Source organism: Cohnella fermenti, assembly GCF_004801405.1.
Classification (GTDB): Bacteria; Bacillota; Bacilli; order Paenibacillales; family Paenibacillaceae; genus Cohnella; species Cohnella fermenti.
In genome coordinates this window covers 1-41,086 of sequence record NZ_SSOB01000067.1, presented here as the reverse complement: position 1 = coordinate 41,086, position 41,086 = coordinate 1, and the positions used below count along the sequence as shown (strand labels likewise).

21 protein-coding genes and 4 pseudogenes are annotated in these 41,086 nt (G+C 59.3%); 4 read left to right on the top strand and 21 right to left on the bottom strand.

Annotation, left to right across the window (positions count from 1 at the left end):
- From E6C55_RS31455 to E6C55_RS31425, 8 genes and pseudogenes are all read right to left on the bottom strand, one after another.
- Positions 1–1,216: pseudogene (locus E6C55_RS31455) on the bottom strand (OmpL47-type beta-barrel domain-containing protein); the annotation flags it as partial.
- A gap of 45 nt (positions 1,217–1,261) precedes the next feature.
- Positions 1,262–1,687 (bottom strand): annotated as a pseudogene (locus tag E6C55_RS35515) (Ig-like domain repeat protein); the annotation flags it as partial.
- 691 nt (positions 1,688–2,378) lie between these two features.
- The gene (locus E6C55_RS31450) at positions 2,379–3,506 is read right to left on the bottom strand and encodes a response regulator (RefSeq protein ID WP_136373806.1); all 1,128 of its coding nucleotides are present in this window, start codon (positions 3,504–3,506) and stop codon (positions 2,379–2,381) included.
- A complete protein-coding gene (locus E6C55_RS31445; RefSeq protein ID WP_168735980.1) occupies positions 3,484–6,510 on the bottom strand; it encodes a hybrid sensor histidine kinase/response regulator in 3,027 nt (1,008 codons plus the stop codon). Before E6C55_RS31445 ends, E6C55_RS31450 begins: the two co-directional genes overlap by 23 nt.
- Positions 6,511–6,759: 249 nt before the next feature.
- Positions 6,760–7,803, bottom strand: a complete 1,044-nt coding sequence (locus E6C55_RS31440) for an aldose 1-epimerase family protein (protein ID WP_136373804.1) — start codon at positions 7,801–7,803, stop codon at positions 6,760–6,762.
- A gap of 443 nt (positions 7,804–8,246) precedes the next feature.
- Positions 8,247–8,799: pseudogene (locus E6C55_RS31435) on the bottom strand (Rpn family recombination-promoting nuclease/putative transposase); the annotation flags it as partial.
- A gap of 83 nt (positions 8,800–8,882) precedes the next feature.
- Positions 8,883–9,854, bottom strand: coding sequence for an ROK family protein (locus tag E6C55_RS31430; RefSeq protein ID WP_136373803.1), 972 nt, complete (start codon positions 9,852–9,854; stop codon positions 8,883–8,885).
- Positions 9,847–11,640: a class I mannose-6-phosphate isomerase gene (locus E6C55_RS31425; protein ID WP_136373802.1), complete on the bottom strand. Its 1,794-nt coding sequence runs from the start codon at positions 11,638–11,640 to the stop codon at positions 9,847–9,849. The genes E6C55_RS31430 and E6C55_RS31425 overlap by 8 nt, the downstream gene beginning before the upstream one ends.
- A gap of 78 nt (positions 11,641–11,718) precedes the next feature.
- Here E6C55_RS31425 and E6C55_RS31420 point away from each other — a divergent pair, with 78 nt between their 5' ends.
- Positions 11,719–12,606 (top strand): helix-turn-helix domain-containing protein, encoded by an 888-nt coding sequence (locus E6C55_RS31420; RefSeq protein WP_136373801.1) that lies wholly within the window; start codon positions 11,719–11,721, stop codon positions 12,604–12,606.
- Between the two features lie 624 nt (positions 12,607–13,230).
- Here the strand turns inward: E6C55_RS31420 and E6C55_RS31415 are convergent.
- The 6 genes from E6C55_RS31415 to E6C55_RS31390 form a co-directional block, all read right to left on the bottom strand.
- The gene (locus tag E6C55_RS31415; RefSeq protein ID WP_136373800.1) at positions 13,231–15,282 is read right to left on the bottom strand and encodes a M81 family metallopeptidase; all 2,052 of its coding nucleotides are present in this window, start codon (positions 15,280–15,282) and stop codon (positions 13,231–13,233) included.
- A 17-nt stretch (positions 15,283–15,299) separates the two neighbouring features.
- The gene (locus E6C55_RS31410; protein WP_136373799.1) at positions 15,300–17,501 is read right to left on the bottom strand and encodes a helix-turn-helix domain-containing protein; all 2,202 of its coding nucleotides are present in this window, start codon (positions 17,499–17,501) and stop codon (positions 15,300–15,302) included.
- 69 nt (positions 17,502–17,570) lie between these two features.
- The gene (locus E6C55_RS31405; RefSeq protein WP_136373798.1) at positions 17,571–19,235 is read right to left on the bottom strand and encodes a type 2 periplasmic-binding domain-containing protein; all 1,665 of its coding nucleotides are present in this window, start codon (positions 19,233–19,235) and stop codon (positions 17,571–17,573) included.
- Between the two features lie 70 nt (positions 19,236–19,305).
- Positions 19,306–20,184, bottom strand: a complete 879-nt coding sequence (locus E6C55_RS31400) for a carbohydrate ABC transporter permease (protein WP_136373797.1) — start codon at positions 20,182–20,184, stop codon at positions 19,306–19,308.
- 18 nt (positions 20,185–20,202) lie between these two features.
- Positions 20,203–21,114 (bottom strand): ABC transporter permease, encoded by a 912-nt coding sequence (locus E6C55_RS31395; RefSeq protein WP_230986944.1) that lies wholly within the window; start codon positions 21,112–21,114, stop codon positions 20,203–20,205.
- A 121-nt stretch (positions 21,115–21,235) separates the two neighbouring features.
- Entirely contained in the window at positions 21,236–23,119 is a 1,884-nt protein-coding gene (locus E6C55_RS31390) for a heparinase II/III family protein (protein ID WP_136373795.1), read from the bottom strand.
- A 153-nt stretch (positions 23,120–23,272) separates the two neighbouring features.
- Between E6C55_RS31390 and E6C55_RS31385 the strand changes: the two genes are divergently transcribed.
- Genes E6C55_RS31385 through E6C55_RS34010 form a run of 3 tightly spaced genes read left to right on the top strand, consistent with a single transcriptional unit; the run spans position 23,273 to position 26,389 of the window.
- Positions 23,273–24,427: a DMT family transporter gene (locus tag E6C55_RS31385; protein WP_136373794.1), complete on the top strand. Its 1,155-nt coding sequence runs from the start codon at positions 23,273–23,275 to the stop codon at positions 24,425–24,427.
- The gene (locus E6C55_RS31380; protein WP_136373793.1) at positions 24,408–25,583 is read left to right on the top strand and encodes a Gfo/Idh/MocA family protein; all 1,176 of its coding nucleotides are present in this window, start codon (positions 24,408–24,410) and stop codon (positions 25,581–25,583) included. The genes E6C55_RS31385 and E6C55_RS31380 overlap by 20 nt, the downstream gene beginning before the upstream one ends.
- Complete coding sequence (locus E6C55_RS34010) at positions 25,580–26,389, top strand: sugar phosphate isomerase/epimerase family protein (protein WP_168735979.1); 810 nt, start codon at positions 25,580–25,582, stop codon at positions 26,387–26,389. Before E6C55_RS31380 ends, E6C55_RS34010 begins: the two co-directional genes overlap by 4 nt.
- Before the next feature lie 203 nt (positions 26,390–26,592).
- Here E6C55_RS34010 and E6C55_RS35615 read toward each other — a convergent pair.
- The 7 genes and pseudogenes from E6C55_RS35615 to E6C55_RS31340 form a co-directional block, all read right to left on the bottom strand.
- Positions 26,593–27,187: pseudogene (locus tag E6C55_RS35615) on the bottom strand (Rpn family recombination-promoting nuclease/putative transposase); the annotation flags it as partial.
- Between the two features lie 115 nt (positions 27,188–27,302).
- Positions 27,303–31,814 (bottom strand): cadherin-like beta sandwich domain-containing protein, encoded by a 4,512-nt coding sequence (locus E6C55_RS31365; protein WP_136373792.1) that lies wholly within the window; start codon positions 31,812–31,814, stop codon positions 27,303–27,305.
- Positions 31,815–31,852: 38 nt separating this feature from the next.
- The gene (locus tag E6C55_RS31360) at positions 31,853–34,060 is read right to left on the bottom strand and encodes a glycoside hydrolase family 88/105 protein (RefSeq protein WP_136373791.1); all 2,208 of its coding nucleotides are present in this window, start codon (positions 34,058–34,060) and stop codon (positions 31,853–31,855) included.
- Between the two features lie 76 nt (positions 34,061–34,136).
- Positions 34,137–36,710 (bottom strand): hypothetical protein, encoded by a 2,574-nt coding sequence (locus E6C55_RS31355; RefSeq protein WP_136373790.1) that lies wholly within the window; start codon positions 36,708–36,710, stop codon positions 34,137–34,139.
- 1 nt (position 36,711) lies between these two features.
- On the bottom strand, positions 36,712–38,463 hold the full coding sequence (locus tag E6C55_RS31350) for an extracellular solute-binding protein (RefSeq protein ID WP_230986943.1): 1,752 nt from the start codon (positions 38,461–38,463) through the stop codon (positions 36,712–36,714).
- 49 nt (positions 38,464–38,512) lie between these two features.
- A complete protein-coding gene (locus tag E6C55_RS31345; RefSeq protein ID WP_136373789.1) occupies positions 38,513–39,394 on the bottom strand; it encodes a carbohydrate ABC transporter permease in 882 nt (293 codons plus the stop codon).
- A gap of 12 nt (positions 39,395–39,406) precedes the next feature.
- Complete coding sequence (locus tag E6C55_RS31340; protein WP_136373788.1) at positions 39,407–40,384, bottom strand: ABC transporter permease; 978 nt, start codon at positions 40,382–40,384, stop codon at positions 39,407–39,409.
- Between the last annotated feature and the right edge of the window lie 702 nt (positions 40,385–41,086).

The following is a 41,086-nucleotide window of genomic DNA, read 5'->3' as shown; positions in this document are numbered from 1 at the left end:
ACTCGTTCCCCGCCGCATCTGTCGAACGGGCATGTACTGTCCCGTTATCCGTTACCTCCACCGGCTCCGTATACAATTGCCATGCGCCGGCGCCAACCTTGTACTCCCGCACGGACGCATCCTCCGGATAGACAATCGTCACCGTTACGTTCCCGCTCGTCGGCGCGGTCGGGTCGGCCGTCAGCGTCGCGGCAGTCGGCGCCTCACGGTCAATGTTGCTCACGACGTAGCTGCTCTCCTCCGACTCGTTCCCTGCCGCATCTGTCGAACGGGCATGTACTGTCCCGTTATCCGTTACCTCCACCGGCTCCGTATACAATTGCCATGCGCCGGCGCCAACCTTGTACTCCCGCACGGCCGCATCCTCCGGGTAGACAATCGTCACCGTTACGTTCCCGTTCGTCGGCGCGGTCGGGTCGGCCGTCAGCGTCGCGGCTGCCGGCGCCTCACGGTCGATGTTGCTCACGACGTAGCTGCTCTGCTCCGACTCGTTCCCCGCCGCATCTGTCGAGCTCGCGTAAATAATCGTCCCGTTATCCGTTACTTCCACCGGCCCCGTGTACGATTGCCATGCGCCGGCGCCAACCTTGTACTCCCGCACGGCCGCATCCTCCGGATAGACAATCGTCACCGTTACGTTCCCGCTCGTCGGCGCGGTCGGGTCGGCCGTCAGCGTCGCGGCAGTCGGCGCCTCACGGTCGATGTTGCTCACGACGTAGCTGCTCTGCTCCGACTCGTTCCCTGCCGCATCTGTCGAGCTCGCGTAAATAATCGTCCCGTTATCCGTTACTTCCACCGGCCCCGTGTACGATTGCCATGCGCCGGCGCCAACCTTGTACTCCCGCACGGCCGCATCCTCCGGGTAAGTGATCGTCACCGTCACGTTCCCGTTCGTCGGCGCGGTCGGGTCAGCCGTCAGCGTCGCGGCTGCCGGCGCCTCACGGTCGATGTTGCTCACGGCGTAGCTGCTCTCCTCCGACTCGTTCCCCGCCGCATCTGCCGAGCTCGCGTAAATAATCGTCCCGTTATCCGTTACTTCCACCGGCCCCGTGTACGATTGCCATGCGCCGGCGCCAACCTTGTACTCCCGCACGGCCGCATCCTCCGGGTAAGTGATCGTCACCGTCACGTTCCCGTTCGTCGGCGCGGTCGGGTCAGCCGTCAGCGTCGCGGCTGCCGGAGGCGTCACATCAATCCAATCGGCATACCATGTCATATCCGATACCACAGTTAAAGGAAAGACAATGGCATGATCTAGTTCGGCATCGCTGAACCATCCGTTAAATTGGTATCCGACACGTGTCGTTGTGTAAGCGTCGTTTATCACAGAACCGTCGCTAACTTCAATTGAAGCGATCGGATCTCCTCCGTTAGTGTCAAAGCTTATCGTCCGTTTGGAGTCATTCACGGTGAGCACAGCGCTGCCTGAACTGGTTCCGTATATGGAACCACCCCCGGAATATTCGGCGATAAACGAATACGAGCCGACAGAGGTATCTGTCAGAACCCAAGAGGCTTGCCCCTCTGCATCCAATGGCATGGATCCCACGTCCGCAGAGCCCATCTTGAACGTTACCACCCCCGTACTGACGGGAGTTCCGTCCAAGCTGGAAACCCTGGCTGTCAACAATGCCGCGTCTCCATGTACTACAGGATTCGGTGATATAGTCAACACTGTCTCAGTCATCGGCACTTGCAAGGCCGTCAGATCCGACCATGGAACTGTAATCGTATTGTCGCCTTGCCCCCACAGGATGATGGTTTGCGCCTCAGCATCCACCGTGGTCAGATAATGATATCTCGCCCCTTCTCCGGGATCTGAAGCAGAATCCTTTCCATAAGTCCGATAGGCGATCAGATTTTTGTTATCGTCAAAGGCGGCAACCGTCAAATATAAGCTGTTATTGGTTTCTCCGTAAACCCAATACGTGAATCCACCCCACTCTACGACCGGGCAGTCCGTTTTGAGCGAATAGCAATGCAACCTTTTGGTCGGTGTTAAATTCTTTTCGCCAAGGCTATACGATAGATTTGTCACAACAGGACCACTATCCGCTGCCCATGCCGCAGAGCCGGTTCCCGGCAACTGCAAATGAGCCGGCACCAGCGAATACAGCATCGTTCCAATAATCACCGCACAAACAGCAACCAGCATCTTTTTCCAATAGGCAAATGAAATCATCAGCTTCACCATTAACCCTTCCCTTCACAAAAAAATGATTACCGTTTCAATCGAAGCGGTAATATCTTCTGTATTGTCCGCTCTTCCAGACCTGCAGAAATTGTAGCATGTCGACTCTTGTCAAATTCTCGACAAGCGCTCCGTGCGTACCCGTCTGTCTGTCTCAGCGGTGCTACAGGAAAGGAGCCAAATGATGTTATTGCAACCACCTTCGATAAATTTCCTCTGCGGACGGGCTTGGCGCAACGCCCAGCTCCTCCCGAAACAAGTTCCTCATCCGGTCATAATGACTTCTTAGCGCATCCAGGTCTCCGGTTAATCCATAAGCCGTCAACAACATCTCATGGAGTTTTTCCAGCAGGGGACTGCAATTCTCCGCCTCTTTGAGCAGTTCAACTGCTTTATCGGGCATACCTTCCCCTATGTATTTCTCGTATAAAATTTCCAATATTCCCAAGAAGGAAAGACGAAGCTTATGTTGCTCATGCACTGCCCATACATAATCGTGCGCATTCAAATAATCGCCCCGGTACAAGGCGACGGCGCGCTCCCATAGCCGGAGATTTTCTTTGGTCACGGTCTTGTCCCGATCAGCGGCTACCCGAAATTCATCCACATCGAGATCAACGCCGCTCAGCGCAAACCGATAACAATCGTTCGTGTAGTGCAGTTGCATGTATGGGTCCAGCGCGTGAAAACGGATCATTTTCCGAATAAAATAAACGCTTGTATGAAGGGCCGCAACCGCGCGACGTTCATCCAACTCGGCGAATACGTCCCGGATAATATGCGTTTTGGGAAGCTCTTCTCCCTTGAAATGAACAAAATAGGCGAATAATTCCTTCGTTTTGTTCGTGCGCCATTTTACAATTTGCGCTGCCGGCTTGGCAATATGAAGCTGGAACGTCCCGAAGCACGTCAATCTGCACGGGCACTCGCGCTCCCCTGCCGCCCGACGACCCGACGACAGTCTTCCACGGATCGTCTTGGCCAATCGTTCGGTCATTACCGGCTTGAGCAAATAATCGACTGCGTTCACCTCGAACGCCTCTATCGCATATTGGTCGTATGCGGTAATAAACACGATGTCAATCGAAGCGTCGAGCTCCATGATGCGCTCCGCCGCCTCCAACCCGTTCATGCCGGGCATCTCGATATCCAGAAATACGACATTCACACGCGTCTGCGCTTCCTCGATCCACTGCAACGCTTGATTTATATTTGTAAACGTTCCGACAACCTCAATTTCGTCAAATTCGTTCATCTCATCCAACAGCGCATCAAGAGCGCTGCCCTCGTCGTCAATCAACAGAGCCTTCAGCATGGTCCGATGTCACCTCGCTATCCAGTGGAATGCGCAACGATACTTTCGTTCCTCGCCCTGCTGCGCTGTCAATGCGCAAGCCGACGCCGTACATTTTTTTTAATCGCTGATGAATGTTATACAAGCCCACACCGCTTTGTTCCCGATACTCTGCCAGCAATTCCGGCAACCGCTCCTGCGTTATGCCGACTCCGTCGTCCTCCACGATAATTTCGACTGCATCCTGTCTTCGTCTTACCGTTACAGTTACTGTTCCTCCATCCATCCGCTTGGTGACACCATGCCGGATCGCGTTCTCTACCAGCGGCTGCACAGTCATTGGAGGAATCAATGTATGAATCGCACCGTCTACTGCATAGATAATACGCAATCTCTCTTTGAAACGCGCCTTCTCAATAGAGCAATATGCTTCTACCAACTCAAGCTCTTTCCGAATGGACACGAATTTTTCGTAATTTCGGAAGTCAAAACTGCCACGCAAATAAAAACTGAGCTGCTTCAGCAAGCGGCTGGCTTCTTTCGGATCGCGCGGGCATATTCCGATGATCGTACTCAATGCGTTATATAAAAAATGAGGCTTGATTTGCGCTCGCAAAAAATCCAGCTCCGATTGAACGGCTATCTCTGCCGCGTTCTTCATCTCCAGCAGCGTCCTTACCCTTGCTCTCAGTTCATAGGCATGAAATGGCTTATTCAAAAAATCGTTCGCTCCTGCTGAAAATCCGCCCAGCAAATCCTCCGGATTATTTTTGACGGTAACGAGCAAAATCGGAAGCTCCGTCAGACTCAGGCGCTCCCTGACTTCCCGCGCCGTCTCGTAACCGGTCATTCCCGGCATCATCACATCGAGTATCAGCAAGTCGAACGAATCCGGCCCGTCCAACAGCCTCAGCGCTTCTTCGCCGCTGCGGGCCGTCACGATACGGTACGGCTCGCCCGCCAAAATGTTAAGCATCACCTGCTGGTTGGTCGGATCGTCATCGACTGCCAGTATTGTATTTGTGCAATCAGCCTCCTTGGCTCCCGTTGGCAGCGGTACGCTGTGCAACGCCAACTGCTCTCTTTCCAGCGGCAAAGCGTCTGCGGCATACTCCCCTGTTGTCCCTTTGCTTATCGGCACCGTGAACGTAAACGTCGAGCCCTTGCCCGCCTCCGAAGCGACGGTCAATTGGCCGCCGTTCAATTCAACCAACCTCCTTGCAATTGACAGTCCCAGTCCCGCTCCTCCGTATTCTTGAGACACCGGGGCCCCGACCTGCTCGAACGATTGAAAAATGAGTTGCTGCTTATCCGCCGGAATGCCGATGCCGGTATCGGTCACCCGCACCTCCAACATGTTCCCGACAGATGCAGCGGCAACGACAATCGAGCCGGCTTCCGTAAACTTGATCGCATTGCCAAGCAAATTGTACAAGATTTGCTGCAGTCGGTTCTCGTCGGCATAGACCATTGGCAATTCGTCTGGCAACCGCAATTCAATACGGAGCGGCTTGTCCCCGATCAGATGCTGGAACACCTCCAGATTGATTCGCATCATCGCTTGCAGCGACACTTCGCGCTTATGGAGCACTATTTCATTGTTTTTTAATTTGGAGAAATCCAGAATATCGTGAATCAAATTGGTCAATCGACGGGATACCGATACAATGACGGACAAATCATGCCGTTGCTCGGCGTTCAGGTGCCCTCTCGCTCCTTCAAGCATCGACTGGGACATATTCATCACACCATGCAGCGGCGTGATCAATTCGTGCGACGTATTGGTCAGAAACTCGTCCTTCATTTTATTTTGCGCAATCAGCTTCTCGGACATATTCTCGATTGTGCGGAAAGCGGAGGAATATCGCTGCGACAGAACGATAGTCTGGACGAACACGAGCACGAACAAACCGAGCAAGACAAGTTGCCGATTTAAAATGTACGAAACCAACGTATACTGAACATTCGTCGAAATATAGAATGTGGTTACCCCGATATCCAGCACGAACATCGCAATAAAAAAAGCAATGCCGAACACCTGCCATCGCGCACCGTCCCGCCCCCGTTGAACAGCCAGCCAGGCAGACCGCAACAACAACAGACAGACCAGAAGCATAAACAAGTGGAAATAGATAATAATGTCCGAATAAAAATGCAAAGGCGTGAACAACTCCAACAGCACAAACAGTCCCGACACAATGGTTACCGCCTGTGCGACCCGCTGCGAGAACTCGTTCGGATACAACCTGCGCAAGTACAATACGAATATGAGAACGCCGCCGCAGTATGTTATGTACCCCGCTGCGGCAATAACGGGAATGCCCGTGTTCGGAAACAGCTTGAGAATAAACAATTCTCCGACGAACAAAAGGCGGGTCGCTCCGATCAAGCATCCAATGCCGAACAGAAGGGCCGTCTTTCCTTTTCTTCTTTGAATATATATAAAGATATGGTGCAGTCCCATGAATAAAAACGTGCCAAACATAATCATGTCGAAGCCGAGACCGATATCGTGCAATGCCTCTACCTGACGCTCCGTTCCCAAATCGAGCGCGTACCACATTCCGCCGCTATTATATAAATAATTGGATATCTGCACGATAATTTCAAGCTGCTCGTGATCTGCATGAAAGCGGACAATCTGCGGATTATATTGGGCGATGGCGTCCTCCGGCTGTTCGGAGACCTGACCGCAGCGAGCAACCAGGATACCGTTCACCATGACGGCGCAAGAGGTGGACAGCATTGGTATTTTGAGAGCAAGCTCCTGTTCGGCGTCGTTCAGCTTGATGTTCAATCGATACGTGGCGTAGCCAAATCCGGGGAGCTTCTGTCCCTCGATGGCATAATCGGACCATATATTCGGAACGTTCCCCACGGTGCGGCGGGATATTACCGCCGGATCGGCAAAATCATCAGCGGCCAACAGTTCATTCCAGTAGAACTCCCATTCACCTCCGAGCCTCACCTCGCCGTCCCGTTCGAAATCCCAGCCTGTCAAATCAAGTACGCCGTCGACCGCCACAGGGGCCTGCCTCCATGTCGGAAGCGAAGACGGCTTCGAACGTGCGAGCCATATCGTCGCAGAAAGGAGCAAAAGTCCGAGAGCAAAAAGCGCAACAGTTTTCGGTGTCATGACCCATCGCAACGTGTGGTCCTCCCTTGGATAACGGCACACGGTTCCCGCCTCTATCTTCATGGTAGAAAAATCCTGGCATTCGGTCAACATGCATCCTTCCGAAGCTTGTGCTCCCCTCTTCCTCGCGTATGACCTTCAGGTGACGATCAGTTCCAGCTTATAGATGACGGACGAGCCCGGCGGGAGCAAGAGCGGTCCGCCCCGGTCCGCCTCCGCCGCGCGCCCCTCCACTTTACAATTGGAGGGCTCCAGGCCAAGCACATGCTCTCCTGCTCCGGGCATTCGCCACTGGACGAGCATAGGCAGCGTATCCGCCGACCAACGCAGCCTGACCGTCACCGGCCGAGCCGCATCGCCCATTGGAAAAGAAGGCTGGTGCAGGCTCGCCTCCGCCATTCCGTCCGTGTCCGCGGCTTCTTCGCGGAGATGGTGATAGTAGACGGCTTCGGAGGCTTCGGCCGCCGGGGATTCCCATGTCGAGTGGCGGTCCAGCGGAGCTTGAGCGTCGCGCGCTTCGCACCTGGCGGAAGGGAATCGGATTGCCGTCTGCTCGTCCAGCAGCGGGAACCCGAAGTTGAAGTGATAGAGCATCATATGTGGGGCGGGGCGGAAGCCGACATTCTCCACCCTGTCTCGGATCGCGATCCGGTTGTCGCCCAGTCGCCCGGAGTACTCGCGCGTCAGCTTAAGCCGGCTTCCGAACAGCGACGACTCCTCCACCGTCCCGGATACGCTCCACTCCAGCTCGTCGCCGACCCATTCCTCGCGCAGACAAATATGCCTGGCCGGCGTATGATGAGCCCTTCCGTGCAAGCCGTAGCTGCCCGAAGCATCATCGGAAGCAGCGCCGACATGAGCAAGGCCGCAGGTCATCAGCAGCCCGCCGGACGCGGTGCGAAGCCACCCTGCTCCTTCCGGCTCGTAATGCATCGGATGAACGTCTCCGTTCGGGGATTGCCAGGAGATCGGCGAGCCCCATGCTTCCGCAAGAGAGACATCCATCCCCTTGGAAGGAACGATGTCGAAGGCGAGCCCGGCTCCCGTGCGCACCCGGACAAGCTCCGTTCCCGCTTCCTTCCCTTCCGTCAGCGTCATCCGCCGAATGCCGCCGATCTGCCCAATCTGCCCGATGCGCGCCTCCAGCTCCCGGCGTGTCCAATTCCTTCCGTACAATCGCATAACCGATAGTCCCCCTTCTTCCCGCCGGCTTTTCCCAGAGAGTAATATTACTTTCGTTTATAACACATAAAGTTATATTCGGACAATATCTTGACTGTTTTAATGCGCTCGTTCGGTCGAAGTCCCCTTCTAGGCGCCTACCTCCGCTTGATCCGGTACCGATTGAGCCGATTTTATGCGATTTTTCACATTCTCCGGGTCGGATACCGCGCCAATCGAGGGGTTTTATGTGATTTTTCACATATATAGGGGCCGTTCGGGTCGGAACAGCCCCTATGAATGTGATTTTTCGCATATAATCGTCCAAATCGCCCGTTAGCAGGGAGCGCCAATGTGATTTTTCGCATAAATTCTCGTCCTCGCTTGTTATGCAGAAAAAGCGGCCTGCTCCAAGAAGGGAGCGGCCGCTGCCAATCTTCCAATCAAAGGATTCTATCTCTCGCCTACTGCAACGGCCTTAGCGCCCGAATCTCTTCCGCCGTCATACCGGTGATCTTCTCAATCATCTCCAACTCAATGCCCATCTCGAGCATTTTTACAGCAGTTTCAGCTTTACCCTCAGCTTTACCCGCCTGCCTCGCGCTCTCGATCCGGGACTTCTCATCGCTGAGCGCCTTCATCCGAGCATCGTACGCCATTCGCGCACGCAATCCCCGTATGATCCTCCCGCAGGTGAAACACGCTGTGGTAGCGTTCATTCGGCAGGCACGAATAATTCAGGATGTTAATCGTCACGCACTTCTGCAGCGTATTGTAGTTGCCGCCTCGCGGTATCTGATGATAGTACATCTCCGACCAGTAGAATAAGGTGCGCTTCTCCATGTGATACGGATTGAACAATTGCATCTCCACGTTCAGGATCTCGCCCTTGGCCGTACGGGCTTTAATGTCCATAATCGATTGTTTGTCGTCCGGGCTGTCCGGCTCCGTATAGGGGTTCAGAAGGATAATCTCCTTCAGCGACGGCTCGCCTGCCTCGCGGAACGTGCTATTCAAGATCTACTCAGTATACCATTATCGATTCGTTCCATAAACGAGGCTATTGCGGCCGATCAGTCCGTATGCCGCCTTCACCGGGCTCATTCCAGCCGCAGCAGTTCCGCCGCGCCCGCGAACGTACTGAGCGAGGTGTCGTCGGTCGTCTCGATGGCCATGGCCTTGTCGTGCAGAACGTCCAGTATGCCGCCCAGGAAGAGGTCGCTGCTCTTGGAGATCTGGCCGCCCAGGATGATCGCTTCCGGCCGGAAAGCGGACAGATGGCGGTTGATCACCTCGCCGATGTTCCTGCCGAATTGGTCGAACGCCCTCCTGGCAGCTTCGTTCCCTTCCCGAGCCATCGCCGCGAACTCCTTGACGCCGAACTCCCTGACGCCGAGCCCCTTGATGCCGAATCCCTCCGCGGCACCCGCCGGCCCCGCCAAGTCCGCAGCCAGCTTCAGGAATCCCCGCTCCGACACATATTGGTCGACGATCCCGTCGCCGAACGGCAAGAAGCATATCCAGCCCCGGGGAGGCACCTCCGCCCCCGAGCTCACCAGCCGACCGCCGTCCAGGAAGGCCGAGCCTGCGCCTGTTCCAATCGTCAGGCAGACCGAACGGCGATAGGGGCGCGCCTTGCCGAGCTTCCATTCGCCGAGCGCGAACAGGCTCGCATCGTTCTCGAAGGCGATCCGGAAGCGCGGGGACAGCCGCTTGCCCAGCCCCGCCGCATCCGCCAGCACCCGCGCCGTCACCTCTTGCTTCAGGTTCACTCCGTACAAGCTCTCGAACTTGCCCAGTCCGGCAATGTAGCTGATCCCGTTCGGGTAATCGAACTCTCCCGGGAACGCATAGCCGATTCCGTGCAGCCTCGCCAACGGATCGCCGGTCAGAATGGTGCCCATCTGCCTCCATATAAGCTCCGTGAGATGGCCCAGCAGCTCCTCCCGGCCCAGCGACGCCTTCGCCGGGTAGGACGCGACCGATTCGGGGACGAGCTCGCCCGAAGCGAGCAGCGCGGCCGACTTGATGAAGGTTCCGCCCACGTCGAAGGCGAGGATGTAATCACTCATAAGCGACAGCTCGCTCCCATTGCGGAGACACGCCGGCTTTGATCAGCTTGGCCGGAGCGGAGCCGAGGTTGATCAGCCGGTAAGCGCCGACAGCCGCCGGGACGATGTAGGACTCCGCATAATCGAGCTCGACGGCTTTGTCCGGGGCCGCAATCGGCTCGAGCCGCACGCGCTGCCCTTCGACCAGGTTAAGCAGCAGCACCTCGCCGCGGGTATCGTCCGTCCACTGCTCCGCCAGGTGAATGCGGTTGACGTAGAAGAGCAGGTCCTCCCTCCGCCCCAGCGCATATTCCTCGTTCGCGCCTTGCCGCGACAGAAGGGCGGGCCTGGCGATCAGCTCGCGTCCGACCCAATCGGTCTGCTTGTGCCAATCGATGTTCGGAGCCGCATGGCCGATGTCGATCGGGCGCGGCTTGCCGTCGAGGCCCGGCCGGACGTAATCGTACAGCTTGAAGGTGAACCACCAGGTCGTCGCCGAGATCTCCAGGACGAAGTTGTCGCTCCCCGAGCAATGAACCGTACCGGTCGGAATGAGGAACAGATCCCCCTTCTCGCACTCCCATTCCTGCACATACTCGGTGAAGTCGAACGGCGTGCCCGTCATCTGCGCATCGGCAACCGCCGCCAGGAAGCGCTCCTCCGTGCAGGACTCGGTCAGCCCCAGGTAAACCTTCGAGCCCGGTTTTTGCTCCATCATATAGTAGGACTCTTGCTGCTCGAGAATATAGTTGAAGCGCTCCCGGATGTACTCCTGCTTCGGATGCACCTGGACGGACAAGTTCGAGCCGCCCATCGTGTCCAGGTAATTCATACGAATTGGGAAAAAATCGCCGAACAGTCCGCTCACCCGGTCGCCCAGCACCGTCCGGTACGCCGAGTTCATGACGAGGGTAAACGGGATTTCGATCGTCTTCTCTCCGCTTCCGAGCAGAATGGAATTCTCCGGCGCGATCGGCTCGAAGCACCATGCGCAATTGTCCCATTGCTCCGGCAGCCCGGCAAGGCGCTTCAGGTATTGGCCTCCCCAGACGCCCGGGGCGAAGAACGGCTTCACCCGCATCGGGGCGGACGCCGCTTCCGCGATCAGCCGCAGCAGCTCTCCCGTCCCTGTCGCGACAGGCGATTCGGGATCGTTCATATCCACATAGAAGTCGAACCGCTCCAGGTGCTCCTTGCGGTAGCGTTCCACAATCGGCCATTCCACGAAGAAGGCGATTTTGTACTTCTCCAGCGCATCCTCGTTCTCGTCCAGGCCGAAGTTAAGCAGCTCGCCCTCGTACAGCCGCTGCTGGCGCTCCCGGGATACGTCCAGGAACACGCCCGGCCTCCTGCCTCCCTCTAGCCAGCGGGCTCCCGGCCCCAGAAGGATGATCCGCAAGGGCCCGCCTGCGCCGGAGGCCAGACGCCCCTGCTTCAACTTCTCCTCCCGCCACTCGTCCGGAGCCGTCGGTCGGAAGTAGTCCGCGATTGTCCCGGAAGCGGTGACCCGGCCGAAGGCTCTGTTGTCGGTAATATTTTCGGCAAACTGTTGTCTGAGCTCCTCGCCGCTTCTCAGGTAGTCGCGGGTTCGAATGATCGCCGTGCGGATCGAGCGCTCCTCAAGGCTCGCCGCCAGCTTCGCGGCGAAGCCTTCGAAGTCGGCCCCGTGCGTCCCGTCGATGAGGAGAGTGTTCACCGGCTCGTCGGAGTCCGCCAGCTTCGCAACAAGCGGAAGCACCTCCTTGTATTCGCTTGCCAGCTCTATTCGCAACGTATCGACTCGGTTAATCGGTCTCTTGTTAAACATGCGGATCCCCCTTGTCTTCCTTCTTGTCATCCTGTGGTATGATACGGGTAACCTATCGTCTGCAAAGGAGTCGTCCCCGTGCCGCAACGAACCTTCGCCTTGATCGAACGGCTGGACCTGACCGATCACTTCTTCCTGAATTATCGAATTCGGGAGGCCGAATATCACTTCTTCCATGCCCATCAAGGCATCGAATGGCTATTCGTGCACGGCGGCTCCGGCCAGGCGATCGCGGGCGACCAGCTCGTTCAAGTGGAGAGCGGCTCGCTGCTGATGTTCCAGCCCTACCAACTGCACCGGATTCATATGAGCCCGGACACCGAATACGTCCGCAGCGTGTTCGTCTTCGATCCGGTTGTGCTCGACGCCCGGCTGGACGGCTTCCCGGCCCTGCGCCGCTTCCTGCGCTTCCTGTGGCAGAGCGAGCTGCCCCTCCAGCATCTGGAGCTGGGGCCGCTTGCCGCGGAAGCTGCGCCCTTGCTGCGGAGCGGAGCCGAAGCCGTGCGAACGGCCGACTCCCTGGAGCGCAGACAGGAGGAATGGGCGTTGCTGTCCATCGGCCTGCTGCAGCTCATTCGGAGGGCGTACTCGGCGGACGGAGAACGGCTCTCCGAGCTCGACGCTCGCCCGCGCCCCTTGCGTTATGCGGAGAAAGCGATGCAATGGATCGAGCGGCACTACCAGGAGGAATTCCAGTTGAATCGCATGGCCGAGGAGCTGTTCGTGTCCCCTTCCCACCTCTCCCGGTTGTTCCATCAGGAGACGGGAACGACGCTCAGCGAATACTTGACCGCCAGAAGATTGCGGGAAGCCAGCCTGCTGCTCGCGGCAACCAATCTGCCGGTCCGCGATATCGGCAGGCGAATCGGCCTGACGAACTTTCCGTACTTCGGCAAGCTGTTCAAGAAGCACTTCGGCGTCACGCCGGCCAAGTACCGCAAGGACAAGCGCAGCTATACACATTGAACCAAAGATTATAACGAGCACACTCGTTTTCGATACTGCGCGCATGGTATAAGGTTCTATTGCGGTGAAGTTGGAAGCTGGCCGTTCTTGCCGCAGACCGGCTTATTCCCTCGTTCCGGCTGCGGACTGCGAAATATAGTCGAAATTTCAAGCTTATTCCCTCGTTCCGGCTGCGGACTGCGAAATATAGTCGAAATTTCAAGCTTATTCCCTCGTTCCGACCGCGAACTGCGAAATATAGTCGAAATTTCAAGCTTATTCGCTCGTTCCGGCTGCGGACTGCGAAATATAGTCGAAATTTCAGGCTTATTCGCTCAATCCGGCTGTGGACCACGAATTATAGTCGAAATTTCAAGCTTATTCGCTCGTTCCGGCCGCGGACCACGAATTATAGTCGAAATTTCAGGCTTATTCGCTCGTTCCGGCTGCGGGTCAGGAGTTTCCGGCTCGCAGTTCTGCGCGATTGTAACTTGCTAAGTTAAATTCATTCGTTCAACTTCTATCGCTCCGACGCTGCCGCCACTTTCCCCCGCATTCGTTGTCACACCCGCCGCCGCAGCCACTTTCCCCGCATTCGATGTCACCGCCGCAGCCACGTCCGCTCCCGTCGCCCCCGCCTCCCCGTCAGCGGAAGTTCAGCCGCTCCGCCGTCTCGTAGTCGTGAACGATATTCGCCCCGCTCACCGCGAAGAAGACGAGGGGCTTGTTCCCCGTATTGACGACGCGGTGCGCCCAGCCTCCGCCGGCATAGCTGATCCAGCCCTGGCGAACCGGCACCTTGCGCAGCTCGCCGTCCCGGCGCTGCAGCAGCATCTCCCCTTCTCCCTCCAGGCCGATCACCGCTTCCGCCGTGTCGGGCTCGGCGTGGAAGTGTCCCTTCGTCATGTACGGCTCGCCGCCCGCCTGCCCCGGGAACAGGACGGTCAGGTTGATCAGCAGGTCCGTCGGCGCATACGGGTGGGGCATCTCGTACACCTCGTAGACAACCGGATCTTCGTTCCCCAGCAGCAGGTCGACGGCCGCCTTATCGCTGTACAAGTGGCGCAACTGCGACAGCCTCCGCTTGATGACCTTGGCCCCGTTCCTCGCGTAGCCGGCCGGATCGAAGGGAATCGCGAACACCGGCTCATGCCGATTGTCGGCATTCTCCAGCGCCGGGAGCCGCAACGCTTCCCGTCTCGCCCGTTCGCGCTCTTCCTCGGCATCCCAGGTGGCCGCAGAATCTTGGGGATAGAGGTCCCCTCCCGACTTCGCATATTCAATATTCTTCAAGTCGATCGACGTATGGCCCGGCGTCAGGGCGAACAGCGCGCGGCTGGACAACTGCCTGTACTCCGGACTCAGGTAGCCGCTCTTGACGACGATAAGCCGATAGCTGCGGGCATCGAGACCGAGCCGCTCCAGATACCCGGGATCGTACACCGCCATGCGCCGCTCGGCGACAATGACGTCGATGCCGCCGATGCGCACGACCGCCGCGTTGCTGCGCTGCTTGTCCCTGCCGTCCGGATCGATGCCCGGATGAAGCGAGAGCACTTCCGCGCTGACGGGCAAGTGATCGGCGGCATCGGGCCTGCGGCTTCCGAGCGCGAGCTCGACCTTCGCGCCGGCGCCGGCTTCCAGGCACGCCCGGTACGACGCCGCATCCGCAATGACGGCCACAAGCGTTCTGTCGGCGCCCCGCTCCAGAAGCCTCTCGAGAACGAGCGTCACATGGCAGGCGGCACCGGCCGTCGGGTTGTCGCCCGTGTCCGATACGACAATCGGACCCGCACTAACCGAGCCCGCGCTCTCTCCGAGCGCGACATCAAGAGCTTCCTCCAGCGGGTAAGCTTCTTCCGAGAACAGGAACTGTTCGCGCCGCTCCCACATCGACCGCGCAAGCAGCGTCGCATGATCGAGCAGCGATTCCAGGTGAGCCGCTTCCCCGGTCACCAGAACCCTTATGCCGTGATGCGGCGTGTCCGCCCAAGGGAACCCCAGCACGTAATCGGCATTCATGACGTGCTTGTGCCGGGACGCCTCGTACACTTCGGCGATGAGATCCTTCATCGGGGACACGTCCGTCATCGAGTTCTCCCCGCACAAGAGCAGCGGCAGCCTGACCGATACGGTCACCGCCTGCAGCTTGCGCCGGATGATGCGAAGCAGCAGCTCCGCCGCGCGAACCCCCGTGTCGTAGCGGTCGGTATGCGGCGCCGTGCGGAACACGGCGAACCCGTTCACGCTGCGCACCAATTCGTCCGTCACGGTGGCGTGCATATCCAGAGTGACCACGATCGGCAAGCGCGGCCCGACGAGCTCCCGGATGGCGCTCATCAAGTCCCCTTCCGGGTCCTCGACCGAGCGGACGTACATGGAGCCGTGCAGGCAGAAGCAGATGCCGTCCAGCGGCCCGGCTTCGCGGATCGCCTGCAGCACCGAACGCCGGATGGCCGCATAGGCTTCATCCTCGACGGTGCCCGACACCATCGCGACCGCGTGGACGGAAGGAACGACCTCCGCCCCTTCCGCCTGCAGCGTCTCGATGATGCCGCCGGTCGATTCGGCATTGCCTCTCCAGAAGTCGTGCGCGAACAGCTCGTATCCGCTTAGCGGATGGAAGTCTTCGAGCGTCGTCGGACGGTCGTTAAACGTATTGGTCTCGTGCATCAAGGTTCCGGTCAGAATACGCATCTATACTCCTCCTAGGGTCATGGCGATTCCGGCTCATCCGAAATCATCTTCTGATATTGCTTGGGCGTCATTCCGTGCGCTTCCTTAAACAGTCGAATAAAATGATGGGTGGACTGGTACCCGATATGATAGGAGATCTCCTGCACCGACAGCTTCTTCTCGCGCAGCAGCTCGACCGCCCGCTCCAGGCGGAGCGCGGTGACGTATTCATTGAAGTTGCTCCCCGTAATCGCTTTGAAAATCTTGCTCAAGTACGTCGGGCTGACCCCGACATGCTCGGCCACGTAAGCGAGCGAGAGCTGATGGGAGATGTTCTGGTTCACGAATGTGACGATCCTGTCGGCGAACTCCTGGTCGAAGTGCTGCTTCCTCTCGCTGACGCCAGTGACGGCCGCCTCGGCGACGCTGCGAATCCAGGCTTCGAAGGCGTTCGCATTCTTCAGCCCATGGTACTTCTCCCGCAGGTCTTCGCCGAACACCTCCGCGGCTTGGAAGCCCATCTGCTGCATCGTTCTCTCGAAGGTGAGCGCCAGGTCCAGCATCACGTTGCGGCAGTAGCGGATCGTGTAGCTGCCGCAGCGGATCGTCTCCAGCAGCTCGTCAAGGAGCTGCTGAACCCGCTTGCGGTCCCCCGCGCGGATGGCCGCAGGCAATTCGTCCAGCGCCTTCGGCATGCCGGCCGGCTCCTTCGCCTCGCCGATCCGCATGTCGCCGTGGATCAGGATGGAAGTGTCCGGGTAGAAGAAGGCATATTCCAGCGCCTCGTCCGCCTCTGCGAATGACCGGGCGATCGCCGAGTCCGCCGCTGGATAACAGCCGCCGATACAGATCAGACAGCGTTCTCCTCCAAGCCCGATTCGCCGCTGCAGCAGCTCCCCGATCGCAGACGGCGCAAGCTCCTCCGTCATGCTGACGAATCCGAGAATCTGCGATTGCTCGTTGCGAATGGCGCGAATATCCGCTTCGCCGTCCTCCGCCTCCAGGCTCTCGATCAGATGGAAGTCGCTTGCCATCGCTTCCTGCGGCTCGAGATCCGGGCGCGGCCCGGTGCGCATCACGAAGCTGGCCGTCCATCGTCCCTCATGGGGAATTCCGAGAATCGATTCCGGGTCCATCCCCTGGCCGGACGCTTGCGGCAGTCCGAACAGCAGCCCGCGGATGAAGTTATGCCGGACGATCGGCATATGCCGGGCCAGACTCGTCTGCAGCGTCTGCATGCGGCTCGAGATCGGCTTGTGAGCCCGAGAGGTGAGCAGCACCGAGATCAAGCCGTTGACGGCGAGGAAGGCGCCTCCGACCGCCAGCATCCAGCTCCGGAGCTGATTGGTCTTGCGGTAGACACTCTCCACGGACGCAATCGAGACGTAGCGCCAATCGTTGTATTCGGAGGCAACGAAGGAGACGACGCTCTCGTGCCCCTCGATCTTCGTATTGAATCTGCCGGTCCCTTCTTCGTTCGTCAAGTCGGACGGCTCGGACAGGAAGGCGGGAAGCGGCTGATCGCCGTAGTTGTGAGCGACCACTCTTCCCTCCTTGTCCACGATCAGCAGTCCGCCTTCGAGCGTCGGCTTCAAGCCCAGCAGTTGCTTGTTCAGTTCGGTCACGTCCACATTCACCGCGACGATCCCCTGCCTCGATTCCTTATCGCCGAAGAAGGGGATGCTTCTTACGTACGTCACAATCGGGGAAGGGTCGTAGCTCCCCGCCGGCCTCGCGGGAATCCACTCGATAATTCGGTCGGATTGCCGATAGGACGGGAACCAGTCGGCGCTTCCGCCAAGGTCGCAGGAGGATTCGTTCAGCATGCATACGCGATCGCCGATGAAGAGCAGATTGCCCGCTCTGTAGTACACATCGATCGAGTGGATATAAGAAGTGTTGTCCTGGATGTCGGCGATGCGCCTCGCGACCTTCAGAATGGCCGAGGAATCGCGGCTGATGTCATGGTTTAACGGATAGACGAGCGCTTCGTTGCTCTCTATCTCGGACAGATAAATATTGGGGAACGTAACGATGGCCTTGACGATGGGCTCGTCGATCGCATCCTGGAACTGACGGACGACTTGCCGGTTCAGGCTCTCGACTTCCTCGTTGTATATGTTGGTGAAGTATTGGTAGAACACAACCTGGGGGAAGATGGAGATAATAAGCACGGCAATCAAGTTAAAGACCAGCAGCCGCTGGAAAATCCGGTTTTTCTTGCGAACGGCCCCACTCATTCCGTACCCCCCTCTTGCGATGAAGAGGGCGGGTCGGCAGCTAACGCCGCCGACCCGCCCGGCGATTATTTATTGGCCAACCATCTCTTTGTATGCCTTATCCGCTGCCTTCTCCAGCTCGTCGCCGCCGTTGGCCCGGAAGTTCGCGACATACTCGTCGAAGTAGGCGCTCGGGTCGACATCGCTCGTAATGATCTTGAAGTAAGCGTCTACCGTCAGCTTATTTAACGTATTCGAATACTTGCTGAACTCTTCGAGCGTCGGAACGAATACCGCGCTGTAGCCGCTGATCTTGCCGTACTTGTCTGCGAATTCGTAATCGAACTTATCCCGCTGCTTGATGAACGGATCGTAAGAGACCTTGGCGTTCAGGACATTCTTGCCCTTCACATTGGCTTCGGCAAGCGTGTCGGTGGCCGTCAGGTTCACGAATTTGTCCCCGTCGAGCGTCCAGTCGACGCCCTTCTCGCCGTTGGTGAGGGTCAAGTAATATTCGTAATCGGTACATGCCGCTTCGATCATCTTCAGCAGCAGCTCCAGCTTCTCCGGATTCTCCATCGCCTTGGACGTAATCGCGATCGGATGGCTGGCCGTATCCCACATCGGAGTGCCCGATGCCCCGTTCGGCCCGACGGCCGGAACGCCGAAGACCGCTTCGCCGTCCGGAACGGACTCCTTGAACGCCTTGTACTGGCCGCCTCCGGCATCGTCGGGAATGTCCGGATTCAGCTCGTTGCGCCAGTGATAGAACATCGACATGCCCGTAATGCCGATCTTGCTGTTGTAGAACGCCTGGGAATCCGCCCAATACCCCGTCGTGTTCTCCGAGGTCAGGAACTCCGGATCGATCAGCCCGGCCTTATACCACTTCTGCAGAAGCGTAAGCGCTTCCTTCATCTCGGGCTGAATGGACGTCAGAACGACGTTGCCGTCCTTCATCGTGAATTGGACCGACTTGCTCGCGTCTCCCTTGCTTGCTCCCTTGAAGTCGCTGATTCCCGGATACCCGTATGCGCCCAGAATGTTCGGCAGGGCGAAGTCCGACAAGCCGTACGTATCCTTCTTGCCGTCCTTATCCGGGTCCTCGTTCCGGAACTTCGTGAACGCTTCTTCATACTCGGCAATCGTCTCCGGAATCTTCGAGATCCCGACGTTGTCCAGCCAATCCTTCCGCCAGATGACGACCGTCGGGTACGTTCCGTTGAGGTTCGTCATCGGGATGGCATAGATTTGGCCTTCGTACATCACGCCGTCCCACAGCTCGGGATAATTCTCGTTGAGGAACTTGACATAGGTCGGAGCGAACTTCTCCAGCGTCTCCATCGGAATCGGAGAGATGATTCCTTGCGAGATATACTTGGGGATGTTCTGCCGGTTCGTGATCTTCAGCACGTCCGGCATCTCGCCCGACGCCAGCCGTACATTGAGATTGTCTTCCCACTTCTGCGAATCGACATACCAGAAGTCGAACTTGGCGTTGAACTTCTCTTCGACCATCTTGATGACGCTCGAATTCGGGTTCGGCTGCCCGTACGAATCGTAACCGAGCCATTCCAGCGAGATCGGCTTCGCCTGCTCCGTCTGCTGCGCCTGTTGCGACGCTGTGCCCGAGCTGGTCGGAGTCTGCTGCCCTCCCGCTTCGTTGTTCCCGCCATTTCCGCCGCAGCCCGCCACGAGTCCCATAGAGAGCGCAACCGCCAGCGATACCCCCGTTAGTTTCCCGGCTTTTGTCATGCACAAGACCTCCATTTGTTTGAATGTATGTTAACCTGACCCGAAGGTCAAGCGTTAACCCTGGCCTGGATCAGCCCTTGATCGAACCCATCAGGGTTCCCTTGACGAAGTACTTCTGCAGGAACGGATACACGCACAGAATCGGCAGGACGGATACGACGAGCGCCGCCATCTTGACCGTCTCCGTGTTGACGGCCTGCGCATGCACCCCGGAACCGGATTCGGCCGATACGTCCTGGCCCTCCAGCAGAATCCGGCGCAGGATCATCTGCAGCACCTGCTTGTGCTCATCCTGGATGTAGATCATGCTGTCGAACCAAGCGTTCCAATGCGAGACGCCGGAATACAGCCCGACCGTGGCGATAATCGGCAGCGACAGCGGGAGCACGATACGGAACAGCACAACGATGTCGTTGGCCCCGTCGATCTTCGCCGATTCCTCAAGGCTCTCGGGAAGGGCCGCGATGAAGTTGCGGACGATCAGCAGCATGAAGGCGCTTACCGCCCCCGGAAGCACGAGCGCCCAGATCGAGTTCATAATGCCGATGTTGCGAATCAACAGGTACGACGGAATCATCCCGCCGGAGAAGAACATGGTAAGGACAACCACTCCCGTCCACAGCTTGCGGTTCGGCAGCGTGCGCTTGGACAGCGGGTAGGCTCCAAGGAACGTCAGCACAAGCGTGATCGCGGTCCCGAGCAGGGTGCGCATAATGGTATTGCCGTAAGCGGTCCAGATAATGTCATATTGGAACACCCGCTCGTACCCGGAGAAGTCGAGCTTGGTCGGGAGCAGATGGAATCCGTAGCTGTTCACCACGTCGGGAGGGCTGAGCGAGATCGTGATCGCCTGCAGCAGCGGCAGCAGCGTCGTAATCGACAGCGCCCCCAGGCCGATGTAGACGAAGCCCATGAAGAGGGTGTCCGATAAAGTTCGATTGCTTGTCATGGCGTTCTCCTCTTCTCTCTAGAAAATAGTGTCGTCCGACACCTTGCTCGCAATGTAATTCGCGGACAGGACGAGGACGAGCGCAACGACGTTCTTGAACAGGCCGACCGCCGCGGCGTAGCTGTAATTCATCTTGAGCAAGCCCTCCGAGTAGGTGTAAGTCGACAGCACGTCCCCGACTTCCATCACTTTGGCGTTAAGCAGATTAAATACTTGCTCGAAGTCGTCGTTGATGATGGTGCCGGAATTGAGAATGAGCATGATGACGATGACCGGCGCGATCGAAGGAATCGTGATGTACCAAATCTTCTGAATCCGGCTGATGCCGTCCACCTCGGACGCTTCGTACATCTCGGGATTGATCCCGGCGATGGCGGCCAGGTAAATGATCGAGGAGAAGCCGACATTCCGCCATATATCCGTGCTGACGAGAATGCTGCGGAACCATCCGGGTTCGGTGATGAAGAAGACGGGGTCGAAGCCCAGCTCCGTCAGAAGCATGTTGACCGGGCCGCGGCTCGGGGACAGGAACTCGATGACCATCCCGGCCAGCACGACCCAGGACAGGAAGTGAGGCAGGTAGCTGATCGTCTGAACCGACTTCTTGAACCATCTCGAAGACACTTCGTTGATCATGACCGCCAGCAGAATCGGCGCGATGAATCCGAAGATCAGCTTAAAGAAGTTGATGATGAGCGTATTGCGCAGAACCTGGCCGAAGTAGAGCCCCCCGAACAATTCGCGGAAGTTATCAAGACCGACCCACGGGCTGCCGCCGACTCCCTTCAGGAACTGATAATCCTGGAAGGCGATCAGCACGCCGTACATCGGCCCGTAGTGGAAAATCCCATAATAAACGAGCACGGGAAGCAACATGATGAAGAAGTACTTATGCGACAGATAGCTTTGGAACAAGGCGTTCGGTTTCACGCTGTGTCTTCCCTCCATTCCGTTTTTCCGATGACCTCACTGTAAGGGCGAGGAGCCGAATGAACAACCGACAAAAACTTGTTATGATACCGCTTTCTTATGAACGACGACGGAAAACCCCTTATTTTATCGCGTTTATCCGGCATCGGAAGAGAAAGTGGAGTTCAAAGCCCGGATCGACAGGAACGATATGGAAGCGTACACGGTACAGAGTCGCCTCCTTCCCCGTATGATCCGGAGCCGTTGTCTCCACGATCTCCGGCTCGCCGATCCCCGGATCGAATTCGAGGGCAACCTCCCCCCGCTCTCCTCTCCACACGCATCGTCCATTGTCCAGGGTAGGAGGGTGCAGGCTGACGAATTGTTCGATCACACTCGCGGAGACGACCTCGGACCCGGACTGGACCTCGACCTCGGGCTCGAACGCGAACCGATCGACCAGCCGCAGCGTCGCTTGCGTCTCCGGTTCGTTCGGCTGCCAATTCCAGACGAACTCCCTGCGCAGGCTCGTCAAGCCCGCAAGCCCGTATGCTCCGGCAAGCTCCAGCTCCAGGCGCAGCTCGCTGCCTTCCCACCGGCAGCCAAGCAGCTCGGCGGCATACGCCCGGCCGGCCTGCTGCACCGCGCCGCCGACGATCGGCACGGAATGCCCTTCCGACGAATTGTGGATCAGCCGGTATCGGTCCGGCCCGAAGGATTCGCGCGTGTACAGCCCGGCTCCAGGATCGGCAAGCAGGTTCTCCCCCGCCGCATGCAGCAGGAAGTGCCCCAGGTCGTTATGGTTGTGCGGCTCGTCGTTATGGCCGCCCTTCGCGGAGAAGGCGAACATCTCCCCTTCCGAATACCTTCGGTCGACCGCGACGGCCATGTCGGGCAACAGCTTGCCGCCTTCCGGAAGCGGCTTCTTCAGATGGGCCGGATCGGTCCACAGCAGATTCCGGATCACATGCGGCCATCGGAACGCCGAATCGGCGCCGAAGGGCGGAATCTCCTTCAGCTCGGGGATAGCCGTGCCCAGCCTCGAAGCCAGCTTGCTTAGCAGCCCCGTATGCCAGACAACCGCTCCGACATCCGAATAATTGATCGCAGCTCCTCCGGACAGCGCGAACGCCGCAGGATACTCGGCGATCGGTTTGATTTTCCCCCCGGCCAGCAGGTCCAGCTTCCCCTCGGTGCAGTGGAAGAGCATATCGGCGAAGTACGCGTAATAGCCGAAGCCGTAGTACCAGTACCCGATGCCCTCCTGGCACCCGCCGTCCTCCCCGTAGCTCTCCAGGAAGCACTCCAGGCTCCGAAGCAGCCGTTCAATCATGCCCGCGAGCCGCTCGCGGTCATCCACGAGCAATAGCGCCGCCATGCCGATCGCTCCTCCGCATACGGCCGACCAGTTGTCCCGACGCGACTCCCAGCCGAAGTGAACCGGAGTGTTGAACAGCGGCTGCCAGATGCGGCGCTCGATCTCGCAGCGGATTCGATAGCTCGCCCATCCGTTTAACCGATCCCCGACGAGATGCAGCGTCTCCGCAAGCGCGTGGGCCGTCTCCGCGGCGAACAGATCCACCTGGCCTTCCGGGGGCACGCGGGCGCTTGCCGCCGCTTCGTGGCCCAAGGGCAAACAGGCGGGCAAGCACCACGTATATTCGTTGCAGATGTCCCAGACGAGATTCTCAAGCGCCTCTCTGGAGGAGGAATTCTCGGAATCCTGCAGCAGATCGACCGTCAAGGCGAGCAATCTTCCCCTTCGTTCGAAGTAAGGGATTTCGTACGATTGCCGCGTCCCCTCCTTCTCGAACTCGACGAACCGGGAGAACGGAAGCGGCGGGATCGGTGTCTCTCTGGCGTATCGGGCGTAAGCGCGAATCTCGTCAAGCAGCGGTTCTGCGATGGAGCGGCTTGCCGCCTCCTCCCACGGAGCTCGCCCATCCGGCGGCAAGCCGTATGGGAACAGGGGAGCGCGCGGAAGAGCCGAGACGATGGCGCTGTGTATTTCGCTGAAGCTGTACATGGTCTGCCCCCTTCGTTTGATGATGTCACCGAATTATAAGAACGGGCGGAGACGGAATGGAATACCAAACAATTGCGATCGTATCGGAATCCTGTTCTGGATAAGCGCAACGGAACGTTATTTTTGCGTAAGGGAGGCGAATTCGGATTTGATATGCTTTGGGACAGAGGCCATGCGGGCCGCGAAGGGAGGAGAACCATCATAAGACAATGGAATTACGCGGCATATGCCTGCATCTTGGCGGTCGTGTTCCTGTGGGGATCGGCGGCGGCGGTCGGACGTTACCTGGGGGATACGGGGACGCCTCTGACGCTTGCGGTGTGGCGGCTTGCCCTCGGCTTCGGCTTGCTGCTTGCAATCCGGGCGGGCATCGCCCTAAAGAATCGGATCTCGAAGCGCGGCCGCCAAGGGAGCGCGAATCAGGAACCTGCGAAGAACCGGGGACCGGTTGGAAAATGGACACGAGACTGCATGCCGATCTGGGTCGCGGGAATCGTAGGGTACGGAGCGATGCTCTGGCTATTCTTCGCCGCGGCCCGAACGACTCTCGCCAGCCACCTCGTTCTGATCATGTCCATGGCTCCCATCTGCACGATGCTGATGAGCCGACTGGCCGGAGCCCCGCTGCGATCCGGTCAATACGGTGCGGCCGCCGTGTCGTTGGTCGGCGTCGCCGTCATCGCGTCGCCTTCCGTGCCGGATGCGACGGTCAGCCTGGAGGGAGACCTGCTCGCGCTGCTGGCCATGATCGCCTTCTCCGCTTACACCGTCATGACCGGGCGCCTCGGCGCGAGGACGGCGTCGCTGAACCTCAATCTGCATGCCATGGCCGCCGGGCTTGTCAGCCTGCTGGCCGCTTATGGCATTGTCGGGGATGGCGGGGGCTTTGGAGGGATTCTGGGAGGGACCAGTGGAAAGATCGGTGAAGGGCTCGGTGGAGAGCTTCGCGGAGGACTTGGCGGAGGGTTCAATGGAGGGCTTCTTGAGAATCTGCTTGCCGTCATTCAGACTCCCGAACAAGGGCTCGCCATCGGTTATCTCGGAATCGCATCCACGGGGCTCGCTTACTTGCTGTATTCCTTGGCCCTCGCTCGGCTGCCGATGGGACGGGTCGTTCCGTTTATTTTCCTCCAGCCCGTCGTCGGCGTGGTGCTGGCCGCGGTGTGGCTCGGCGAGGCGCTTACCATTAAAGCAGCAATTGGAATGGCCGCCATTCTCGGCGGGCTGATCTGGAACCATCGGTTGACCTTGCAACCCCAACCCTTATTAAACAGGAGGACAACAACAAATGAATTCCCCTTCCATTAAAGTAGGAATCGTCGGCTGCGGCGTCATCGGCAAGCAGCATATTCGAGCCGCACACGAATCGGAATGGATTGAACTCGCCGGGGTAACGGACCTGAATCCGGAGGCGGCCCGCCTCGTCGCCCGGCAATTCGAGGCGAAGCGCGCGTATGACGATGCGCTCTCCCTGATCGCGGACCCCGAGATCGAAGCCGTCGTGCTGGCCGTGCCCACGAACGTCCGCACCGGGCTCGCGCTGAAGGCGATCGCCGCAGGCAAGCACGTCCTGCTCGAGAAGCCGCTGGCCATGAGCGTCAAGGAGATCGAACGGCTGCAGGAAGCGGCGGCGGAACACGCCCGAGCGGGAGGGGCTCCCTTGACGATAGCCTTCTGCTCCTCCCGCTTCCGGTTCCTGGAGCATGCCAAGGCCGCGCGGGATTGGATCGCCGAGGGGCGCCTTGGAGACATTCGCTTGATCCGATGCCGAGTGAACGAGCCCTCGCCCGGACGGCCGTCGACTCCCCAGCCGGTATGGCGCGTGCATTCGGAGATCAACGGCGGAGGCATCGTCGCGAACTGGGGCATTTACGACTTCGATTACTTGCTGGGGCTTACCGGCTGGACGCTTCGGCCCGAATGGGCCATCGCCCGCACGTGGGGACTCGGGGACTCGATTCGCAGCTACTTCCCTCCGGATGCCAACACGGAGACATACGGAACCGCCTACATCCAATGCGCGGACAACGTCGCCTTGACATACGAGCGAGGGGAGTTCATGGGCGCCGAGCAGGAGCGCTCCTGGCAGATCATCGGCAGCGAAGGCAGCCTGACGCTTCATATGACCTGGCCTTCGGAGAAGCGGATCGTCGCCTCCCTCCTCCACCCGGAGACCGGGATCGAGCAGGTGACCGTGTGGGAAGGGACGGAAGATTCATCCTGGGTGGACAAGGGAGCGTTGATCGACTTTACCCAATCGATTCTCGACAACCGGCAGCCGGCAACGGGCCTGCCCGAAGCCTTGAAGCTGCAGGCCGTCATGGACGCGCTGTACGCTTCGGCCCGCTCCGGAGCGCCGGTACGAATGTCCGGCGCGGCGGAGGGAACGGGAGTGATGGCGGAGATGGGTCCCGCAAGTTCGAGCAGTTCCAGCGGAACGAGCGAGGGAGGGGACCTGTCATGAAGTATGCCTTCGTCTCCTTCTCCTGCCCGAACGCCCCTCTCGCTTCGATCCTGCGCATGGCTCAAGAATATGGGTACGCCGGGTTCGAGGCTCGCTGCGGCTTCGGCCACGCGCACGGGATCGGCCTCGACCTGACGGACGAACAAATCGCCGATATCCGCCGCGACTTCGCGGTCGGCGGCATCTCGCTGGCATGCCTGAGCGTCTCCTGCCATTATTCGAATCCGCTGACCGTAGATCTCAATATCGACGAGACCAAGGCCTATATCCGGCTCGCACAGAAGCTGGACGTTCCGTTTCTGCGCGTCTTCTGCGGAGTCATCCCGTCCTCCCTCGACCGTGAGGAAGCGAGACGGCAAGTCGCGCAATCGCTGCGCGAACTGGCGCCCGTTGCGGAGCAAGCGGGAGTTCATCTCCTTGCCGAGACTCACGACGACTGGTCTGACCCGAAGGAGATGGCAGCCGTCATGCGCGAGGTGAACCATCCCTCTGTCGGCGTCGTCTGGGACGTGATGCACACGCTGCGGGGCGGCGGAACAGCGATGGAGGCAGCCTACCGCATTCTCGAACCGTGGATTCGCCACGTCCATATTCACGACGGACTGCTGGATCTCTCCCGCCTGACTTTCCTCCCGATCGGGGAAGGGGACATCGATCATCGCCCGGTTGTTCGCATCTTGCTCGATCATGGTTACGAAGGATTCGTGAGCGGGGAGTGGCTCGACTGGGAGCCGGCGGAGACGCATCTTCCCCGGGAGATCGAAGCCATGCGACGATACGAGAACGAGATTCTTGCGCAAGGCTGAGGAGCAGAACGGGACGCTTTTTGTCCCATGATGAGGAGGCAGCCCTTCAAAGGGACTGCCTCCATTCGCCATCGATGTGCGGATTTCACGCACATCGTCCGCCACTCCGACCACATCTGAACCCCCTCTTGCTTCCAACCGCTTATGAAAAAAAACAGCCGGCTCTCAAAGAGCGACTGTCGCCATGCGAATATATCCTATCTTCACTCCTGAGGCAAGGGTCTTAACGCCTTAATCTCCTTGATCGTCATGCCGGCGATCTTCTCGATCAGCTCCAACTCCATTCCCATTTCGAGCATTTTGACTGCAGCTTCGGCCCTCCCCCGAGCCTCGCCCCGAGCCATTCCCTCGGCCATTCCCACCTGCCGCGCGCTCTCGATCCGGGACTTCTCGTCGCTGAGTGCCTTCATCCGCGCATCGTATGCCATCCGCGCTGCAGGGTCTTGACTTAAGAACTCCAACGTGTCCATCGCCTTCTTCAGCATCGGCTCCTTCATCGTCATCGCCTCCCCTGTGATAGCGTTCGTTCGGCAGGCAGGAGTAATTCAGGATGTTAATTGTCACGCACTTCTGCAGCGTATTGTAATTGCCGCCCCTTGGGATCTGATGATAGTACATCTCCGACCAGTAGAATAAGGTGCGCTTCTCCATATGATAAGGATTAAACAGTTGCATCTCGATATTCAGCAGCTCGCCCTTGGCCGTGCGGGCTTTAATGTCCATAATCGATTGTTTGTCGTCCGGGCTGTCCGGCTCCGTATAGGGGTTCAGAAGGATACATCGGGAAACCCCTCCTTTTCTACTCAGTATACCATTATCGATTCGTTCCATAAATTATCGCCCGTCAAAAAAGAGAAGCCCAGAGAGGGCACCCTCCGGACTTCTCTGCGTACTCTGCGCGAGCTGCCGCCGCTTACATTCTGTTCACTTGCAGCACATAGCTTCGCACGTTATCGTCATGGGCCGTCAGCTCGATCACGATCTCGTTTAAGCCCGCGTCGAGCGGGACGCTGATCGCCGAACCGGACACGGCCGGATTCCCGTTGACCGTCAAGCTCTGGTACACCCTTGATGCGGCGGTCGGCGTAATCAAGATGGATGCCGCTGTGCCGGGGACGGTCAGGCTGTAGCTTGTCGTCTCGGGATCGAAGCTCAGCGCTCCCGGGTCGACCTCGAGGCTCTTCAGCACGTATTGAGGATTCGTTCCCGTCGCGCCCGGATAGTATTGAGCCGAATCCACGAAGCTGATCGTGCCGAGCTTCACCGGATCGACGGCCGTGAAGTCCTCTGTCACCGCTCTCCCCTCGGAGACGATGCACTCGTAGCATGTGATATTGCCGCCCTCGACAAGCAGCTCCGGGCCGGTGTTATTATAAATCTCGCTATTGTAAATGTAGACGTTGGCCGCCACGCTGTTGAGCGACCCGGCCCATACGCCGGCCGCCGTCGGCATTCCGCCGGGCTCGACGGAACCGTAGGCGATGCTGTTGCGCAGTTCCGACTCGCCGCCCCAGAAGCGATAGGCTCTCTTGTTGCCGTAGGAGACGCTGTCGTTCACATAGGCATGAGCCGCCTTGAGATCCCAGCCGCCGTCCGTGTTGCCGAAGGCGACGCTGCGGTTGAACGTGATGTAGTCGGAAGCCGCTTCCGCAACGAAGCCGTCCGCGTTCCAATATTCGCTCGGTCCCGCATCCTGATAGTTGTTGCTCGATACGCTGTCGTTGAAGGTAATGTCATGATCGACGATGGCCGGGTCCTGGCTGGAGTCGGCTACCTGGAAGCCGAACGGGAAGTTGCCGGTTATCCAATAGGCGGCCCCTCCGGCGTCGGCGGTGCAACGGTTCACAACGGCATCGTAGTTGCCGCCCCGGAAGCGAATGCCGCGCTTCGTATAATACGTGAAGTCGCTGTCTTCAATAACGATGTCATGGGAAGCGATCGACCCGTCCGCAGCCGTCGCCCCTCCGTTCAAGTAGATGCCGTCGCTCATCTCGGAGATGTCCACGTTGTAGATTCGGATGCCGACGTTCCTGCCCCGTGTGTAGATGCCATTGAAGTAATTGTTGATCTTCAGGTCCTGAACGACCCAATAGCTGGCCCCGGCAGAGACGTCGATGAAGTTGCCGGTTGCCTGATTATACCGCGTGAAGCTGCCCGTAAACACCGGAAGGCCGCTCCCCGTATCGACTCCCGCGATCCGCTTCGGCGACGACGTGCTCGTGCCCCCGCTCGCGATGGTAATCTTCTGGCCCGTATAGGAGCCGCTTCCGATATACAGCGTGCCTGTCGCCGCCGTCTGGTTCCAGGCCGACTGCAGCGCATTCGGCGCATCCGCCGACAAGGCGTTCGCCCAACTGCTGCCGTCCATCGTTCCCGCTCCGGTCGGCGTCATGTAGCGGTCGGGCGCGCTGATCGGCAGTGTCCGTGGAGCCGAAGGCAGGATGTTGGACGGTGTCGGCTGATAGTAGCCTTTGCTCGAGCCGTATAACTGATTGTTGAAGTCGGTGCCCACTCCGGTCCACGATTCGTTCGTCGGATTGACGAACTGCGGGTCCGTTCCGGAGAGCGTTGTCCCGTTGACGTAGCCGTAGGCAACCGAATCCACGAACGTATAGTTGCCGCCGTCGATCTTGTCATACAGCCTGACCGTGCTGATCGTATCGGCGAAGACGGAATCGTACGCGGTCACGATGCCTCCCTCGCAGCGGAACTCCTCATAGCCGTTGTTGACGAAGGTCGTGTTATGCAAGATGACGTTCGCTCTCTTGCTGAGATCGCTGGTCGCTCCGATCCATGCGCCGTAGCTGTCGCTGTAGGCGGCGACGCAATTCGTCAGAACGGCTTCGCCCGTCGACCAGATTCGGAAGCCGCGCTTGTTCCCCACCGCGATGCAATCGTTGAGATACGTATGCGCCGCCTTGACGTCCCAGCCTCCGTCCGTGTTGTCGAACGCCTTGCAGCGGTTGTACGTAATGTTGTCCGAGTTCCACTCGGAGACGAAGGAATCGCCGTTCCAGTATCCGGTGCCGTTGTTCTGGTAGTTGTTGCGCCCTTCGCAGTCGTTGAACGTGATATCGTGATCGATAATGCCTGCGGCTTGCTCGGAATCCGCCACTTGGAAGCTGAACGGATAATTGCCGGTTACCCAATACGCCTCGCCGCCGGCATCCGCCGTACAGCGATTGACCGTCGCGTCGTAATTGCCGCCCAGGAACCGGATGCCCCGCTTCGTGTAATACTTGAAGTCGCTGTCCTCGATCAGAATGCCGTGGGAGCCGATCGTGCCGTCCGCCGCCGTCGCGCCGCCTCTAAGGTAGAAGCCGTCGCTCATATAGGAGACGTCGACATTGGAGATCCGGTAGCCGATGTTCCGTCCCTTCGTCTCAATCCCATAATAATAATGGCTGATCCGGATGTCCTCGAGCACCCAATAGCTCACCCCGGAAGCGATCTCGATCAAGGTCCCTCTCCGCTGGCTCGTATGCGAGAAGTCGCCGATGAATTCCGGAAGTCCGTCCCCCCGGTCCACGCCCAGCAGCGTCTTCGGAGCGCTTGCGCTCGCGTCGCCCGCACGAAGGTTCACAAACTGCGGAACGTCGTACGTGCCGCCGCCGACGTATACGGTGCCCGTGTCCCCGGCAGCATCCCACGCTGCCTGCAGCCCGTCGATCCGATTGCCGGCCATGGCGTTCGCCCAACTGCTGCCATCCTTGGTTCCCGCGCCACCCGGCGTCACGTAACGGTCCCCCGATCCGGCCGGCGGCGGAGTCGGCGTCACTGCGGCTTCGACCGCGAAGGCGTCTATCGATACGTAATAGTCGGTTGAAGCGGCGTTCTTCGTCGCAGCGACAGCGACCCGGATCGTATGGGTGCCCGGCGACAGATCCGTTCGGGAGTACACCGTCTGCTTAGACGTCTCGGCGCTCGAATACAGGTCGACCACCTGGTCGAGCGTTCCGTCGATATAGATCTCCGCCTTGCCCTTATTGCTCGATTGCGGAGCGAACCAATACACCTGCGTGCCGGTGAACTGCAGTTCGGCGTAGTTGTTGGTCGAATTGCTGTAATATTGGTCTTCGCCGTAATTGCTCACCGTCGTGCCCGAATACGACCATGCCCCTTGATAGACGATAGAGGAATCGCAGGAATCGATCAGCACGGTTCCCGATACGGGGGAAGTCTCCGTTGTCTGCGAATCGCACGGGCTCGTCGGATTGGTCGGGTTCGTAGGATCAGTAGGATCGGTAGGATCGGTCGGGTTGGTCGGGTTCCCGTTCGCGTCTTCCCGCTCGCTTGAAGCCGGGCCGGTCCCTGTCGGCGTATCGGTGTCGGTCGTCAAGTAAATTTTGTCGAGATACAGGCCATCCTCTCGGGCCCAGAAGTTCAGGTCCGCATACCCTGCGGCGATTCCGGTTATCGTCCCGACGTTCTTCCACTTGTATGTGCTGCCGGTCGACAGGCTCGTATTGGTGAAAAGAACCGTGTCGTTCAAGCCGACATAGACCGAGTCGGCCCCGGTATTCGGCGCCTTGTACAGCAGCCATACCTTGTAGTTGCCCGCCGTCGAGAACTTGGCCTTATAGGTCAGCTCCGGCGCATTCTCGTTCTGGGGCGGGTTGAAGAACGCGCCGCTGTCCGGAGACGCCCACATCGCATCGCCCGAGCTGCCGGCAACGACCGTCCAATCGGCGCCTCCCCTGGCATCGACGTAAGCGTAATCCGAGTTCTCCGCAGCGGCTTCCGCCTCTATGCTGAGCTGTCCGCCGGCTTCCAGCCAGGCTCCCGGCTCGGGAGGCGCTATCGGTTCGCGGTCCGATTCCGCAGCTCCCGTCCCCGTCGGCGTGTCGGTGCCGGTCGTCAGGTAGATCTTGTCGATGTACAGGCCGTCCTCCCGGGCCCAGAAGTTGATATCGACGTAGCCCGAGCCGATCCCGGCGAACGTCCCTATCTTCCTCCACCCGAATGAGCTGCCGGTTGACAGGCTTGTATTCGTGATCTTGAGCTCATCTCCGAATCCCGCATACACGGAGTCGGCGCCGGTATTCGGCGCTTTGTACAAGATCCACACATTGTAGCTCCCTGCCGTCGAGAAGTTCACCTTGTACGTCAACTCCGGCGCATTCTCGTTCTGGGGTGCGTTGAAGAAGCCTCCCACATCCGGGGATGCCCACATGGAGCTGCCGGAAGAGCCGGCGGCAATCGCCCACTCCGCTCCGCCTCTCGCGTTCGTGTAAGCGTATTCGGAATTCTCCGCGGCCGTCTCCGCTTCGATGGTTACCGCGCCTCCGGCTTCGACGAACGCCCCTTCGTCCGCAGCCGAAGCCTGCGGCGCCGGACCGAACACCTCGAACGAACCGACCAGCAGGCATACCGCGAGCAACACCCTGAGCAGCTTGTTTAACCCGATTTTTCTCCCAACGTTCATCTCGCTAATTCCCTCCTTTATATAGTTGCTATTCTGGTTCACAGTCGGCTCGATTCCAGCCGTTCCAGCAGAGCCGCGTATTCCATCCCGGCCAGCATAACGATGCCGATTCCATGAGTGTCGTTGACCGTCCATGGCAAGTCGTCCTTGTAATACGAGGGGCTGAACGAATAGCGGGAGCCGACGCAGACGCCATGCACGTTGCCCCATTGATCGACGGCATGGCAGGTCAGCCCCTCCCAGCCTCGCCGGACCGCCTGCACATAAGCTTCCGAGTCGTCCAAGTCGTCCAGGAAGCCCAGCCGCAGCCCCCGGCAGAAGGCGTAGACGAACATGGCGGTGCACGAGGTCTCCTCGTACGAATCCGGGTCGTTCAACACTTGATGCCACAGCCCGTTCTTGCCCTGCAGCTTGAGCAAGCCGCCGCACAGCTCGCGGAAAAAGAGCAGCAGCCGCTCCCGATCCGGATGTGCCGTCGGCAGCGCCTCCAGCAGCTCCGACAACGTGAAGACCGGCCAGCCGTTGCCTCGCCCCCAAGGAACCTTCGTCGCGGTGCCGTACTTGAAGTCGTAGACGTGCGAGAGAATGCGGAGCTCCGGCATATACAGATACTCGCGGAACAAGAGCGCCTGCTTGGCGGCTTCGTCCAGATAGACGTCCTCTCCGGTCAAGCGGGCATACCGGATCAGGAACGGCACGCTCATGTACAGGTCGTCGCCCCACAGCGTGTTCTCCATGTAGTAGCCGGGGCAAGCCCGATAGAAGACGCCGTCCTCCTTGCGCTCTTGCCGGTTCATCATGAAGTCGGCCACGGCCTCCGCCACCCGAAGCGAGGACGGCTCCGGGCAATCGCGATAAGCCTCCAGCATGGCCGAAGCGAAGGACCCGCAGTCGTCCAGCATATCCAGCTCCGCAAGCTGATGGTTGACGGAGGGATAGCCGTACTGCCGCTTCTCCCACAGGGAATAGGCATACATTCGCGTGCAGAACCCGATATGGTCGAAGGCGTATCGTTCCATATCCGGCCGCTTCAGCGCGCGCCCCGTCCTCAGCAGTCCGTACAGCGTCACTCCGAGCGGGTAACTCCACCGGGCAAAATTGGTGTTTTCCGCATATGGTCTGACCCAAACATCCGGCTCATCCAGCCGCCAATAGATCCCTCCCTCCTTCTCCTCCCATAAGCCGTACAGCGTCTGCACCTCCTTGCGGGAATACCGGCTGCCCTCCGCGAACGGCCCCAGGTACAGCCAGCACTCGTCCGTCCCGCGAATCGGCTGCGGCAGCTCGAACTCGCACAAGGCTTCGCCCCCGGCCGAGACGTGCGCCAGCTCAAGGGTGTACCCCCAGTCGTCCGCCCCGGGAGCAAATCTCACCAGCACATCGCGGGAACCGAAGGCCAGCTCAACGTCCCGTTCCGTGATCCCCGCCTCGCTGGCGGACAACAGCTCCTCCCCGTCGACCCATACGGCTGCCGGCCCATGCGCGACCAAGCGCAGCCGGTAACGGACCCGGCCATGACCCGCGCAGCGAACCCGGCTCCAGCCGTAGGCATACCGCCCCGGATTCCCGTCGCCGAACAGCCGGCTTCCGACTCCCCGCTCCCGTTCCTCCTCGCTCCACTGCCGTTCGGGGAACCAGGCAAGCGCCGACTCCGAACAGGCCAATTCCGAATAGGGCAATTCGGAATTGGCCCATTCGGCATTCGCCAGCTCGGAATACGCCCAGCCCGCCTCCCCGAAGCGCTCGGCGAACGGAGCCTGCACCGTCGGCGTTCCCCACTTGCTGCGGACCGTGCCTACCGCGCCGCCGAAGCCGGAAGCCGTCTTGCAGAAGGCGAACAGAAGAGAGTTCCAGCCCGGCTGAAGCGGAATCCGCACGGCCCTGCGCACTTGCGAGTTCACCTCCTCCGCCGCTTCCGACCGGTAGACCGGCCTGTCGTTCACATGGAGCCTTGTCGGCCCATAGCAACTGATCGCGGTCTCCCAATGGCTCTCCTGGTCGCTCCATATCCTGCCAAGTACATAAGCCCATTGCCCGATAGCGGCCTCGGGATGCTTCTCGTCCAGATTCAAGTCGAACCGGCCGTCGGACAACTGCCGGAAGCCCCGGCGGCTGAACGCCCTGAAGGTGAAGGGCACTTTCGGGTGATTGCCGATATACCGCAACGCGATCGTCTCCGCCACCCGCTCCGGTTCCGAGCCGAGACGGAAGGCGATGCTCATCTCGGCATCGATCTTATGAGGCATGACGCCATCTCCTAACGATTGATAGAATGGCCCGGAACCCGGCGAATCCGCTGCGGACACGTCGGAATCGGACACTTCAGATTCGGAAGTTAAGCAGCTTCGTCCGGTTCGGGAAGCGCAGCCGAACGAGTCCCGAGCCGTATTCCCCGTAAGCATGGGGGTTATCGATGAGCGGATAGCCCCCGTCGCCGAGAAGCTCCTTCCCGCCGACCCGGCAAGGCCGCTCGTAAGCCATCTCGACAAGGCCGATGGATGGCGAGTCGTAGACGAAGCTCCCCTCCGCGGAGCACGAGAGCGATGCCGCAGCCACCGCTTCGACGAAGCGCTCGAAGCCGCCCCATTGCTCCTTGCTGCCGGCCTCCAGCAGCCAGATGTTCGACGGCTCCAAGCACAGCAGCTCCCGCTCCTTATAGGTGCCGGTATCGGTCTCCGCATAGGGCTTCTGCGAGAACACCGCTACATAAGCGTCCCGCTTGCGGCCGAACAGCCAGTCGCCGGAGTGCCTCGTCTCGTCGAACTGCCGGAACGGGAAGTACGCGTGGGTACGGCCGGGCCCCTCCTCCAACCGATAGATGTAGGCCAACACGCCGCGGTGCGCGAAGCTCTTCGGATTCCGATACTGCCCTCCCCAATAGGAAGGCCGCGTCATCTCCGATTTATTGTCGAAGCACGTGACGAAGATCGGAACCTCGCCGTCCAGCAGCACCTGGCCGACATGCACCTGGGCGCCCGGTTCGCCCGTCTTCGACTCGACCATGCCGGATACCATATAATCCCTTGTCCGGTAGGTCGCGCAGTTCACGCCGTCCATCCCCTCGCTCGGGAACAGCCCCATCCGCGTGCGAGTGAACCATTCCCCTTCATCGGCGGCAAGCGTCTCCCATTCGGGATCGGGGACGTACGAGCTGCTTGCCAGCGCGGCGCAACCGATCGACAGCTTGCGGACGAGCCGCGTCTGCCGCCCGAACAGCAGCCAGTTCAGACAGCTCATCGCCTCAAGCTCCGGGTGGATGATCGTGTCTTCGTAGCTGCGGCCGTGCGTCGTGCCCATGACCCCCTTGCTGGCGTGGGAAGCCAGCATCGCGCAGACCAGATCCAGCAGTTGCCGGGCCAGGATACGGGTCAGCCCGTACTCCTCGCCGAAGTCGACGATGCTCAGCAGCGCCAGCATATCCTCCTCGTAATACGCGTTGGAGTGCCATTCCATGAAGCCGTAGGTGCCCTTCTGCTTGATCCAGCGTTCGGCCAACAGCCGTCCCTTGAGCGCATGGAACAGACCGTTCTGGCCGCTGTTCGCGAACACCTCCCCCGGGCAAAGCAAACCGGCCACGTACTCCGCGCTGCAGAACAGAATCTCGTGATTCTCGGTCCGGGAGAACATCATCGAGCGGCCCGGCTCGTCGGCGGCGTACTTGAAGCCGAGGATGGTCGCCTTCATGCGCCGCAGCAGCTCTTCGTCCAGGCGTCCGCTGTCCGCGAATCTCGCGTACATGCGCAGCAGGCCGTGCATCGCGAAGTCCGCGCAATCGCAGCGGGCATCGATATAGTCGAGCGCGCTGGCTATCGACGCTTCCTTCACCGCGGCCCATTCGCCGAGCTCCATCTTCGCGAGCTCGGCATAGAGCACAGTCCGCGGGTTGCCCGGCTCCTCGGCGAGCCTCTCCAGCATATATCTCTTGCGCCTCGCGAAGTCCGCATCCTGCGGGAGCCCGGCGAACCAGTCGATGCGCGTGAAGCGCAGCGCGATGCCGCCGATCGTCGCCCCTCCTTCCGCCGCGTAATCGATCGCCGCGATGTACTCCCCCGCCTCCGGAAGCCGATCCGCTGTCAGCAGAGCAAGCGGACCGGCGGAGCCGCCGAGCCGATGCTCCGAGCGGAACACCGTTGGCCCGCGAGCCCCGCGCGCACTCCGGCAGATCTCGATGACGAAGGCCCCCTCGCTCTCCGGAGGCGAATCCCAGTGCAGCTCCAGCGTTTCTTGTCCGGAGATCGCGTGCTTCGCCAGATAGAAGCGTGACAGATCCCGCTCCAATCTCTCCCGCGCTTCGCCGCCAAGCCGCAGCGGAGGAGCCGCCGACAGCCTCCCCTCCTCCGCGGCAAGCGTAAACGTGTTCATGCAATGCAGGTGCACGTTGACCAGAAGGAGAACGAGATCGTTCTCCCCCGCCTTCAGCGGCAGAAGCAGCTCGAACTCGGACTCCACCCGCCCGACGCGGAGGTGGGAGAACACCTCCGCGCCGCCAAGGAAAATCCGGGAGGAACCGCCAAGCCACAGCCGGAAGCGATAGAGGCCGTCCGCAGGCGCCGCAATTCGCGTATAAGCGAAAGTAGCGAGCATCCTGGCTTGGACTCCGAAGCGGGCCCATGTCATTTTGTGCTCCGATGGGTCCGTCCTCAGCAGACTCCACCGGCTCGCCTGCCCGAACAGGGACAGCTCCTCGCCTTCCCGCGGACTCAGGCTCGGCAGCAGGGAAGCCGCCTCCTCGATCAAGGGCAAATACGGCTCGACCGGAACCTTGTAGTTATCGTGGTAAAGCGCGGAGACATCCTTGTCGAAGGGGCCTGCGTACAGCCAATCCCGGATCGGATGCCAGGTTCGCCCGACGCCCGTCTCTACGGTCTCTATGGCCTCTCCCGTCCTCCCGTTCATCCTAGTTCAGCTCCTGCTTGGCCGCCGCATACGTCTCCATCTGCTGCTTGACGATCTCCTTGATGTCCTTCTCCAGCATCGCGGTGTCCTTGTTGTCGATATACCATTGCTTATACCAATCCTCGATGGCCTGCCCGTCGTTCTTCTTCCACATGTCCTGCGCGTCCTTAAGCGCCTGCTCCACGGTATACTTGGTGCCGCTGACGACCGCCTTCAGCCAGATGGCGTCGATCGACTTCTCGACATTCGTATCGGTGGTGAGAAGCCCCTTCGGCAGCGAAGGCATGTGCTCGGACATCGTCAGCTCCGGATACGGCTTGTCGAGGGTCAGGTACGTATCGCGGAAAAGATCGTAAAATGCCTGGTATTCATCATGTCGAGGATCGCTCTGGTACTTGAGTGCAGGAAGATCATACTTGCTGAACGACAGGCCGCCGTTCTGCAGCATGCGCATATCCGCCGTGATGGTCGACACTTCCTTCGAGTGCTTATCCGCGTCCAGAATCTCCGGGAAGCCGTTGGCCATCGTATAATGAGTTCCTTCGATCCCGTACGACAACGTCCGGGAAGTGCTGTCTTCGATGAGGAAGTCGACGTACTTGATGACGGCATCCGGGTTCTTCGCCGTCGCGCTGACGACCGCGGTCATCTGCACGGGGTTGCCGAGCGTCGGAAGGAACGCCCCCGCCTCGCTCTCCGGATAAGCCAGGAAGGTAACCTCGGCGGTCGCCACGTTCTTCTTCAGCGGATCGACGAGCGTCTGAAGGATGCTCATCGCATTGTTGTTCTGGAACAGATACATGCCAAGCTTGCCGTTAATGAAGTCCTGCTGGGCCTTGGCGCCGTTCTTGTCCGCAGCGAAATCCCGATCGACGATGCCTGCGTCGTACAGCCTCTTCGCATAATTGTTGTATTCGGTTCTCCGCTCCCAATCGATGACGAGCTGATCGTCCTTCACGACCCACTTGTTGCTGCTGCCGAAGATCTGCTTCAGCGTCAGCTCGGACGGACCGCTGATCGAGAGGCCGAACGTGTCCTTCTGGCCGTTGCCGTCGGGGTCCTGCTCCGTGAACGCCTTCGCCACCTCGAACAGCTCCTCCGTCGTCGTGGGCATCTTCAGGTTCAGCTTCTCCAGCCAGTCGGTGCGGATCAGGATGCCCCGCTGCGGGTTCACCCAGTTGAACCGGCCGAACTCGTACAGCTTGCCGTCGGACTTCGTTCCGAGCTTCTTCAGAATCGGATTGTCTTCCATCAGCTTCTTGTAATTCACGCTGTACTGCTCGATCAGGTCGTCGATCGGCATGAGCTGCTTCTGGTCGTACAGCATATTGCGGTTGTTCGGAGCGTACTCGAACAGCAGGTCGGGCCCGCTGCCGGACGCGTACAGCACATTGATCTTCTCCTCCGGATTCGTCCGCGGAATGGCGATGAACTTGACGTTCGCCGGCCCGTTCTCGTTGATCCACTTCGTCCAGCGGTTGTTCTCGATGGTGCCTTCGTCCTGTGCGACGTTCCCCCGATCATAGACGGAGACGGTAATGTCCTTCTTGACCTCGGGAGAAGGCGTTGCCTCCTTCGAGGCTTCTCCCGACGATGACGGAGGCTGCGAGGACGCCTGCTCCGCCGTCTGGCCCGCTTCCCCGTTGTTGTTGCTGCAGCCGGACAGAAGAGCGCCTCCCGCCAATGCCACAGTAAGCGATACCGACAACCATTTTCTCCCCGAGGCTGACGAACTTGTCATTGAACTTGCCATGGATAATCCCCCTTGTCGAATAACTTGAAGCAGCATGCTATGCATAAGCTCACCCCTTGACGGAACCGAGCATCACGCCTTTGACGAAGTACTTCTGCATAAACGGGTAAACGACCAGCATCGGCACGACCATAACGAGAACGCCCGCCGCCTTCAGCGATTCCGGCACCACCTGGACCTGCTCCTCGGCATTGCCGCTCGCGGCGACGATCTCCTGCAGCAGGCTCTGGCTCTTGATCATGTTCTGAACCAGTACCGTGAGATTGTACTTGCTCGTCTCATTGATGTAGATAAGCACGTTCATGAAGGTGTTCCAGTAGCCGACCCCGTAGAACAAGGTCAGCGTCGCCAGGACGGGCAAGGAGAGCGGCAGCACGATTCGGAACAGGTACACCATCTCGCTGCAGCCGTCGATGCGCGCGGCATCGTCGATCTCGTCCGGGATGTTCTCGAAGAAGGTGCGCATGACAAGCAGATTATAGGTGCTGATCAGAGCCGGAAGCCACAACGCCATATAGGAATTCAGAATCCCGTACGTCTTGACGACGAGATACGTCGGGATCAGCCCGCCGCTGAACAGCATCGTGAAGATCATCGCCAGCGTGAAGAATCGCCGGCCGATAAAGATCCGCCGCGAGAGCGGATACGCGGTCAGGATCGTTGCCGTCATCGACAGAACGACGCCGACAACGGTAATGACGACGCTGTTCCAGAAGGAGGGCACGATGCGCGTGCCTTCGAACAGCGAGGTGAAGGCATCCGTGTTCCAGCCGACGGGATAGAAGCTTACCTTGCCCGATGCGATCGCCTGAAGATCGCTGAGCGACAGCGCGATCGTATTCAAGAGGGGGAACAGGCAGCTCGCCCCAAGCAGCGTGAGCAGACACGCGTTGATAACGTAGAACCATTTCTCAGAGGCGGTGCTTCTCATGGTGTCCCTCCTTTACCACAGTCCTTTATCGAAGCGACGCGCGATGGCGTTGGCGGTCAGCACCAGCATCAGGCCGATCAGCGACTCGAACATGCCCATCGCCGTCGTCAGGCTGAATTGCGCTCCCTGCAGGCCGATCCGATACATGAAGGTGCTGATCACGTCCGCGACCTCGAGAACGATGTCGTTCTGGAGTACATACACATGGTCGAAGCCGACCTCCATGAGCTTGCCCATTGCCAGAATGAACATGATGACGATCGTTGTAGCGATGCCGGGCAGTGTGATATGCCGGATCTGCCTGAGCTTGCCCGCCCCGTCCAGGCTGGCCGATTCGTACAGGCTCGGATCGATCGAGGTAAGCGCCGCCAGGTAGATGATGGCGCTGAAGCCCATCTCCTTCCATATCCCCGAGCTGACGTAGATCGTGATCCACGAGGTCGGACTGAACAGGAACGGATAAGGCTCTCCCGTCAGGGCCTCGATCCAGCGGTTGATCGTGCCGGACTCGACGGAGAACAGCGTGACGACGAAGCCGCCGATGATGACCCAGGAGAAGAAGTGCGGCAGGTAGACGATCGTCTGAATCGTTCGCTTGAACCAGCTTCTCCGCACCTCGTTCAGCATGATTGCGAGCAGAATCGGGAACGGGAAGCTGACGAACACGTTCAGAACGGACAGGACGAACGTGTTGCGAATGACGTTCAGCGTCTGCGGCTGGCGGAAAATCGTCTCGAAGTTGTCGAAGCCGACCCAAGGACTGCCGAACACCCCGTCCGCGAAGTTGTAGTCCTTGAACGCCATAATCAAGCCGCCCATCGGGATGTACTTGAACAGGACGTAATATGCGGCGCCGGGCAGGAACATCAGCAGCAATGGGAGATTGGCCTTCCATCTCCGCCGCCCGGCCGTTCGCCCGGCTCTGCCCTGCCTCTTCGGCGCTTCTCCTTCGCTCGCTTCCCGTCGTCCAGCCGTATCCGTTGCGGTCATCCCTCAGGCGCCCCTTCCGCTCATGCTCGCTCTGTTGCTTGTTCTCATTATAGGGTGACCGCCGAGCCGCCGCCTTCGATATAAACGGAAGAATCTTCGATATGAACCTCTCTTGCAATAACTCATCAAGAAGAACGCCTAACGGCGTCCTTTGAGTGCGAGCGTATCCGTTTGTGCGAGCCTGGTCACCAGTCACGGGGAATCCACCCCGTGGCTTCCATCGACTCCAGCGTCATGCAGCAAGGCCGCTATCCCCCTTCTGCGCGCTTATGCCTCTTCTCCCCGCAGCTCAGGAACCTCTTGGATCTTCGCCGCACCCCGACCGCCGCCGGGTGATCCCCACTCCTTCCCATCCTGAACGAGCGGGAGAGCGAAGACGGTCGAGACATCGCGCCCTGACCGTTCCACCCAACGCTGTTCGCACCTCCGGTCCGACGTCTTTTGTCCTCTGATCTGCCTGCTTTTGTCCTCTGATCCGCCTGCTTTTGCCCTCTGATCTGCCTGCTTTTGTCCTCTGATCCGCCTGCTCTTGTCCTCTGATCTGCCTGCTCTTGCCCCCTAGTCCGCCGGCTTTTGCGATTTTATGGTCGAGTAGGTAGGGCCTCTCCTTTCGAGGATTGTGCCCGTCCCCCTCACAGATCCGTACGTGCGGAATTCCCGCATACGGCTCTTCGACGCATCTTTCACAGAATGGTTATTTGT

Coding starts and splice junctions, on each gene's coding strand:
- E6C55_RS31380 (WP_136373793.1), top strand. CDS start 24,408: ATGAATTCCCCTTCCATTAAAGTAGGAATCGTCGGCTGCGGCGTCATC.
- E6C55_RS31400 (WP_136373797.1), bottom strand. CDS start 20,184: ATGACAAGCAATCGAACTTTATCGGACACCCTCTTCATGGGCTTCGTC.
- E6C55_RS31430 (WP_136373803.1), bottom strand. CDS start 9,854: ATGAGTGATTACATCCTCGCCTTCGACGTGGGCGGAACCTTCATCAAG.
- E6C55_RS31440 (WP_136373804.1), bottom strand. CDS start 7,803: ATGCGATTGTACGGAAGGAATTGGACACGCCGGGAGCTGGAGGCGCGC.
- E6C55_RS31340 (WP_136373788.1), bottom strand. CDS start 40,384: ATGACCGCAACGGATACGGCTGGACGACGGGAAGCGAGCGAAGGAGAA.
- E6C55_RS31390 (WP_136373795.1), bottom strand. CDS start 23,119: ATGTACAGCTTCAGCGAAATACACAGCGCCATCGTCTCGGCTCTTCCG.
- E6C55_RS31410 (WP_136373799.1), bottom strand. CDS start 17,501: ATGAGTGGGGCCGTTCGCAAGAAAAACCGGATTTTCCAGCGGCTGCTG.
- E6C55_RS31350 (WP_230986943.1), bottom strand. CDS start 38,463: ATGGCAAGTTCAATGACAAGTTCGTCAGCCTCGGGGAGAAAATGGTTG.
- E6C55_RS31355 (WP_136373790.1), bottom strand. CDS start 36,710: ATGAACGGGAGGACGGGAGAGGCCATAGAGACCGTAGAGACGGGCGTC.
- E6C55_RS31345 (WP_136373789.1), bottom strand. CDS start 39,394: ATGAGAAGCACCGCCTCTGAGAAATGGTTCTACGTTATCAACGCGTGT.
- E6C55_RS31425 (WP_136373802.1), bottom strand. CDS start 11,640: ATGTTTAACAAGAGACCGATTAACCGAGTCGATACGTTGCGAATAGAG.
- E6C55_RS31405 (WP_136373798.1), bottom strand. CDS start 19,235: ATGACAAAAGCCGGGAAACTAACGGGGGTATCGCTGGCGGTTGCGCTC.
- E6C55_RS34010 (WP_168735979.1), top strand. CDS start 25,580: ATGAAGTATGCCTTCGTCTCCTTCTCCTGCCCGAACGCCCCTCTCGCT.
- E6C55_RS31360 (WP_136373791.1), bottom strand. CDS start 34,060: ATGCCTCATAAGATCGATGCCGAGATGAGCATCGCCTTCCGTCTCGGC.
- E6C55_RS31365 (WP_136373792.1), bottom strand. CDS start 31,814: ATGAACGTTGGGAGAAAAATCGGGTTAAACAAGCTGCTCAGGGTGTTG.
- E6C55_RS31385 (WP_136373794.1), top strand. CDS start 23,273: ATGCTTTGGGACAGAGGCCATGCGGGCCGCGAAGGGAGGAGAACCATC.
- E6C55_RS31415 (WP_136373800.1), bottom strand. CDS start 15,282: ATGCGTATTCTGACCGGAACCTTGATGCACGAGACCAATACGTTTAAC.
- E6C55_RS31450 (WP_136373806.1), bottom strand. CDS start 3,506: ATGCTGAAGGCTCTGTTGATTGACGACGAGGGCAGCGCTCTTGATGCG.